The 54453-nt window shown below is 71.7% G+C and carries 45 protein-coding genes, 1 tRNA gene and 1 riboswitch; of the genes, 30 read left to right on the top strand and 16 right to left on the bottom strand.

The features are described 5' to 3' along the window. The 9 genes from IPZ69_RS29435 to IPZ69_RS29395 form a co-directional block, all read left to right on the top strand. The coding region (locus IPZ69_RS29435) for a cytochrome P450 family protein (protein WP_235457639.1) at window positions 1–1194 on the top strand (1194 nt) is incomplete at its 5' end. A gap of 193 nt (window positions 1195–1387) precedes the next feature. After that, the gene (locus IPZ69_RS29430) at window positions 1388–2425 is read left to right on the top strand and encodes a LysM peptidoglycan-binding domain-containing protein (RefSeq protein ID WP_235457638.1); all 1038 of its coding nucleotides are present in this window, start codon (window positions 1388–1390) and stop codon (window positions 2423–2425) included. A gap of 182 nt (window positions 2426–2607) precedes the next feature. Next, a riboswitch (cyclic di-AMP (ydaO/yuaA leader) is annotated at window positions 2608–2777 on the top strand. A gap of 4 nt (window positions 2778–2781) precedes the next feature. Beyond that, window positions 2782–3438 (top strand): LysM peptidoglycan-binding domain-containing protein, encoded by a 657-nt coding sequence (locus tag IPZ69_RS29425; protein WP_235457637.1) that lies wholly within the window; start codon window positions 2782–2784, stop codon window positions 3436–3438. Between the two features lie 318 nt (window positions 3439–3756). Continuing rightward, entirely contained in the window at window positions 3757–5043 is a 1287-nt protein-coding gene (eno, locus tag IPZ69_RS29420; RefSeq protein ID WP_235457636.1) for a phosphopyruvate hydratase, read from the top strand. Between the two features lie 102 nt (window positions 5044–5145). Continuing rightward, window positions 5146–5622 carry an FtsB family cell division protein gene (locus IPZ69_RS29415; RefSeq protein ID WP_235457635.1) on the top strand — a complete coding sequence of 159 codons (477 nt, stop codon included), beginning with the start codon at window positions 5146–5148 and terminating at the stop codon, window positions 5620–5622. 337 nt (window positions 5623–5959) lie between these two features. Further along, the gene (locus IPZ69_RS29410; RefSeq protein ID WP_235457634.1) at window positions 5960–6490 is read left to right on the top strand and encodes a DUF501 domain-containing protein; all 531 of its coding nucleotides are present in this window, start codon (window positions 5960–5962) and stop codon (window positions 6488–6490) included. Continuing rightward, entirely contained in the window at window positions 6487–7428 is a 942-nt protein-coding gene (locus tag IPZ69_RS29405; RefSeq protein ID WP_235457632.1) for a Ppx/GppA phosphatase family protein, read from the top strand. Before IPZ69_RS29410 ends, IPZ69_RS29405 begins: the two co-directional genes overlap by 4 nt. 455 nt (window positions 7429–7883) lie before the next feature. Then, entirely contained in the window at window positions 7884–9266 is a 1383-nt protein-coding gene (locus IPZ69_RS29400) for an NAD(P)/FAD-dependent oxidoreductase (RefSeq protein ID WP_235457630.1), read from the top strand. 713 nt (window positions 9267–9979) lie between these two features. Next, on the top strand, window positions 9980–11269 hold the full coding sequence (locus IPZ69_RS29395; RefSeq protein ID WP_235457629.1) for an SAM-dependent methyltransferase: 1290 nt from the start codon (window positions 9980–9982) through the stop codon (window positions 11267–11269). A gap of 84 nt (window positions 11270–11353) precedes the next feature. Here IPZ69_RS29395 and IPZ69_RS29390 read toward each other — a convergent pair whose 3' ends face one another. Then, on the bottom strand, window positions 11354–13882 hold the full coding sequence (locus IPZ69_RS29390) for an ABC transporter permease (protein WP_235457628.1): 2529 nt from the start codon (window positions 13880–13882) through the stop codon (window positions 11354–11356). Continuing rightward, complete coding sequence (locus IPZ69_RS29385; protein ID WP_235457627.1) at window positions 13882–14652, bottom strand: ABC transporter ATP-binding protein; 771 nt, start codon at window positions 14650–14652, stop codon at window positions 13882–13884. Before IPZ69_RS29385 ends, IPZ69_RS29390 begins: the two co-directional genes overlap by 1 nt. A 416-nt stretch (window positions 14653–15068) precedes the next feature. Here IPZ69_RS29385 and IPZ69_RS29380 point away from each other — a divergent pair. From IPZ69_RS29380 to IPZ69_RS29365, 4 genes are all read left to right on the top strand, one after another. Continuing rightward, a tRNA-Leu gene (locus IPZ69_RS29380) sits at window positions 15069–15151 on the top strand. A gap of 287 nt (window positions 15152–15438) precedes the next feature. Further along, window positions 15439–19275, top strand: coding sequence for a S8 family peptidase (locus IPZ69_RS29375; RefSeq protein WP_235457626.1), 3837 nt, complete (start codon window positions 15439–15441; stop codon window positions 19273–19275). A 247-nt stretch (window positions 19276–19522) separates the two neighbouring features. Further along, window positions 19523–20698 carry a 4-hydroxybenzoate 3-monooxygenase gene (locus IPZ69_RS29370; RefSeq protein ID WP_235457625.1) on the top strand — a complete coding sequence of 392 codons (1176 nt, stop codon included), beginning with the start codon at window positions 19523–19525 and terminating at the stop codon, window positions 20696–20698. A gap of 214 nt (window positions 20699–20912) precedes the next feature. Next, entirely contained in the window at window positions 20913–21797 is an 885-nt protein-coding gene (locus tag IPZ69_RS29365) for a Bax inhibitor-1/YccA family protein (protein ID WP_235457624.1), read from the top strand. A 77-nt stretch (window positions 21798–21874) separates the two neighbouring features. Here IPZ69_RS29365 and IPZ69_RS29360 read toward each other — a convergent pair whose 3' ends face one another. After that, a complete protein-coding gene (locus tag IPZ69_RS29360; RefSeq protein ID WP_235457622.1) occupies window positions 21875–22105 on the bottom strand; it encodes a DUF4287 domain-containing protein in 231 nt (76 codons plus the stop codon). A 98-nt stretch (window positions 22106–22203) separates the two neighbouring features. On the opposite strand from IPZ69_RS29360, the gene IPZ69_RS29355 reads away from it, so the two are divergent. Continuing rightward, complete coding sequence (locus tag IPZ69_RS29355; protein WP_235457621.1) at window positions 22204–22515, top strand: hypothetical protein; 312 nt, start codon at window positions 22204–22206, stop codon at window positions 22513–22515. A 42-nt stretch (window positions 22516–22557) separates the two neighbouring features. Here the strand turns inward: IPZ69_RS29355 and IPZ69_RS29350 are convergent, their stop codons facing one another. The 3 genes from IPZ69_RS29350 to IPZ69_RS29340 all read right to left on the bottom strand — a co-directional run bounded on the left by IPZ69_RS29350 (window position 22558) and on the right by IPZ69_RS29340 (window position 26020). Further along, complete coding sequence (locus IPZ69_RS29350) at window positions 22558–23340, bottom strand: hypothetical protein (RefSeq protein WP_235457642.1); 783 nt, start codon at window positions 23338–23340, stop codon at window positions 22558–22560. 293 nt (window positions 23341–23633) lie between these two features. Further along, a complete protein-coding gene (locus IPZ69_RS29345; protein ID WP_235457619.1) occupies window positions 23634–24854 on the bottom strand; it encodes an acetyl-CoA C-acetyltransferase in 1221 nt (406 codons plus the stop codon). 134 nt (window positions 24855–24988) lie between these two features. Beyond that, a complete protein-coding gene (locus IPZ69_RS29340) occupies window positions 24989–26020 on the bottom strand; it encodes an SGNH/GDSL hydrolase family protein (protein WP_235457618.1) in 1032 nt (343 codons plus the stop codon). Window positions 26021–26180: 160 nt separating this feature from the next. Between IPZ69_RS29340 and IPZ69_RS29335 the strand changes: the two genes are divergently transcribed. After that, complete coding sequence (locus IPZ69_RS29335; protein WP_235457617.1) at window positions 26181–27572, top strand: cystathionine beta-synthase; 1392 nt, start codon at window positions 26181–26183, stop codon at window positions 27570–27572. Window positions 27573–27953: 381 nt separating this feature from the next. On the opposite strand, the gene IPZ69_RS29330 is transcribed toward IPZ69_RS29335, so the two are convergent. Together IPZ69_RS29330 and IPZ69_RS29325 are read right to left on the bottom strand one after the other, a co-directional pair. Continuing rightward, entirely contained in the window at window positions 27954–28388 is a 435-nt protein-coding gene (locus tag IPZ69_RS29330) for a hypothetical protein (RefSeq protein WP_235457616.1), read from the bottom strand. Window positions 28389–28454: 66 nt separating this feature from the next. After that, window positions 28455–29069, bottom strand: a complete 615-nt coding sequence (locus IPZ69_RS29325) for a carbonic anhydrase (RefSeq protein ID WP_235457615.1) — start codon at window positions 29067–29069, stop codon at window positions 28455–28457. Between the two features lie 179 nt (window positions 29070–29248). On the opposite strand from IPZ69_RS29325, the gene IPZ69_RS29320 reads away from it, so the two are divergent. The 3 genes from IPZ69_RS29320 (at window position 29249) to IPZ69_RS29310 (ending at window position 32329) form a co-directional block, all read left to right on the top strand. Beyond that, window positions 29249–30757 (top strand): aromatic amino acid ammonia-lyase, encoded by a 1509-nt coding sequence (locus tag IPZ69_RS29320; protein WP_235457614.1) that lies wholly within the window; start codon window positions 29249–29251, stop codon window positions 30755–30757. Then, on the top strand, window positions 30754–31614 hold the full coding sequence (locus IPZ69_RS29315) for a MurR/RpiR family transcriptional regulator (RefSeq protein ID WP_235457613.1): 861 nt from the start codon (window positions 30754–30756) through the stop codon (window positions 31612–31614). The genes IPZ69_RS29320 and IPZ69_RS29315 overlap by 4 nt, the downstream gene beginning before the upstream one ends. A gap of 160 nt (window positions 31615–31774) precedes the next feature. After that, the gene (locus IPZ69_RS29310) at window positions 31775–32329 is read left to right on the top strand and encodes a hypothetical protein (protein WP_235457641.1); all 555 of its coding nucleotides are present in this window, start codon (window positions 31775–31777) and stop codon (window positions 32327–32329) included. 124 nt (window positions 32330–32453) lie between these two features. Here the strand turns inward: IPZ69_RS29310 and IPZ69_RS29305 are convergent, their stop codons facing one another. The 5 genes from IPZ69_RS29305 to IPZ69_RS29285 all read right to left on the bottom strand — a co-directional run bounded on the left by IPZ69_RS29305 (window position 32454) and on the right by IPZ69_RS29285 (window position 36062). Then, on the bottom strand, window positions 32454–32828 hold the full coding sequence (locus IPZ69_RS29305) for a hypothetical protein (RefSeq protein WP_235457612.1): 375 nt from the start codon (window positions 32826–32828) through the stop codon (window positions 32454–32456). Window positions 32829–32858: 30 nt separating this feature from the next. After that, entirely contained in the window at window positions 32859–33353 is a 495-nt protein-coding gene (locus tag IPZ69_RS29300) for a roadblock/LC7 domain-containing protein (RefSeq protein ID WP_235457611.1), read from the bottom strand. 31 nt (window positions 33354–33384) lie between these two features. Then, a complete protein-coding gene (locus tag IPZ69_RS29295; RefSeq protein ID WP_235457610.1) occupies window positions 33385–34191 on the bottom strand; it encodes a transcriptional regulator in 807 nt (268 codons plus the stop codon). Beyond that, on the bottom strand, window positions 34188–34574 hold the full coding sequence (locus tag IPZ69_RS29290; RefSeq protein WP_235457609.1) for a hypothetical protein: 387 nt from the start codon (window positions 34572–34574) through the stop codon (window positions 34188–34190). The genes IPZ69_RS29295 and IPZ69_RS29290 overlap by 4 nt, the downstream gene beginning before the upstream one ends. 171 nt (window positions 34575–34745) lie before the next feature. Further along, complete coding sequence (locus IPZ69_RS29285; RefSeq protein WP_235457640.1) at window positions 34746–36062, bottom strand: diaminopimelate decarboxylase; 1317 nt, start codon at window positions 36060–36062, stop codon at window positions 34746–34748. A 552-nt stretch (window positions 36063–36614) separates the two neighbouring features. On the opposite strand from IPZ69_RS29285, the gene hutU reads away from it, so the two are divergent. From hutU to hutI, 4 genes are all read left to right on the top strand, one after another. Next, on the top strand, window positions 36615–38279 hold the full coding sequence (gene hutU / locus IPZ69_RS29280) for a urocanate hydratase (protein WP_235457607.1): 1665 nt from the start codon (window positions 36615–36617) through the stop codon (window positions 38277–38279). Beyond that, the gene (locus IPZ69_RS29275; RefSeq protein WP_235457606.1) at window positions 38276–39493 is read left to right on the top strand and encodes an allantoate amidohydrolase; all 1218 of its coding nucleotides are present in this window, start codon (window positions 38276–38278) and stop codon (window positions 39491–39493) included. The genes hutU and IPZ69_RS29275 overlap by 4 nt, the downstream gene beginning before the upstream one ends. After that, window positions 39490–40851 carry a formimidoylglutamate deiminase gene (locus tag IPZ69_RS29270; RefSeq protein WP_235457605.1) on the top strand — a complete coding sequence of 454 codons (1362 nt, stop codon included), beginning with the start codon at window positions 39490–39492 and terminating at the stop codon, window positions 40849–40851. Before IPZ69_RS29275 ends, IPZ69_RS29270 begins: the two co-directional genes overlap by 4 nt. Window positions 40852–40913: 62 nt before the next feature. Next, entirely contained in the window at window positions 40914–42086 is a 1173-nt protein-coding gene (hutI, locus tag IPZ69_RS29265) for an imidazolonepropionase (RefSeq protein ID WP_235457604.1), read from the top strand. Here the strand turns inward: hutI and IPZ69_RS29260 are convergent, their stop codons facing one another. Continuing rightward, window positions 42087–43670: an RICIN domain-containing protein gene (locus IPZ69_RS29260; RefSeq protein ID WP_235457603.1), complete on the bottom strand. Its 1584-nt coding sequence runs from the start codon at window positions 43668–43670 to the stop codon at window positions 42087–42089. It lies immediately after the preceding gene. A 143-nt stretch (window positions 43671–43813) separates the two neighbouring features. Continuing rightward, complete coding sequence (locus tag IPZ69_RS29255; protein ID WP_235457602.1) at window positions 43814–44710, bottom strand: RNA polymerase sigma factor SigF; 897 nt, start codon at window positions 44708–44710, stop codon at window positions 43814–43816. Window positions 44711–44960: 250 nt separating this feature from the next. Between IPZ69_RS29255 and IPZ69_RS29250 the strand changes: the two genes are divergently transcribed. The 6 genes from IPZ69_RS29250 to IPZ69_RS29225 all read left to right on the top strand — a co-directional run bounded on the left by IPZ69_RS29250 (window position 44961) and on the right by IPZ69_RS29225 (window position 50321). Beyond that, window positions 44961–45338, top strand: coding sequence for an STAS domain-containing protein (locus tag IPZ69_RS29250; protein WP_235457601.1), 378 nt, complete (start codon window positions 44961–44963; stop codon window positions 45336–45338). Window positions 45339–45542: 204 nt separating this feature from the next. Beyond that, a complete protein-coding gene (locus IPZ69_RS29245; RefSeq protein ID WP_235457600.1) occupies window positions 45543–46121 on the top strand; it encodes an ATP-binding protein in 579 nt (192 codons plus the stop codon). A 217-nt stretch (window positions 46122–46338) separates the two neighbouring features. Then, a complete protein-coding gene (locus IPZ69_RS29240; protein WP_235457599.1) occupies window positions 46339–47037 on the top strand; it encodes an LPXTG cell wall anchor domain-containing protein in 699 nt (232 codons plus the stop codon). 31 nt (window positions 47038–47068) lie between these two features. Next, window positions 47069–47941, top strand: a complete 873-nt coding sequence (locus IPZ69_RS29235) for a COG1470 family protein (RefSeq protein WP_235457597.1) — start codon at window positions 47069–47071, stop codon at window positions 47939–47941. Further along, window positions 47938–49011 carry a hypothetical protein gene (locus IPZ69_RS29230; RefSeq protein ID WP_235457595.1) on the top strand — a complete coding sequence of 358 codons (1074 nt, stop codon included), beginning with the start codon at window positions 47938–47940 and terminating at the stop codon, window positions 49009–49011. The genes IPZ69_RS29235 and IPZ69_RS29230 overlap by 4 nt, the downstream gene beginning before the upstream one ends. 2 nt (window positions 49012–49013) lie before the next feature. Next, window positions 49014–50321 (top strand): hypothetical protein, encoded by a 1308-nt coding sequence (locus IPZ69_RS29225; protein WP_235457593.1) that lies wholly within the window; start codon window positions 49014–49016, stop codon window positions 50319–50321. 64 nt (window positions 50322–50385) lie between these two features. Here IPZ69_RS29225 and IPZ69_RS29220 read toward each other — a convergent pair whose 3' ends face one another. Then, the gene (locus IPZ69_RS29220) at window positions 50386–51882 is read right to left on the bottom strand and encodes an oligopeptide:H+ symporter (RefSeq protein WP_235457592.1); all 1497 of its coding nucleotides are present in this window, start codon (window positions 51880–51882) and stop codon (window positions 50386–50388) included. 514 nt (window positions 51883–52396) lie between these two features. Here IPZ69_RS29220 and IPZ69_RS29215 point away from each other — a divergent pair. Together IPZ69_RS29215 and IPZ69_RS29210 are read left to right on the top strand one after the other, a co-directional pair. Continuing rightward, entirely contained in the window at window positions 52397–53074 is a 678-nt protein-coding gene (locus IPZ69_RS29215) for a response regulator transcription factor (protein ID WP_235457590.1), read from the top strand. A 107-nt stretch (window positions 53075–53181) separates the two neighbouring features. Continuing rightward, window positions 53182–54453 (top strand): ATP-binding protein, encoded by a 1272-nt coding sequence (locus tag IPZ69_RS29210; protein ID WP_235457588.1) that lies wholly within the window; start codon window positions 53182–53184, stop codon window positions 54451–54453.

Here is a 54453-nt window from a genome sequence, read left to right as displayed (position 1 = left end):
TACGCCTGGCTGCGCGAGCACGCTCCCGTGCACCGGACGAAGCTGCCGAGCGGGGTGGATGCCTGGCTGGTCACGCGGTACGGCGACGCCAAGCAGGCCCTCGCCGACGGCCGCCTGTCCAAGAACCCGGCGCATCACGACGAGCCCGCGCACGCCAAGGGCAAGACCGGTATCCCCGGCGAGCGCAAGGCCGAGCTGATGACCCACCTGCTCAACATCGACCCGCCGGACCACACGCGGCTGCGCCGGCTGGTGAGCAAGGCCTTCACGCCTCGTCGCGTCGCCGAGTTCGCCCCCCGCGTCCAGGAGCTCACCGACCACCTCATCGACCAGTTCGCCGCGCGGGGCTCGGCCGACCTCATCCACGAGTTCGCCTTCCCACTCCCCATCTACGCCATCTGCGACCTGCTCGGCGTCCCGCGCGAGGACCAGGACGACTTCCGGGACTGGGCGGGCATGATGATCCGGCACGGGGGCGGGCCCAGGGGCGGGGTCGCGCGGTCGGTGAAGAAGATGCGGGGCTATCTCGCCGAGCTCATCCACAAGAAGCGCGAGGCCCTGCCCGACGACCCGACCCCCGGCGAGGACCTCATCTCCGCCCTCATCCGGGCCTCCGACCACGGTGAGCACCTCACCGAGAACGAGGCCGCCGCGATGGCCTTCATCCTGCTGTTCGCCGGGTTCGAGACGACCGTGAACCTCATCGGCAACGGCACCTACGCCCTGCTCACCCACCCCGAGCAGCGCCACCGCCTCCAGCGCTCCCTCGACGCCGGCGAACGGGACCTGCTGGAGACCGGGGTCGAGGAACTCCTGCGCTACGACGGCCCCGTGGAGCTCGCCACCTGGCGGTTCGCCACCGAGCCGCTCACCATCGGCGGACAGGACATCGCGCCCGGCGACCCGGTCCTCGTCGTCCTCGCCGCCGCCGACCGGGACCCGGAGCGGTTCGCCGACCCGGACGTCCTCGACCTCGGCCGGCGGGACAACCAGCACCTCGGGTACGGCCACGGCATCCACTACTGTCTGGGCGCCCCGCTCGCCCGCCTGGAGGGCCAGTCCGCGCTGGCCACCCTCCTCACCCGCCTCCCCGACCTCCGGCTCGCCGTGGACCCGGACGAGCTGCGCTGGCGCGGCGGGCTGATCATGCGCGGGCTGCGGACCCTGCCGGTGGAGTTCACACCCGTCCGGTAATGACCGGAACAGGCAGTTCCGTAGATCCGTACCCCGAGCGACACCTGACACTCCATCAGGCCTGTGATCTTCACGTGATCTACGCGGCATTAACTTGTGACAAGTGATCGTCTGCCTATACGTTCACCCCTCGACGCGGTACTCCTGCAACACCTGCCGCGCCGGTCAATGCTGTCGCACGAAAGGTCTCCGCATGCTCTCCGGGAACGGACGCCACCGTCGCCCCCGTCAGGCTCCGGCTCTTCTCGTCGCGGCCGGAGTGACCGGCTCCGCCATCGCCATCCCGCTCCTCGGTGCCACCGCCGCGAACGCGGCCGACGGAAACACCTGGGACAAGGTGGCCGAGTGCGAGAGCGGCGGCTCCTGGAGCGCCGACACGGGCAACGGGTACTACGGCGGCCTGCAGATGTCCCAGGACGACTGGGACAAGTACGGCGGCCTCCACTACGCCGTCAGCCCCGACCAGGCCAGCCGTTCGCAGCAGATAGCCGTCGCCGAGCGGATCCTCGCCGACCAGGGCACGGAGCACTGGGCCACCTGTGCCCTGCTGTCCGGGCTCACCGCGAACTCCGGTTCGGTCGACGTCGACACCGGTGTCGGGGGATCCGGCTCGCAGGGCAACGGCCACGCCTCTTCCGGCGATTCGGATGAGTCGTCCGGTTTGTCCGACTCGTCCAACGGGTCCGACGAGTCCGGCGACCCCGACTCCGACGGCGACGCTCCGTCCCCCGGCTCCTCGCCGTCCGCCTCCCCTTCGTCGAGCGCCGACACTGGCAAGAAGGACGAGGGGAAGAACTCCACTAAGTCGGACAAGTCGACATCGCCCGACTCCAAGGGCTCCGGCGATTCACAGGGAACCCACAGCTCGGTCGCCGAGTCCCCCAAGGTGGACGACTCGGACAACTCGTGGCAGAACGGCAGTTCTTGGAGCCTGGTTGACACCGGGGCGAGCAGCGGCGGCCGCCATCGCGGGATCAGCGCGGACGAGGACGCGGACGAAAGTGCCGTAAGCGGACAGACCGACACAACTTCCGGCCGTCACGCCTCTCGTGGGGACTCCACCTACACCGTGCGCACCGGCGACACTCTCGCCTCCATCGCGGACTCCCTTGACGTGGACGGCGGATGGCGGGCGCTCTACGCCGCCAACAAGAAGTCCATCGGGGCCGACCCGAACGACATCTCCGCCGGTCAGACCCTGGAAGTTGGCGGCGAAACGGGTGCAAAGTAGCGAGAGTTGACATCCCGGTTCGGGCTTAATGTCCGCTTTGGTGAAAGTGTGGGATGAGTCTCAGAAGCCCTGATCGTCTTTGAAATTCCCCGGATCGCGTGTCTACGGTCGAGACCGCTCGTCACCACGAGCCCCGGCTGCCGCAACGCCGAATCCTGCCAGCGGCCGTACGGGAACAGTCGTCGCGTCACGCGCCGTAGGCAGGAGCGGGGGACCCAAGGTAGGTGCCGGGCCCGGCAGTTGATGCCGGATCCGGCTTGGGGTGAAGCCACGCCTTCTCGGAAGGTGTGGCCGGGCAACTCAACCGGCCCGAACCCGACAGCTCACCTCGCAGGCGTCGGTGAGGGGATCGATCCATGCTGTTTTCCGGCAAGGGCAAGCACCGTCGTCCGACCAGGGCCACCCGCGCCATCGCGATCGCCGGTGTCACCGGTGCCGCCATCGCCGCTCCGCTGGTGGCCTCCGGCAGCGCTTCCGCCGCCACCGCCTCCGAGTGGGACAAGGTCGCCCAGTGCGAGGCCGGCGGCAACTGGTCCATCAACACCGGTAACGGCTACTACGGCGGTCTGCAGTTCTCCGCCTCCACCTGGGCCGCCTACGGCGGCACGAAGTACGCCGCCACCGCCGACAAGGCGAGCAAGGCGCAGCAGATCGAGATCGCCGAGAAGGTCCTCGCCGCCCAGGGCAAGGGTGCCTGGCCGGTCTGCGGCACGGGCCTGTCCAGCACCCCGTACGGCGGCTCCGCCGCCGCGCCCACCACCCGCTCGACCGAGCCGCAGGCCGCCACCCGCTCCACCAAGCGTCCGGCCGTGACCAAGACCGTCACCACCCCGACCGGCAAGAAGGTCAAGAAGGGCGACGGCGAGTACAAGGTCGTCAAGGGTGACACCCTCGGTTCGATCGCCGCGAAGCACAAGGTCAAGGGCGGCTGGCAGAAGCTGTTCCAGCTGAACAAGGGCATCGTCCAGGACGCCGACCTCATCTACCCCGGCCAGCAGCTGCACCTGAAGTAATACGTGGCCCGCAGCTGAGCCACGGCGCCCTCACACTCGTGCCCCCACAGTGGAGGGCACTTGAGGTCACCCCCGTCCCCACGGTCTCCCCGCCCCGGCGCGTCTTCCCCCGTACGCGCCGGGGCGGGGTTTTTCGTGTGCCGTTCGCCGGGGCTTCGAGTCGTTTTCCACTCTCCCTTTGTTCCGACAGGAAACAATGGGTACCGTCAGACCCTGTCCACGGGACGGTCGGTCGGTGGCCGACGGCCCCGGGACGGTTAGGCTCTAGTCGCAAGGCACACCAGCCCCGCACTTCCAGCGTCACATCCCAAGAAGGAGATGCTCGTGCCGTCCATCGACGTCGTCGTAGCCCGGGAAATCCTGGACTCCCGAGGCAACCCCACGGTCGAGGTCGAGGTCGGCCTCGACGACGGCAGCACGGGTCGTGCCGCCGTTCCGTCCGGCGCCTCCACCGGCGCCTTCGAGGCCATCGAGCTCCGCGACGGTGACCCCAACCGCTACCTCGGCAAGGGCGTCGAGAAGGCCGTCCTCGCCGTGATCGAGCAGATCGGCCCGGAGCTGGTCGGCTACGACGCCACCGAGCAGCGCCTGATCGACCAGGCGATGTTCGACCTGGACGCCACCGACAACAAGGGCTCGCTCGGCGCCAACGCCATCCTGGGCGTCTCCCTCGCCGTCGCGCACGCCGCCTCCGAGGCCAGCGACCTCCCCCTCTTCCGCTACCTGGGCGGTCCGAACGCGCACCTGCTGCCGGTGCCGATGATGAACATCCTGAACGGCGGCTCGCACGCCGACTCCAACGTGGACATCCAGGAGTTCATGATCGCCCCGATCGGCGCGGAGTCCTTCTCCGAGGCCCTGCGCTGGGGCACCGAGGTCTACCACACCCTCAAGAAGGTGCTGAAGACCAAGGGCCTGTCCACCGGTCTCGGCGACGAGGGCGGCTTCGCACCGAACCTCGGCTCCAACCGCGACGCCCTCGACCTCATCCTCGAGGCCATCAAGCAGGCCGGCTACGTCCCCGGTGAGCAGATCGCGCTCGCGCTCGACGTCGCCGCGTCCGAGTTCTACAAGGACGGCAAGTACGAGTTCGAGGGCAAGTCCCGCTCGGCCGCCGAGATGACCGAGTACTACGAGGAGCTCGTGGCGGCCTACCCGCTCGTCTCCATCGAGGACCCGCTGTTCGAGGACGACTGGGCCGGCTGGAAGGTCATCACCGACAAGCTCGGCGACAAGGTCCAGCTGGTCGGCGACGACCTGTTCGTCACCAACCCGGAGCGCCTGGCCCGCGGCATCGAGGAGGGCACCGCCAACGCCCTGCTGGTGAAGGTGAACCAGATCGGTTCGCTCACCGAGACCCTGGACGCCGTCGAGCTGGCCCAGCGCAACGGCTTCAAGTGCATGATGTCCCACCGCTCCGGCGAGACCGAGGACGTCACCATCGCCGACCTCGCCGTCGCCACCAACTGCGGCCAGATCAAGACTGGTGCCCCGGCCCGCTCCGAGCGCGTCGCCAAGTACAACCAGCTGCTGCGCATCGAGGAGATCCTCGACGACGCCGCGGTGTACGCCGGCCGCAGCGCGTTCCCCCGCTTCAAGGGCTGACGCAACCTGGGGTAAGGCTTAGCCAGTCGTACGTACGTCCCCGTACCCGGTCCCGTACCGTGTGCGGGGACGTACGCGCGTATGAATCGGGAGGCGGGGACCATGGCCGTGAAGGACCGGGACCGGTTCTCCACCGCGACCAGGCTGCGGCTGCTCGGCGAGCAGACGGCGGCCCGCGTCTACCGTTCCCAGACCAAACGGCAGGCCCGTCGCTCCCGGCTCACCGGCCGGGCCGCGCTGCTCGCGCTCGTCCTCTGCACGATGGTGGTGGCCCTGGCCTATCCGATGCGCCAGTACGTCTCCCAGCGCGGTGAGGTCGCCGACCTGCGACGGCAGCGGGAGCAGGCGGCGCAGCGCGTCGAGCAGCTCCGCGATCTCAAGGCCCGGTGGCAGGACGACGCGTACGCCGAGCAGGAGATCCGGCGGCGGCTGCACTACGTGATGCCGGGGGAGACCGGCTACGTCGTGATCGACCCCGGCGCGGCCAAGCAGACCCGCGCCGAGCTGGGGGCGGCCGACCGCCCCTGGTACGCGAACGTCTGGGACGGCGTCGACAAGTCCGACGCCTCCGACCGCTGAGCCACTGACTTCCCGCCGACCGCGCCCGGGAAGCCGGTGGCCGACAGCCGGTAGCCAGCGGCGTCGAGGCGGGCGTGCCCGCGGGTCGGTGGCTTCGAGTTGGTCAGGGCCGGGGAGCGGGTGGCGTCGAGGCGGGCGTGCCCGACGGGTCGGTGGCTTCGAGTCGGCCGCTGCCGAGGAGCGGGTAGCGTCGAGTCAGCCGCGTCCGAGGAGCCGGTAGCGTCGAGTCGGCCGCCGATGTCGAGTCGGCGGCTTCGCGCCGACCCCGGCCGGCGAGCCGGTAGGTTCGAATCAGCCCCGGCCAGTGAACCGACAGAAAGACAGCCTGAAGACAGTCATGGAAACGCCTCCGCCGCCCACTCCGCGCACCGAGCCCACCGACGCGGACGTCGAAGCCTTCAAGCAGCAGTTGGGCCGCCCGCCGCGCGGGCTCCGGGCGATCGCGCACCGTTGCCCCTGCGGGCAGCCGGACGTCGTGGAGACGGCACCCCGCCTGCCCGACGGCACCCCCTTCCCCACGCTGTACTACCTGACGTGCCCCAAGGCGAACTCCGCCATCGGCACCCTGGAGGCCGACGGCGTGATGAAGGAGATGACGGAGCGGCTCGCCACCGACCCGGAGCTGGCCGCCGCCTACCGCGCCGCGCACGAGGACTACATCCGGCGCCGGGACGAGATCGAGGAGCTCACGGGCTTCCCGAGCGCCGGCGGCATGCCGGACCGGGTCAAGTGCCTGCACGTGCTGGTCGCCCACTCGCTGGCCGCCGGGCCGGGCGTGAACCCCCTCGGCGACGAGGCCATCGCGATGCTGCCCGAGTGGTGGCTGAAGGGGGCCTGCGTGACGCTCCCGAAGGAGGACGACCAGTGACCCGAGTCGCCGCCATCGACTGCGGTACGAACTCCATCCGCCTGCTCGTCGCGGACGCGAACCCCGAGACGGGTGAACTCGTCGACCTGGACCGCCGTATGACGATCGTGCGGCTCGGCCAGGGCGTCGACCGCACCGGGCGGCTCGCCCCCGAAGCGCTGGAGCGGACGTTCGCCGCCTGCCGCGAGTACGCGGCGATCATCAAGGAGCACGGGGCCGAGCGGCTCCGCTTCGTGGCCACCTCCGCCTCCCGGGACGCCGAGAACCGCGACGAGTTCGTCCGGGGCGTCCTCGACATCCTCGGGGTCGAGCCCGAGGTCATCTCCGGCGACCAGGAGGCCGAGTTCTCGTTCACGGGTGCGACGAAGGAGCTGACGGGCCGGGACGACCTGGCCAAGCCCTTCCTCGTCGTGGACATCGGCGGCGGCTCCACCGAGTTCGTCGTCGGCGACGCGCACGTGCGCGCCGCGCGCTCCGTGGACGTCGGCTGTGTCCGGATGACCGAGCGGCACCTGGTGCACGAGGGCGTCGTCGCCGACCCGCCGAGCGAGGAGCAGATCGCCGCCGTACGGGCCGACATCGAGGCCGCGCTCGACCTCGCCGAGCGCACGGTCCCGCTGCGCGAGGCGCACACGCTCGTCGGTCTCGCCGGCTCGGTCACCACCGTGTCGGCGATCGCGCAGGAGCTGCCCGAGTACGACTCCGCCCGCATCCACCACTCCCGCATCTCGCACGACCGCGTCCGCGAGATCACCGAGCGGCTGCTGCACTCCACGCACGCCGAGCGGGCGGCGATCCCCTCCATGCATCCCGGCCGGGTCGACGTGATCGGCGCCGGTGCCCTCGTCCTGCTCGCGATCATGGAGCGGATCGGGGCGGACGAGGTGGTCGTGAGCGAGCACGACATCCTCGACGGCATCGCCTGGTCGGTGGCGTAGGCCGCAGCGGCAGGGTGGTCTGGGTCTCCTTTACTACTGAGTAGTAGCACTCCGCTGAGCGTGATGGATAGCGTATGAGCGTGCCCGAGGGGCCCGTCCGGACCCCTCGGTGATGCGCCGTCGGAAAAGTTCGTGAAGTTCTTCACAAGGATTTCGTGCCTGGTGAGGGACGGAAAGAGGCCGACAAGCCCTTTCGGGGGCTCCAGGGCCCCGCGAGCCCGCTCGGGACACTGTGACGAGGGTGCCTCGCGATCGGATCGTGAGTGGCTGGTCCACGGAGCCCGGCGGCCAGGAGTGGCAGCTCAAGCGGCATTGACAACGGGCTCTAGTGAACCGTGGTTCCGCTCGGGACCATGACCTGCGTCACGCGGGCCGCGGAGTGTAGCACGGGCGCTCAAGGAGCTTGTGAAGGGGCGCACGAGCGACCCTCCAGGGGCGGGTGGATACTCGATGCCATGAGCACCACGGAGCGTCCCAGGATCCTCGTAGTAGGCGGTGGGTACGTAGGCCTGTACGCAGCTCGGCGCATCCAGAAGAAGATGCGCTACGGAGAGGCGACCGTCACGGTCGTCGACCCCCGGTCGTACATGACCTACCAGCCCTTCCTCCCCGAAGCCGCCGCCGGCAGCATCTCCCCTCGGCATGTCGTCGTCCCGCTGCGGCGCGTGCTGCCGAAGGCGGAGGTCCTCACCGGCCGGGTCACCACCATCGACCAGGACCGCAAGGTCGCGACGATCGCCCCGCTGGTCGGCGAGGCGTACGAGCTGCCCTTCGACTACCTCGTCGTCGCGCTCGGCGCGGTCTCCCGCACCTTCCCGATCCCCGGCCTCGCCGAGCAGGGCATCGGTATGAAGGGCATCGAGGAGTCCATCGGCCTGCGCAACCACGTCCTTGAGCAGCTCGACAAGGCCGACTCCACGACGGACGAGGAGATCCGCCGCAAGGCGCTCACCTTCGTCTTCATCGGCGGCGGTTTCGCCGGTGCGGAGACCATCGGTGAGGTCGAGGACATGGCCCGCGACGCGGCCAAGTACTACAAGAACGTGTCCCGTGAGGACATGCGCTTCGTCCTCGTCGACGCCGCCGACAAGATCCTTCCCGAGGTCGGGCCCAAGCTCGGCCAGTACGGCAAGGAGCACCTGGAGAGCCGCGGTGTGGAGATCTACCTCTCCACCTCCATGGACTCCTGCGTCGACGGCCACGTGGTGCTGAAGAACGGCCTCGAGGTCGACTCCAACACCATCGTGTGGACCGCGGGCGTCAAGCCGAACCCGGCCCTGGCCCGCTTCGGTCTGCCCCTCGGCCCGCGCGGCCACGTCGACTGCGAGCCCACGCTCCAGGTCGCCGGCACCGACTACATCTGGGCCGCGGGCGACAACGCCCAGGTGCCCGACCTCGTCGGTCGCAAGGCGGGCAACGAGAACGCCTGGTGCCCGCCGAACGCCCAGCACGCGCTGCGCCAGGCCAAGGCGCTCGGCGACAACGTGATCTCCGGTATGCGGGGCTTCCCGCAGAAGGACTACGAGCACGCGAACAAGGGTGCGGTGGCGGGTCTCGGCCTCCACAAGGGCGTGGCGATGATCGTCATGGGCAAGATGAAGATCAAGCTCAAGGGCCGCCTCGCCTGGTACATGCACCGTGGCTACCACGGTCTGGCGATGCCGACCTGGAACCGCAAGATCCGCATCTTCGCCGACTGGACGCTCGGCATGTTCCTCAAGCGCGAGGTCGTGTCCCTGGGCGCGATGGAGAACCCGCGCGAGGAGTTCTACGAGGCGGCCAAGCCGGCGCCGGTGGCTGCCGCCAAGAAGACCGAGGAGAAGGCCAAGGCCTCCTGACCTCCCCGGTCCCCGAACAAACCGAAGGACCTCCCGCCATCCGTGGTGCGGGAGGTCCTTCGGCGTTCCTGGGGGCAGTTCTTCGGCGGTTCTTTGCGGTGCGCGCGGTCGTGTGGTGCGGGGAGTGCGCGGCGTCGCTCGGCGGCGCGTGGGCGCGTGATGAGGGCAGGTTCTTTGGTGGTTCTCCGCGGTGCGTGTGGACGCGTGGTGCGGGGAGTGCGCGGCGTCGCTCGGCGGCGCGTGGGCGCGTGATGCGGGCAGGTTCTTTGGTGGTTCTCCGCGGTGCGCGTGGTCGCGTGGTGCGGGGAGTGCGCGGCGTCGCTCGGCGGTGCGTGGGCGCGTGGTGCGGGCAGGTTCTTCGGTGGCCCTCCGCGGCGCGCGCGGTCGTCTGGCCAGGGGAGTTCCTCGGTGTTCTGCCGCGACGTGTGGAGGCTCCCCACACCACACGGCCGCGCCCACCGCGGCGCAACGCCGAGAAACCTCCCGCGCCAAGGTTCTTGGTGTCCCCGGCGGCGTGCGGACGCGTGATGTCGCAGGTTTCTCGGCGTTCCTTCGTGGTGTGTGGGGGCGTCGTGCGGTAGGTCTCGTGGGGTTCGGACCGGGCGTGTGGGTGAGGTTCGCGCGGCTGTAACTCCTTCGCGGGACTGCGCCGGGCGCTCGCCGGTGTTTACGTGGTATCCGGACACCGGGATCCTTCGTCACGGAGGTGCGCCATGGCCGACGCCGCGTCGCGGCTGACGAGTCTCGCCGAACGGCTGCTGGGAGAACCGCTGCCGCTGGGCGTCCGAGCCTGGGACGGCTCACGCTCCGGTCCGCCGGACGCGCCGACCCTGGTCGTACGCAACCGACGCGCCCTGCGCCGCATGCTGTTCAAGCCGGGCGAGCTGGGCATGGCCCGGGCCTGGGTCGCCGGCGACCTGGACATCGAGGGCGACCTGTACGGCGTCCTGGAGGTCATGGCCGGACTCGTCTGGGAGCGCGAGAAGGGCAGCCGCGGCCTCCTGCGGACGCTGCGCGACCCCGACGCCCGCTCCGCCGCCGGCGAGCTGCTGAGGCTCGCCGGACCGCCGATCCCGCCGGCCCCGCCGGGCGAGGAGGTCCGCAGACGACGTCACCTGCACACCCGGCACAGCGACAGACGCGCCATCAGCCACCACTACGACGTCGGCAACGACTTCTACGGGATCGTCCTCGGCCCGTCCATGGTGTACTCCTGCGCCTACTGGGAGGACGGCGGGACACTGGAGGACGCCCAGCGCGACAAGCTCGAACTGATCTGCCGCAAGCTCGGCCTGACCCCCGGTCAGCGCCTGCTGGACGTCGGCTGCGGCTGGGGCGCCATGGCCGTCCACGCGGCCCGCGAGCACGGTGTGGGCGTCGTCGGCGTCACCCTGTCCCAGGAGCAGGCCGCCTACGCCCGCAAGCGCGTCGCCGACGAGGGACTCGCCGACCGGGTCGAGATCCGCGTACAGGACTACCGCGACGTCCGCGACGGGCCCTACGACGCGGTCTCCTCCATCGGCATGGCCGAACACGTCGGCGCCGAGCGGTACCTGGAGTACGCGACCGATCTGTACGGCCTGCTGAAACCGGGCGGCCGGCTCCTCAACCACCAGATCGCGCGCCGCCCGCAGTCGGACGAGACGACGTACCAGGTGGACGATTTCATCGACGCCTACGTCTTCCCCGACGGCGAACTGGCCCCCCTCGGCACCACCGTCACCCAGCTGGAGCGGGCCGGCTTCGAGGTCCGGGACGTGGAGTCGATCCGCGAGCACTACGCCCTCACCCTGCGCCGCTGGGTCACCCGCCTGGAGGACGACTGGCCGCGCGCGATCCGCCTCACCTCGCCCGGCAGGGCCCGCGTCTGGCGTCTGTACATGGCCGCCTGCGCCCTCGCCTTCGAGCGCAACCGGATCGGCGTCAACCAGGTGCTGGCGGTGCGCACCCCCGCGCCGGGCGCGTCAGGACTGCCGCTGCGCACCCGAACGTGGGGCGCCTGAGGCCCGTACGCACGAGGGGGCCCCCTCCGTCGCCGGAGAGGGCCCCTCGGCCGTCCCTACCGCCGCCTTGCGGCTACTGCCTCGCTACTCCGACTTGATCGCCGTCAGCATGTTCAGGCGGGCCGCGCGCCGGGCCGGCCACAGGGCGGCCAGCACGCCGACCGTCGCCGCCAGCAGGAGGAACAGACCCAGCCGGGCCCACGGCAGCACCAGCTCGTACGTCGCCATCTTCGCGCCGAGCAGCTCACCGGCCGCCCAGCCGAAGAAGATGCCGAGGCCGATGCCCAGCACCCCGCCGAAGAGCGAGATGACCAGGGACTCCAGCCGGACCATCCGCTTGACGGCCTTGCGGTCCAGGCCGATCGCGCGGAGCATGCCGATCTCCTGGGAGCGCTCGAAGACCGACATCGCCAGGGTGTTGATGACACCGAGGACCGCGACGATCACCGCCATGGCCAGCAGGCCGTAGACCATGTTCAGGATCAGCGTGAACGACTGCGCGACGGAGTTGGACAGGTCCTGCTTGTCCTGGACCTTGATCGCCGGGTTGGTGCCGAGCGCCTTCTCCAGCTTGTCCTTCGTCGCGTCGGACGCGCCGCCCGCCGTCTTCACCATGATCTGCATGTCGGAGGGGTCGCTCTGGTGCGGGGCCAGGGCCGTGTTGTCGAGCATGATCCCCCGGATCATCTCGTTGCCCTCGTAGACCCCGGCGACCGTCAGCTTCTGCGCCTTGCCGTCCTCGTAGTGGGCGGTGAAGCTCGAACCGGCCCTCCAGCCGTAGGACTTGGCGAGGTCGGCGTCGACGACGACCCGCGAGCCGGCCACCTCGAAGGTGCCGTTGTCGACCTTCAGGTCGGTCAGCTTTCCGATCGCGGAGCCGTCGACGCCGGTCAGGAACTCGGTCTGGCCGTTGATGCGCGCGGGCGCGTTGCGCATCGGGCTGCTGGCGGTCACGCCGTCGGTGGACTTGATCGTCGTGTAGACGTGCGGGGAGAGCTCGTTGCCGTTGGCCATCGACACCACGTAGTCCGCGCGGATGGCGGAGCTGGCCATCTTGTCGATGCCCTGCTGCAGGCTGCCCGCCATCACGGTCATGCCGGTGATCAGGGTGAGGCCGATCATCAGCGCGGAGGCCGTGGCGGCCGTACGGCGCGGGTTGCGCACCGAGTTCTGGCGGGCCAGGTTGCCGGAGACGCCGAACACGCGCAGCACCGGGGCGGCGGCCGCGATCAGCGGGCGCGACAGCAGCGGGGTCAGGACGAACACGCCGATGATCAGGAGGACCGCGCCCAGACCCATCGGGGCCTGGCCCGACGAGCCGTCCATGGAGGTGGCCACCAGGACCACGGCGACACCGGCCGCCGAGAACAGCGCGCCGAGCGTGTTGCGCAGCACCAGCGACTTGGTGGTCGCCTTGGCGTGCACGCTGCTCATCGCGGCCACCGGCGGGATCTTCGCGGCCCGGCGGCCGGGCAGCCAGGCGGCCAGCATGGTGATGACGATGCCGACGGCCAGCGCACTGGCCACCGTGCCCGGGGAGACGACCAGCGGCCCGTCCGGGACGGTCGCGCCGAGGGTGCTCATCAGGGAGCGCAGGCCGGCGCCGATGCCGATGCCCGCGACCAGACCGGACACGCCGGCCACCGTGCCGACCACGAACGCCTCGATCAGCACCGACCGGGTGACCTGGCGGCGGGAGGCGCCCACCGCGCGCAGCAGCGCCAGTTCCTTGGTGCGCTGGGCGACCAGCATGGTGAAGGTGTTGGCGATGATGAACGTGCCGACGAAGAGCGCGATGCCCGCGAACACCAGCAGGCCCTGCTTGAGCCCGCTCATCGACGCGGAGATCACCCTGGCCTGGTCGTCGGCGAGTTGCCGGCCGGTGGTGGTCTCGACGAGCTTCTTCGGCAGGGCGGAGTCCAGCGCGCTCTTCAGCGCGGCCTGGCTGGTGCCCGCCTTCGCCCGCACGTCGATCTCGTCGTACGCGCCCGGCTTGGCGAACAGCTTCTGCGCGGTCGCCGTGTCGAAGAGGGCGAGGCTGCCGCCGGCCGCGACGTTGCCGTCGTCGGTGGTGAAGATGCCGGTGATCTTCGGGCTGAGGACCGGGCCGTCGACGGATATCCGGACGGTGTCGCCGACCTTGTAGCCGGCCCGCCGCGCGGTCTCCGCGTCGATGGCGACCTCGTTGCGGCCGTGCGGTGCCGAACCGGACTTGAGCGGGTAGCGCGGGTCCTTGTCGCCCCAGTAGTTCCCGCCCTCGGAGCGGAAGCCCCCGCCGATCAGCTTGCCGTCCTTGTCGGCGATGGCGGTGAAGCCGTTGACGACGCCGAGGGCGGACGCGGCGCCGGGAACCTTCGCGCTCTTGTCGAGCACGGACTGGGTCAGGTCGGGCGTCTTGCCGAGCTTGTCGCCCTCGGAGTCCTGGTACTTGGCCCGGACGGCGACGTCGACCTGGTCGAAGCCCTTGGCCGAGCTCTTCTGGTAGGCGTCCGCGATGGTGTTGGTGAAGACCAGCGTCCCGGACACGAACGCCACGCCGAGCATGACGGCGAGCACGGTCATCAGGAGCCGGGCCTTGTGCGCGAGTACGTTGCGCAGAGCGGTGCGGAACATCAGCTCGTCCGGCCCTTCGCGTCGAACTGCTTCATGAGGTCGAGCACGGAGTCGGCCGTCGGGCGCAGGACCTCGTCCACGATGCGGCCGTCGGCCAGGAAGATCACGCGGTCCGCGTAGGCGGCGGCCACCGGGTCGTGCGTCACCATGACCACCGTCTGGCCCAGCTCCCGCACGGAGTTGCGCAGGAAGCCCAGCACCTCGGCGCCGGAGCGCGAGTCGAGGTTTCCGGTCGGCTCGTCGCCGAAGATGATGTCGGGCCGGGAGGCGAGGGCACGGGCGACGGCGACGCGCTGCTGCTGGCCGCCGGAGAGCTGGGAGGGGCGGTGGCTGAGCCGGTCCGACAGGCCGACCATCCGGATCACCTGGTCCAGCCAGGCCTTGTCGGGCTTACGGCCCGCGATGTCCATCGGCAGGGTGATGTTCTCCAGCGCCGTCAGCGTCGGCAGCAGGTTGAACGCCTGGAAGATGAACCCGATCTTGTCCCGGCGCAGCTTGGTCAGCTGCTTGTCCTTCAGGGAGCCCAGCTCGGTCTCGCCGATCCGCACGGACCCGGAGGAGAACGTGTCCAGGCCGGCCACGCAGTGCATCAGCGTGGACTTGCCGGACCCGGAGGGGCCCATGATCGCGGTGAACTCGGCCTGCCGGAAGTCGACCGAGACCCGGTCGAGGGCGACCACCTGGGTCTCGCCCTGTCCGTAGATCTTCGACAGATCCGTGGCCCGCGCGGCCACGGCGGTGGTCCGGGGGGCGATGGGTGTGGTGGTCACGGGTGGGCGCTCCTGTCGGGACGTGGTTCGAGGGACCGATCCATCGTCTCCGCCGCCCACCGCCGTGTAGTCAGCCGCTGTTCCGGTTCCGAGGGGCGACTGAGGACGGACGGGAGGGCAGCGCGTCATACCGACGGGAGGGCCTCGCGTCATACCTGGGGATGACGGCCGAGTCGGAGAAAGGGTGACGACCCGTCGAGAACAGGTGGAGCCCCCTCGTTCGGACGGTGAAATTCCGTCATTCCGCGTACGCGCGCACCCACCACGCGTAACGCTATTGGCAAGTGCGGATGGCGCTTGCGGCGGGCTGATGCTCCCTCAGACGTCAATAAAATAAGACAACATCGGTCCGCCCGTCCGCTGTTCGGGGGATGTATCCCGATAGGCTCGGGACCTCGAAGCGGAGCCCATGGCCTGCCCGGATGGTGGAATGCAGACACGGCGAGCTTAAACCTCGCTGCCCCTCGCGGGCGTACCGGTTCAAGTCCGGTTCCGGGCACTTGCCGCGCCTGCGGCGCAACGAGCGGGCCACCTTCGGGAGTGATCCGACAGTGGCCCGCTGGTTGCTGTCGGCTTCCCCATCGCCAAGGCCGGTGTGCGGCACGCGGATGCCTTCGACGAACAGGCGTGCGCGGCTCCTGTCATGCCGCTGACCCGCGCAGGCGACGCCTGTCGCGTTTGGGCCACGTCGCACATGCGACACCTGTGGCCAGTGACAGGCCCGGTCGTACCGACGAATGCTTTCGGCCAGTTGTGGCGTGCAGCTGTACGAAAGGTGTTCCCCTGATGGCAAGAATCCGCCGCTTGGCGGCGATATCGACCGGATTGCTGGTGGTGGCCGGCGTGACGCCGGCCGTCGCCGCAGGACGTGCGCCGGCCACCGGCCTCGTCACTCGCCCCGCCGCCGTACCGGGGGCCCACTCCGCGACCGTTCGGCTGGTGACGGGCGACCGGGTGACCGTGACGTCGCTGCCCGGCGGACGGCGAACCGCATCGGTGCGGCCCGGCCCCGGGCGCGAGCACGTGCCCTTCGAGACGTTCGAGGGCGACGACAAGTCGCTGACCGTGATGCCGTTCGACGCCCAGGGGCTGGTGTCCGCCGGGACGCTGGACCGTCGGCTCTTCAACGTGACCGCCCTGATCTCCCAGGGCTACGACGAGGCCCACACGTCCGCGCTTCCGCTGATCGTCTCCTCCGCGCCGTCCCGGCAGGGAGCCAGGGCCGGCGCACGGGCCTCGAAGGCCGCCGCGGACCTCGCCGACCGGCTGGTGGCGCTCAAGTCGACGCGCTCCCGCACCCTGGCGAGCATCGACGCGCGGTCCGTGCGGGTCTCCGGCAAGGACCTGGGGACGTTCTGGAAGACGCTGAACCCCGGTGAGAAGTCGGACGCCGCCCGGGCCGCGGTCACCCCGCGGGTCTCGCTGGACGGCAAGGTCAAGGCCATGCTGGACCGCAGCACGGCGCAGATCAACGCCCCCACCGCCTGGAAGGCCGGCTACGAGGGCCAGGGCGTCAAGGTGGCCGTGCTCGACACCGGCATCGACGCCGACCACCCCGACCTGGCCGGCCGCGTCGCGGAGGCCGAGGACTTCTCCGGCAGCGGGAACACCGGTGACCACTTCGGCCACGGCACCCACGTCGCCTCCATCGTCGGCGGCACCGGCGCCGCCTCGGACGGCACCCGGCGCGGTGTCGCGCCCAAGGCCGACCTGCTGATCGGCAAGGTCCTGGACGACGACGGCTACGGCACCGAGTCGGGCATCATCGCCGGCATGGAGTGGGCGACCGCCGAGCACGCCAAGGTCGTCAACATGAGCCTCGGGGCGCCCGAGCTGACCGACGGCACCGACCCGCTCAGCCAGGCCGTCGACAACCTGACCGCCTCCACCGGCACGCTCTTCGTCGTCGCGGCCGGCAACTCGGGTCCGGATCCGTATTCCGTCGGCACGCCGGGCGCGGCCGACTCCGCGCTGACCGTGGGTGCCGTCGACCGCGACGACTCCCTGGCCCCCTTCTCCAGCCGCGGCCCGCGCTTCGGCGACGAAGCGGTCAAGCCCGACGTGACCGCCCCCGGCGTGGGCATCGTCGCCGCCCGCGCGGCCGGCACCACCCTGGGCGACCCGATCGACGCCAACTACGTGGCGCTGTCCGGGACCTCCATGGCCACCCCGCACGTCGCCGGCGCCGCCGCGCTGCTGGCCCAGCAGCACCCGGACTGGAGCGCCCAGCAGCTCAAGGACGCCCTGATCAGCACCGCGCACACGGTGCCCGGCACCAAGGTGACCGAGCAGGGCGGCGGCCGCATCGACCTCGCCGCGGCCACGGGCCCGATCACGGCCACCGGCTCTGTCACCCTCGCCCCCCTGACGACCGGCGGCACGCAGGGTCAACAAGAGGCGGCCACCCTCCACTACACCAACACCGGCGATCACCCGCTCACCCTCTCCCTGGCCGTGAACCTGGCCACCGAGAACGGGCGGGTCATGCCCGACGGAGTGGTCAGCCTCGACGCCGGCACCGTGCAAGTGGCCCCCGGTGCCACCGCCGACGTGCCGCTGCGCACCGACGCGACGCACGCGGTCCGCGGCAAGTTCTACGGATACGTCACGGCCAAGTCCGCCGACGGCACCGTGCTCGTCCACACCACCGTCTCCCTCGTGGTGCACGCCCCCCAGCACCGGCTGACCGTGGTCTACCGCGACCGCAACGGCCAGGTCGTGCCCGGCTGGCTGCCGAACATCTGGGGCCCCGACGGGTTCGTGGGCTACACGGACCGCGACGCGGGAGTCGCCGTCGTGGAAGAGGGCACGTACTACCTCAGCGCCGGCTTCTACGACCGGACCGATGACGGTGAAGAGGCCGGCCAGATCGTCGACCCCGAGGTGAAGGTCACCCAGGACATGACGGTGACCCTGGACGCCTCGAAGGTCACCGAGGTGAAGATCCGCACGCCTCGCCCCGCCGAGCAGCACGGCGTCCTCAGCACCACGTTCTACCGCGAGATCGACGGTCAGGGCCTGATGCAGGGCGCCCTGTTCTTCGACACCGTCAAGCGGCTCTACGTCAGCCCCACCGCCCAGGTCACCGACGGTGTCTTCGAGTACTCCTCGCGCTGGCAGATGACGGCCCCGCAACTGCGGGCCAAGGTCTCGGGCAGCTCGCAGCAGTTCGCGCCGTACTACCAGGTGACCTCCCCGGTCTTCGGGGACCGGGGCGCGCAGCTGACCGCCGTGGCCGCCGGCCTGGCGGCGGCGCCCGACTTCCGCGGGGCGCGCGGCAAGCTGGCCGTCGTACGGGACGACAACTCCGCGTGGTACGACCGACGGGATCTCGCGCAGGCCGCCGCGGACGCCGGGGCCAAGGCGCTGCTGGTGGTGCAGCCCGAGGGTTTCTCCGACTGGACCCGGTGGCAGCCGGACGGTGACCGGATGGCCCTGCCCACCATGCAGACCTCCTGGAAGAACGGGTCGGCTCTGCTGGAGCGCATCGAGAAGGGCACCACGACGGTGGAGTTCTCCGGTACGGTGCGCAGCCCGTATCTGTACGACGTGATGCAGGTCTCGAAGGGCTCCATCCCCAAGCAGGTGGTCTACACCGTCTCGGATCGCAACACCGCGGAGGTCCGCAGCACGTACACCCGCACCGGTGCCTCGTCCTGGGCGAGCGAACAGCGTTTCGCGTGGCGGCCGTTCCAGGACACCGCGTGGAACCAGTACAGCCGCTACGTTCCGCTGGGGCAGGAACGCGTCGAGTACGTGAGCGCCGGAGACACGCTGTGGCAGCACGTCGTGCACCACAACATCGTCACCAATGTCGACTTCCCGCTGTCGGCCGGCATGCACGACTTCACGCACACCTACCAGGCAGGCCGGCGAGCCACGGAGCGGTGGTTCGGAGCGGTGGTCCGCCCGTCGATCCCGCGCGGCAAGGGCCTGTCGTCGGTGCGCAACGGCGACACCCTGTCGGTGTACGTCCCGGAGTTCAACGACTCCGGCGCCGGTCACTGGTCGTTCGCGGAGGCCGACCCCTTCGGCGGAATCGGCGGCGGCCCGGGCGTGGCTTTCGTGAACGACACGTCCAAGGCGGTGCTGTACCGCAACGGTGAGCAGATCGCCACGTCCGACAACGGCGCGTGGGGCAACTTCGAGGTGCCCGCGGGCAGCGCCGACTACCGGCTCGACCTGACCACCGCCCGCACCTCGGACGACTGGCGCTACGCCACCGACACCCACACGTCCTGGACGTTCCGCTCGGGCACCGCGGCCGAGGCGACCCTGCTGCCGCTGCTCCAGCTCGACTACGACGTACCGGTCGACGCACAGAACGCGGTGGGACGGGCGCGGGAGCACACCCTCGGCCTGACCGTCCGCATGCAGGAGGGCATGGCCGCCCCGCGCGGCGTGAAGCTGAAGGTCGAGGCGTCCTACGACGACGGGAGGACCTGGACCACGACACGCACCGAACAGCAGGTCGGCGACGGACCGTTCACCGCCACCGTGGAGCGGCCGTCGAACGTGCACGGCGACGCGTACGTGACGCTGCGGGTGACCGCGACGGACTCCGCCGGCAACAGCGTCCGGCAGACCGTGAAGCGCGCGTACCTGCACCGCGGCACCGAGTGAGCCGTCGGCGACGCTGACGCGGACCATCCCGACCGAACCGCGGCGGGTGCCAGGGCCATACGGTCTCCGGCACCCGCCGCGGTGTGCGTTCCGGGCGCTTCCCGCACCTGTCTCGCCCCAGGGGAAGACGCCCCAGGAGCGTTGACAGCGGACGCTTGTGGCCGGAGACTCCCGTTGGAAGTGGGTGAAGAAAACTTCACTATACGAACGAACAGCGAGCGACAGTCACTCCGGGAGGACACGACCGATGCGTACCACCGTCGGCATCATCGGGGCCGGCCCCGCCGGGCTCCTTCTCGCGCGGCTGCTGCGCGGCGCGGGTATCGACTCGGTCGTCCTGGAGAGCCGCGACCGCGCCCATGTCGAGCACCGGCAGCGGGCCGGGATCCTGGAGCAGGGCACGGTGGACGTGCTGCGTGCCGCCGGGGCGGGGGAGCGGATGGACCGGGAGGGACTGCGGCACGACGGGATCGAGCTGCGGTTCGCCCGGCGACGGCACCGCGTCGACTTCCCGGGTCTCACCGGCGGGCGGTCGGTGATGGTCTACGCCCAGACCGAGGTGTGCCGGGACCTCATCGCCCTGCGGACGAAGGAGGGCGGCCCGCTGCTGTTCGAGGCGGAGGCGCTGGCCGTCGAGGGCGCCGACACGGACGCCCCGCGCGTCCGCTTCCGGCACGCGGGGCGCGAGGACGTGCTGGAGTGCTCCTACGTCGCCGGGTGCGACGGGTTCTGGGGGGTGGCCCGGAAGGCCGTACCCGCTTCCCTCTCCCGGGTGTTCGAGCGGACGTACCCCTACGCCTGGCTCGGCATCCTCGCCGACGTCGCCCCCTCGCACGACGAGCTCGTCTACGCCCGCCACGACCGCGGCTTCGCCCTCCTGTCGATGCGGTCCCCGTCCGTCTCCCGCCTCTACCTCCAGGTGCCCGCCGGCACGGAGGCTGGGGAGTGGAGCGACGAGGACGTCTGGGGCGAGCTGGAGCGGCGCTTCGAGACCACCGACGGGTGGCGGCTGGAGCGTGGGCCGATCACCCAGAAGTCGGTCACGCCGATGCGCTCGTACGTCCACGAGCCCATGCGGTACGGCCGCCTCTTCCTCGCCGGGGACGCCGCCCACATCGTGCCGCCGACCGGCGCCAAGGGACTCAACCTGGCCGTCGGTGACGTCGTCACCCTCGCCCGGGCGCTGGCCCACGAGAAGGAGACCGGCTCGCCGGAGCTCCTGGACGCGTACTCCGAGACCTGTCTGCGCCGCGTCTGGCAGGCCGAGCGGTTCTCCTACGACATGACGACCCTCCTGCACCGCGCTCCGGACGCCACCGCCTTCGACGACCGGCTCCAGCTGGCCCGGCTGGAAAGGATCGCCTCCTCGCGCGCGGCCGGGACCGACCTGGCCGAGGCCTACACCGGCTTCCCGGTCGGCTGACCGGCGGTCCGTGCGGCCGGCCGGTATCCGGCCGGTTCCGGGCAGGTAGCGGGTTGGTCATGGAGTGGTGCCCTCCATGGCCGGGAATCACGCGTCCGCGTAGCGTGTTGGCCAGCACGTCATGGGAAAGATCCTCCCCAGGTATTAGGGTCGATCCTTTGCCAACCTATTACTCTTGAGCCAAGGCCACTAAGGGTGGCCATGGAGGAGTGCAATGAGGAGCAGCAACCCGGTCTTCTCGCGACGGGGGTTCAGCCGCGACAACGGCTACGCGGGCTTCAACGCCGCGCCGCAGGCCGGGTACGCACAGGGCAACCCCTACGCCCAGGGCAACCCGCACGCCCAGGGCGGCAACCCCTACGCGAGCAACCCGTACGCACAGCAGGACCAGCAGTACGGCGCCCCGCCGCAGGCCCCGGTCACCACCGGCCGGATGACGATGGACGACGTCGTCATGCGCTCGGCCATGACGCTCGGTACGGTCGCCGTCGGCGCCGCACTCGCCTGGGCGCTGCTGCCGGTGTCGACCACCAGCTACGGCCTGGCGTTCGTCTCGGCCATCATCGCGATGGTCCTGGCGCTCGTGCAGAGCTTCAAGCGCACGGCGTCGCCCGCGCTGATCCTGGGATACGCCGCCTTCGAGGGCGTCTTCCTCGGCGTGATCAGCGAGATGTACAACAGCCAGTGGAGCGGCGCCCCGTTCCAGGCGGTGCTCGGCACCATGGCGGTCTCGGCCGCGACCCTGCTGGTCTACAAGGCCGGCTGGATCCGCGTCACCGCTCGCTACGCCCGCATCGGTATGGCCATCGCGATCGCGTTCGTGCTGGTCACGGCGGTCAACCTGCTGCTGGTCGCGTTCGGCGTGGCCAGTGACGGCGGTCTGCGCAGCTTCGGTCCGCTCGGCGCGATCGTCGGCATCATCGCGATCCTGATCGGCGCGTTCTTCCTGACCCTCGACTTCAAGCAGATCGAGGACGGCATCGCCTACGGCGCCCCGCGCGAGGAGGCCTGGCTGGCCGCGTTCGGCCTCACCCTGACCCTCGTGTGGATCTACGTGGAGATGCTGCGGCTGGTGGCGATCTTCAGCAACAACGACTAGCACGACGCCGCGGCCGACGCCGCGCGAAAGGGCCCCGGGATCCTCCCGGGGCCCTTCGTCGTTCCGGTGGTGCGCGCCTAGAGCAGCTTGCGCGCGGCCCTCCTCAGGTCGAATTCGTGAACGATTGCCTTGGCGTGGCCGTACGCGAGGTTGTGCTCGTGGCGAAGCCAGCTGACCTTCTCCTCGAAGCGGAAGAGAGCGGGTCCATCTTCCATGGTGCGAAGCCAGTCGGAGACTTCACGACCGGTGCAGTGGGGGATGCGGGCGAGCATATTGCGATGGGTCTCTTCGGAGAAGACTTGGGACATCGGCGCCTCCGGACGCATTCGAAGCCGGTCCTTCACGTCACCGTGCCTGAGCGTTGGCGTATTGGCAACAGTCCCGCCGCGACGCGTAGTCTCGCGACGTGGTTGACACGACACCTCTGACCCGAGCTGTGGAGCACTTCGCGGACCGTCTGCGAGCCGCACCGCAGAGCCGGCTGCAGCGCAGCGCGGCCGCCGAAGCGCTGGACCTGGCCAGGGAGTTGGCACGCCGTGCCCAACGGATCGAGGACCCCTCGGGGGAGCCTCATGAGATGCCCGACGCCGGGATGTTCGCGGTGGCCGACCAGATCACCGTCGCCGGACACGACTTGGCACTCGTGCTGAAAACCGACGCCGAGGTCGAGGAGGCGGTGGTACTGGTCGAGGAGGCACAGAAACGCGCCGGGGTCTGAGACCTCCGGCGCGCGTGTGCGGTGCCTGGGTACGACCCGCGTCTACAGGGACGCGATGACCCGGTCCGCCAGGATGTACACGTTCTCCTCGCCGCACGCGAACGTCAGCGTGTACGCCCCCGAGATGCCCGAACCACCGAGCAGATACGGGGTCTGGCCCGCGCGCAGGGCCGCCGCCAGCCGCTCCGCGGTCTCGCGGTGGCCCGGCGTCATGCACAGGGTCGTGCCGTCGGCGAAGACGTAGACGTCGAGGGTGCCCAGCGGGCCGGGGCGGACGTCGGTCAGTTCGACGCCGGCGTCGGCCAGCTGCTCCAGCGTGCTGACCGTGCGCTCGTGGTCGTTCCCGGCCGGCGACTGCACCGGTACGAAGTCGGGGTGCGAGGGGTGACGGCGGCGGGCCGCGGCCAGCTCCGGGGAGTCCCCGGGGAACTCGTCGGCCTCCGCGCTCGACTCGGTCACCGGCTCCAGCGGCTCCAGGCCGACGAAGTCGGACTGGCGGGGCAGGAACGGTTCGCTGTCCGGCAGGCCGAGCAGCGAGGGCGCGTCGGAGGTGTCACGCGCCTCCTGGGCCGCCCAGAACGCGCGGGCCTCGGCCAGCTCCCGCTCCCGCTCCTCGGCGAGCGCCTCGGCCACCGCGGCCCGTATCTCCTCGGTGTCCGCCGTGGTGCGCGCGGCGGGCAGCAGGGCACGCGTCGCGGCCGCCTGGCTCTCGGCGAGCTGGGTGTGCAGCTCAGCGACCTGGCGCCGCAGCAGCAGGACGGTGCGCAGGACGGCGACGCCCACGGCGCCCGTGGCGACCGTGGTGAGCAGCAGGGCGATCGGCATGGCGCTCACTGACGTTCTCCCGGTTCAAAGTCGACCCCCGACTTCCTACATCAGCTTGAAGGGCGGACTAACCAGCTGTCAGTGCGTAACGTCACGAACCGGGCAGGACTTTGGGCCTGGTATTTAGCCGCGAAACCGCTCTGACCTGCATGTATCCCTTCGGGAAGGGAGATAGGTCACATCCTGGGGGAGATTGGATCACAAATCGGCCCGGAGTTCGGATGTTCCCCGAACTCCGGGCCAGAGGGTCACGGTGGGTCCCTCGGTGGTTGCTTACGGGTAATGCGTGGGGGTCAGCTGAGGCGCTCGATGACCATCGCCATGCCCTGGCCGCCGCCGACGCACATCGTCTCCAGGCCGAACTGCTTGTCGTGCCACTGGAGGGAGTTGATGAGCGTGCCGGTGATCCGGGCGCCGGTCATGCCGAAGGGGTGGCCGACCGCGATGGCACCGCCGTTGACGTTCAGCTTGTCGATGTCGATGCCGAGGTCGCGGTAGGAGGGGATCACCTGGGCGGCGAAGGCCTCGTTGATCTCGACCAGGTCGATGTCGTCGATGGTCAGGCCGGCGCGGCGCAGGGCCTGCTGAGAGGCCTCGACCGGGCCGAGGCCCATGATCTCGGGGGACAGGCCGGAGACGCCGGTGGACACGATGCGGGCGAGCGGGGTCAGGCCGAGCTCGCGGGCCTTGGTGTCGCTCATGATGACGACCGCGGCGGCGCCGTCGTTCAGCGGGCAGCAGTTGGCGGCGGTGACCAGGCCGTCGGGGCGGAAGACCGGCTTGAGGCCGGCGACGCCCTCCAGGGTGACGCCCGCGCGCGGGCCGTCGTCCTTGGAGACGACGGTGCCGTCCGGGAGGGTCACCGGGGTGATCTCGCGCTCCCAGAAGCCGTTCTTGATGGCTTCCTCGGCGAGGTTCTGCGAGCGGACGCCGAACTCGTCCATGTCCTGGCGGGTGACGCCCTTCCAGCGGGCGAGGTTCTCGGCGGTCTGCCCCATCGCTATGTAGGCGTCCGGGACGAGCCCGTCCTCGCGCGGGTCGTGCCAGGTGGTGCCCTCCTGCTGCGCCACGGCGGCGGTGCGGGCCTCGGCCTCGGCGAAGAGGGGGTTGTGCGTGTCCGGCAGGCCGTCGGAGCTGCCCTTGACGAACCGGGAGACCGTCTCGACACCGGCCGAGATGAAGACGTCGCCCTCGCCGGCCTTGATGGCGTGCAGCGCCATGCGGCTGGTCTGCAGGGACGAGGAGCAGTACCGGGTGATCGTGCAGCCGGGGAGGTGGTCCATGCCCATCTGCACGGCGACGATCCGGCCGAGGTTGTGGCCCTGCTCGCCGCCGGGCAGGCCGCAGCCGAGCATCAGGTCGTCGATGTCCCGCGGGTCCAGCTCGGGGACCTTGGCGAGGGCCGCCTGGATGATCGTGGCGGTGAGGTCGTCGGGGCGCAGGTCCTTGAGGGAGCCCTTGCCGGCGCGGCCGATGGGGGAGCGGGCGGTCGAGACGATGACGGCTTCGGGCATCACGGCTCCATGGGCGTACGTACTCAACGGTACGGGGATGGGCAGGGCTGCTTGGGAAGTTACCCGTACGTACCTTGTCGGTCACCGGTGTCGCGATGTGACACTGGCCGCAATTTTCTAAGCGCTTGCTTTTCTCACGAGGGCTGCGTCGACGGCTCGGTCGTCGGCTCCGGCTCGGTCACCCGCCGCCTGCGCCGCCGCTTCAGCAGCGCCCAGGGCCCGCGCGGACCCGTGGGCATGGCCGCCGTGACCTCCGTACCGGCCTCCGCCGCGGCCTCGGCGGCGGCACGCGCGACCGGCAGGAAGCCCTCGCGCCGCGAGACGTCCGGCCGCTCCTCGTCCGCGGGCCACAGCCCCAGCGCCGCGCACACCGTCGGCAGCAGCGCCATCGAGGCCGTCGCGTACCCCTCGGCGGAGGGGTGGTAGTTGTCGGGGCCGAACAGCTCCCGCGGGTTCGCCGCGAACTCGGGGCCCAGCAGGTCGCCGAGCGACACCGTGCGGCCCCCCTGCTCGATCACCCCGATCGTCTGGGCCGCCGCCAGCTGCCGCGAGGCCCTGCGGGCCAGCCAGCGCAGCGGCTGCTGCACCAGCTCGATGGTGCCCAGGTCGGGGCAGGTGCCCACCACCACCTCCGCGCCGGCGGTGCGCAGCCGTCGTACCGCGGCCGACAGATGGCGCACCGAGCGCGTCGGGGGCATCCGGTGGGTGACGTCATTGGCGCCGACCATGATCACGCAGACGTCCGGGGCGGGGAACGGACTGGCCAGGACCAGGGCGACCTGGCGGTCCAGTTCGTCGGACTGCGCCCCGGGAAGCGCCACGTTGCGCAGGTCCACCGGGCGCTCGGCCACCGCCGACAGGCCCGACGCCAGCAGCGCGCCCGGCGTCTGGCCCGCCCGGTGCACGCCCTGCCCCGCCGCCGTGGAGTCACCCAGCAGAGTCATGCGCAGGGGCGGTTCGCCCGGGACGGAGTAGGAGAGGCCGTACAGGCCTTCCGCCGTGGGGACGTGGTTGTCCGTGCCGTTGCCCACATGGCGCTTGGCCATCTGGACCTCGGCCAGCACCAGCCCCACGGCGGCCGCACCGACCAGCCCGACCCCGCCGCCGCCGTACGCCGCACCGGCCGCGATACGCCGGGCCACCCTCGCCCTGGACATGTTCGTCATGCGTCGCCGCCACCTCCTCGTTGCCGTACAACCACTCCTTGCCCCGTACAGCCCGTCGGCCAATCTCAACGGGGAGTGAACGCCCGCCGCGCGACACCCGAGGGCCGTAGGCTGGCGGAACCACTGAGACCACATTTTTTGCAAGCAACCGGAGACAACGGTGCGATTCCACGACTCGATGATCAGCCTCGTCGGCAACACCCCGCTGCTGAGGCTCAACAGCGTGACCAAGGGCATCCAGGCCACCGTCCTGGCCAAGGTGGAGTACTTCAACCCGGGCGGCTCCGTGAAGGACCGCATCGCCCTGCGCATGATCGAGGCCGCCGAGGAGAGCGGGGAGCTGAAGCCGGGCGGCACGATCGTCGAGCCGACCAGCGGCAACACGGGCGTCGGGCTCGCCATCGTGGCCCAGCAGAAGGGCTACAAGTGCATCTTCGTGTGCCCGGACAAGGTGAGCACGGACAAGATCAACGTGCTGCGGGCCTACGGCGCCGAGGTCGTCGTGTGCCCCACCGCCGTGGCCCCCGAGCACCCGGACTCGTACTACAACGTGTCGGACCGGCTGGTGCGTGAGACGCCCGGCGCCTGGAAGCCCGACCAGTACTCCAACCCCAACAACCCTCTTTCGCACTATCACTCGACCGGCCCCGAGCTGTGGGAGCAGACGGAGGGGAAGATCACCCACTTCGTGGCGGGCGTCGGCACCGGCGGCACCATCTCCGGCACCGGCCGCTACCTGAAGGAGGCCAGCGACGGCAAGGTCCAGGTCGTCGGCGCGGACCCGGAGGGCTCCGTGTACTCCGGCGGCTCCGGTCGGCCGTACCTGGTCGAGGGCGTCGGTGAGGACTTCTGGCCGACCGCCTACGACCGCACCGTCGCCGACGAGATCGTCGCCGTGTCCGACAAGGACTCCTTCCAGATGACCCGCCGCCTGGCCAAGGAGGAGGGGCTCCTGGTGGGCGGCTCCTGCGGCATGGCCGTGGTCGCGGCGCTGCGGGTCGCCGAGCGGCTCGGTCCCGACGACGTCGTGGTCGTCCTGCTCCCCGACAGCGGGCGCGGTTACCTCAGCAAGATCTTCAACGACGAGTGGATGGCCGACTACGGCTTCCTGGAGGACGAGGGCTCCAGCGCCCGCGTCGCCGACGTCCTCAACCACAAGGAGGGCGGCCACATCCCCTCCCTCGTGCACATGCACCCCGAGGAGACCGTCGGCCAGGCGATCGAGGTGCTGCGCGAGTACGGCGTCTCGCAGATGCCGGTCGTGAAGCCGGGCGCCGGTCACCCGGACGTGATGGCCGCCGAGGTCGTCGGCTCGGTCGTGGAGCGGGAGCTGCTCGACGCCCTGTTCAACAAGCGGGCCTCGCTGGAGGACCCGCTGGAGAAGCACATGTGCGCCCCGCTGCCCCAGGTCGGCTCCGGCGAGCCGGTCGGCGACCTGATGAACGTGCTCGGCACGGCGGACGCGGCGATCGTCCTCGTCGAGGGCAAGCCGACCGGTGTGGTCAGCCGGCAGGACCTGCTGGCCTTCCTGGCCAAGGGTGGAAAGGCGTAGCGAACCTGCGGTGAACGGCCCGTGGCGGAGGGAAACTTGCGGTTTCCTGTCCAGGTGGTGGACTTCGCGGAAGTGGTACGAGCGTGTCACGTGCGCGCAGCACACGCTTAACACGGGTCCGGCACATTAGGGGGTGTCGGCAGGGCGGGAGCGGCTCCCCGCCCCGGCCGGCGCCGAACGGCGCCTAGGACCTCCGGAGCGGCTCCCGGACCTCCATGGACGCCACGGACGCGCAGCCCGGCCCTGACCCGGCCCGCGTCCCTCGCGGGGACCGCCGTCGTCCCGCCCCCCGGCAACGGGGGTGCGGCGGTCCCCGCGCACATCTCTTTCAACGCACGGGGTTCGACGACCCGTCGGCCGGTCGGCACCCGTGACGGACCGTCACTCCTCCCAGTCACTGTCCTGGGAGGACCCGCGGCGGCGGCGGAAGAGGCCGGGAGTGGTGCGCGCGGCCTGGACCGCGTTGACGCCGACGATGCCGCCCCAGGCGACGAGCAGTCCGGGCAGATGGCCGATGCCGCCGCCGATCGCGGACAGCGGGATCGCCAGCACCAGCGAGATGATGCCGAAGCCGAACCGCTCGCCCCAGGTGTCGGTGGCCTTCGGGGACCGGGCGCCACGGGCGACCTGCATCTGCTGCTCGGCGAGTTGCCTGCGCAGCCGGCGCTCGACCGCGCCGTCGATGCGCTGGTCGACCTTCTCCAGGAACGAGTCGACCAGGGCGGACTCGTACTCCTCGCCCAGTTCCCGGCGCGCCTGCAGCGTGGCGTCGAGTTCCTTCTTCAGGTCGGCGTCCCGCGCTTCGATTCCCGTCATACGGGCCAGGTTAGGCAGCCGGGCCGCCCGTCGCACTGGGGCTAACCCCCCTGTCCGCGCGGAGGTTCAGGGCAGCAGGGAGACGAGTCCGGTGTCGAGGTCGAAGCGGGCGGCGGCGATGTGCGCCGGCGCGAACGCCGGGTCCGCGCGGATGGCGTCGCGGACCCAGGCCGTGTGCGCCCGCATCGCGTGCTCGGCCCAGTCGCCGGGGGCCGCGCGGGTCCGGCGGGCGGCGGGTGCGATCTCGGCGACCAGCAGTTCGAGGTGGCCCGGCACGCGCGCCCCGGTGCGCAGGTGGTCCAGGGTCGCGGCGACCGCCCCGCACCGCTCGTGCCCGAGCACCAGCACCAGTGGGATGCCCAGCTCCTGGACGCCGTACTGGACGGAGCCGAGCACCGCCTCGTCGAGGACCTCGCCGGCCGTCCGGATGCACAGCAGGTCCCCGAGCCCCTGGTCGAAGACCAGCTCCGGCGGCACGCGCGAGTCGACGCAGCCGACGATCACCGCGAACGGATCCTGCCCGGGGGCCAGCGTGCGGCGTCGCCCGCCGTCCTGGTGAGGGTGCCGGGGGCGGGGCACGTCGGGTGGGAGCGGACGGGGCGCGTCGGCCGCCGCCGAGGGGGCGGCGGCCAGCGCGCCGACGGCGGTGGCCGTCAGAAAGGCCCTGCGGTTCCAGGCCATGCGGCTTCCTAGGGTGTCGTGCTGGGTGCGCTACTTCACCGTAAGCATCCGAACGGTCACCCTGTGTGTCCCTCTAATAACGCTTGGCTCTTGCCCGGCTGTATATCGTCATGCAGAGTTCTTGGTGAGTGAATAGCTCGTCAAAGGGCGAGGTCTGGATCGAGGGGAGCTGGGGTGTGATGGCGTCGCGCACGATGGACGCACCCGGATCCGTGCGGTCCGGACCCGTGGTCCTCGACGGGAGGGGCCTCGGCGTCGAGGACGTCGTACGCCTCGCCGACGCGACCGCCCGCCCGGTTCCGGCGGGCGACGCACTGCGCCGGGTGGAGGAGTCCTGGACCGCCGCCCTGCGGATAGCGGCCGGCGGACGGGTGTACGGCCGCTCCACCGGCGTGGGTGCCAACCGCACCGAGGACGTGCCCACCGAGGCCGCCGCCGGACACGGTCTGCGCCTGCTGCGCAGCCACGCCGGCGCCATCGGCGAGGCGCTCCCGGCCCGCCAGGTGCGGGCGATGCTCGCCGTGCGCGCCAACCAACTGCTCGCCGGCGGCGCCGGACTGCGGCCCGGCGTGGTCACGGCCCTGTGCGAGGCGCTGGAGTCGGGCGCGTACCCGGTGGTCAACGAGTTCGGCTCGGTCGGCACCGGCGACATCGCGGCCCTGGCGCAGCTGGGACTCGCGCTGGCGGGGGAGCACCCGTGGTGCGGGCCGGGCGCCCCCGCCGCCCAGTTGCTGGACAACAACGACGCCCTCGCCCTCATCAGCAGCAACGCGCTCACCCTCGGCCAGTCCGCGCTCGCCCTGCACGAGCTGCGCGGGCTCATCGGAGCCACGCAGGTCGTGGCGGCGCTGTCCCTGCTGGCCGTCGACGGCTCGCACGAGGCGTACGCCGCCCCCGTGCACGCCGCCCGCCCGCACCGGGGCAGCGTCGACGTGGCCCGCCGGATGCGGGAGCTGATCGGCGCGGCGGACCGGCCGGCGCCGCCGCTCGGCCGCATCCAGGACCCGTACGGCTTCCGCTGCCTGCCGCAGATCCACGGCCCCGCCCAGGACGCGGCGGACGCCCTGGAGCAGGTGCTCACGGTCGAGATCAACGCGGCCTCGGAGAACCCGCTCATCTCCCCCGAGGATCTGGCCGCCTACCACCACGGCGGCTTCTACCAGGCCCAACTCGCCCTCGCCCTGGACCACTTCAGGCTGGCCGTGACCCAGGTGGCCCGCCTGTCCACGTCCCGCCTGTCCACCCTCAACGAGCCCGCCTACACCCGCCTGCGCCCCTTCCTCGCCGACCAGGAGCCCGCCTCCTCCGGCGTGATGATCCTGGAGTACGCCGCCGGAGCCGCCCTCGGCGATCTGCGCGCCTTCTCCGCGCCCGCCTCCCTCGGGCACGCTGTACTCTCCCGGGGCGTCGAGGAACAGGCCAGCTTCGCCTCGCTCGCCGCCCGGCAGACGCTGCGTGCCTGCGGTGCGTACCGTCTGGTGGTCGGCTGCGAACTCGTCGCCGCCGTACGGGCGCTGCGCCAGCGCGACCTGAAGCCCGACCCGGAGCTTCCGGTGGGGCGTGCGCTGGCCCTCGCCGAGTCGGTGCTCGACGAGGACCCGGCCGACCGGCCGCTCACGGACGACGTGACGGCGGCGGCCCGACTGCTGGACCGGTTCACGGTCATCTGGAGGGGGAGCACGTCATGAGTGTGGACAGGAGCACGGGTGTGGCGGACAGTCCGGCCACCCGGCTGCAGACGCTCTTCGAGGGGCACCGGCTCACGCCGACCCAGCGGCGCATCGCGCACAGCATGGTGCGGCGCGCCGCCGACGTGCCGTTCCTGTCCAGCGTGGAGCTGGCCGAACTGGCCGGGGTCAGCCAGCCGTCCGTGACCCGCTTCGCCGTCGCCCTCGGCTTCGACGGCTACCCGGCCCTGCGCCGGCACCTGCGCGAGGTCGTGCCCGCCGAACCGGCGCCGGGCTCGGGGTCGTACAACGAGTACCAGCAGGCCGTCGAGGCCGAGATCGAGAACCTGCGGCATCTGGCCCAGATGCTGGCCGATCCGCGCCCCGTGCAGGAGGCCGGCCGGCTGCTCGCCGCCTCCCGCCCGCTGCCCGTGCTCGGGCTGCGCGCCGCGGCCTCCCAGGCGTACGGCTTCGCGTACTTCGCCGGCAAGGTCCACCCGGACGTCCGGCTGCTGGACGAGGGCGGCACGATGATCCACGACCGCATCGACGGCGCCGTCCGCGCGGGCGCCTCCGCGCTGCTGTGCTTCGCGCTGCCGCGGCATCCGCGCGAGGTCGTCGACACCCTCTCCTACGCCAAGGAGGCGGGGCTGGCCGTGGTCACGGTCGCCGACTCGGCGTTCGCACCGGTCGCCAAGCACTCCGACCTGCTGCTGCCCGCCGCCGTCGGCACCGGACTCGCCTTCGACACGGCGTGCGCGCCGATGCTGCTGGGGCGGGTGCTGCTGGAGGCCATGTGCGACGACCTGCCCGAGGCGCAGGTACGGCTGGAGGAGTTCGACGCGCGGGCGGCGGCCCGGGGGCTGTTCGTGGAGTGACGCGCGTCTCTCAGAGTCGTCTCACCTTGGCTCGTTAGCCTGCCCGCCCGACGGGAACTGTGCCGCGAGGACGAGGAGGCGGAACGTGGCGCGCGGAGTACGTGAAGAGCGCCGGGAGCGCGGAGGACGCGGCGTACGCGGAGGACAGGCCCTGGCCCGGGTGGCCGTCGTCGTACGGGCCGGGGCGGCGCCCTTGTGGTGGTGCGGGGTGTTCGCGGCGGGCATCGGCGCGGCGGGGCCGGGGGTGACCGGGCGCCGGATCGGCATGTTGGCCGGGGCCGCCCTGTTCCTCGTCGGCGCCGCGGTCGTGGCGCTCACACGCCGACGGCGCTACACCGCCCTCGCCGAGGGCGCGTCCCGCGCGGGCAAGCACGACCTGCTCCAGGACCGCGCGGTGACCGTGCGCAACTGGCGCCGGGGCCACCGGTGGTGGCTGCTGTTCGCCTTCGCCGTCGCGCTGGGCAGCTCCTTCGTGGTGCCCGCGGCCGGCGGCATGCTGCTCGCCGGGACGGGCACCGGGCTGTGGCTGAAGGCGGCCTGGCTCGGCCGACGCGAACGGGCCGGGGAGCAGTTGCTGCGGCTGCGCGTCGACTGGCTCGACCGGCGTGGCGGGAGCCCGGCCGGCAAGGCCGCCAAGGGCTACCGCGGCACGGGCATCGCCGCGGGCGACGCGGCCCCGGGCGGGACCCGCCGCCGCACCGCCGCACTCGTCTGACCGCGGTCCCGGCCCGCGAGCGGCCTCGGACGTGGAGGGGCCTCGGACGTGGAGGGGCCTCGGACGTCGGGGACTCGGACGTCGGGGACTCGGACGCCCGAGGGAACTCGGCCTTCGAGCGGCCTCAGACCTCGAGTACCTCCTCGATCCTCTTCAGCTGGTGGCGGGCCATCGCCAGGTTGGCGCGGGCCTGGTCGAGGACCAGGTAGAGGAACAGCCCGTTGCCGCCACGGCCCTTGAGCAGCCGGATCAGGTGGTACTGGTTGGACAGGGTGATCAGGATGTCCTCGATCTCGCCCTTCAGGCCGAGGTGCTCCATGGTGCGCATCTTGGCCCGGATCACGTCGGTGTTTCCGGCGGCGGCCACGTTCAGGTCGAAGCTCTTGCCGCCGCCCATCGTGCCCAGCGCCATGCCGCTGGTGTAGTCGACGAGCGCGACGCCCGTGGCTCCCTCGATGGAGGTGAGGGCCTCTTTCAGCGCGGTTTCGGTGTTGGCCATGACGGTGCTCCCTCGTTCTGTGTGATTCGACTAGTCGGTAGTGGTTCGCGGTTCGGTGACCGCGCTGGTGCGTGGTGTGCGGGTGGTTCTGGTGCGGGCGGTGGACCGGGCCTCCGTCCGGGCGGACCGCTTGGCCGCCGCGGCCTCGGCGGCGTCGACCAGCTGCCCGATCCGGGCGCCCGCCCGGCGGCCCTCCAGGTGCAGCCGGCCGACGTTGACCCGGTCCTCGGCGAGCAGGGTCAGTACGGCGGTCTCGCCGGCCGCGTAGGTGGCGACGTAGCCGTCCGCGCCCCGGACCAGCAGCTCCCGGAAGCCGCCCTGGTCGGTGGCGTCCGACATCCGGCGGGCGACCCCGAGCGCGGCCGCAGTGAGCGCCGAGAGCCCCTCCGGGTCGACACCGGGCGTGTCGTGGGCGATGACGAGACCGTCGACGCCGGCCGCCAGGGTGCCGGTGAGCTGGGGGACGCGGCTGCGCAGCCGGCGCAGTTCGTCCAGGACGGCGTCGATCTCGGGCTCGGCCGCCATCAGGTGTCTCCTCTCGGCGGGTCGTTGGCGTTCAAAGGGCCTCCAGCGCATCTCTGAGCCTCTTCAGCAGCGCGATGTCGGGGTCGGTGACCTGGGGCAGGGGTGGGGGTGACGGTCCGGGCGCCGTGCCCGGTGCGACGAGTCCGGCCGCCGCCAGCCGCCGCACGTCCACCAGCGTCTGGAACGTCCGTCTGCCCAGCTCCCGTGCGATGTCCGGTGCCGCCCGCACGCCGTCCACCAGCTCCAGGACCGCGCGCTGGCGGGACGTGACCGGCGGGGCGGCGACGGGGTCGGCCCGGATCAGCGGCGCGCTGTCGGTGGCCGGGTCCGGCCAGATGCGGTGCAGCAGCTCGCGGCGGCGCACGGTCTCCCGCTCCAGGGCGGTGACCGGGACCGGACGCAGGGGCGCCGGGCCGGGTGCGATGCCGTAGCGGAAGCGGCCCGGGGTGCTGCTCGGGGCCAGCGCGAAGTACCCCGCGTCGAACAGCGCGCCCAGGTGGCACAGCTCCAGCACGCCCGTGGTCAGCCGGCCGGCGTCCAGCAGCAGCCGGGCGGCGCCGGGCAGGCTGTCGGTCCGGCGCCCCGCCTGCTGCCAGTCCGCCGTGCCGAGCGGGCCGTGGGCCGTCAGGAGCAGGTCGAGACCGGGGGCGAGACGGCTCTCGGCGTGCACCACGTGACCGTCGGACAGGTGCAGCGTGCCGTGCTCGCGGATGAGGACACCGGTGGCGCGCTCGTCGGCGAGCCGGCTCAGCATCGGCGACAGGGCCCCTTGGGTCCGCCCCTGCCCGCCCTCCTTGCCCCGCACCGGCAGCGGTGGTGGGGTGCCGACCATGGTCATGCCAGCACCAGCCGATCCGCCATCTCCCCGAGCCGGATCCGGGCGAGGGCGAGGTTGCCCTCGTCGCGGGCCAGCCACAGATGCAGGAACACGGTGCTGTCGAAGGACGTGACCACGAACCGCAGCAGGTGGTAGCTGTCCCGGTTGCTGACGATCAGGTCCTCGACCGGGGGCCGTTCGCCGTCCGGCTCGGCCGCGAACGCCCCGTGCTCGGCGGCCAGCCGGGCCAGCTCGGCGGCCTCGGCCGCGGTCGTCTCGTGGTCGCCGCCGGGGGCTTCCCCGACGGTGCCCAGCGCCAGCCCGCTCGTCCAGTCCACCAGTGCGGCGCCCCTGGCGCCGGGCACGCGCATGGCTTCGAGCAGACACTCGTCGATTCCGGGCACCGCGGTTCCCCTCCCACCTGGGACTCCGGCTGAGTGACTGTGAGGCTACGCACCGTGTGCGGGGGGAGTGAGCCTTCCAGCATTTCCCGGTGGAACTTGCCGTCGGCGTACTAAGGTGGGTCAACTTGCCTTGATTTCAGGCACGTTCATCGCGGGCGCGACGGGAGTGCGTCAGCGGTTTTCTGGTGTGCTCAGGGTGGTGAGGGCCGATGCGTGCGCCCCTCCGGCCTCGGCCACGATCTCGTCCAGGGTCTGCGGTTCGCGCACCGTCGCGAAGGCCGTGCCCCCGGCACCGTCCGGCGCGAAGCCGTAGATCCCGGGCCGGGCGAGGGAGTTGTAGGCGTAGTGGTGGGCGAAGTAGTACGCGCCCGTGTCCAGCGCCGCCGCGTAGTCGCCCTGGTCCAGACGCGGCAGCGCCCGCGCCTCGGCCAGCAGGTCGCCCGCGAAGCAGGCCGGGCCCGCGACGTCCTGGACCACCTCGGTCCCGGACTTGGGCCGCCCCTTCGCGTCGTACGCCACGATCCTGAGCGGCCAGGCGGCGGGCACGTACACCGTCCGCGTCGCCACCTGCACGCCCGCGTGGGTCACCGCGACCCGCCGCCCGCCGGCGCTCTTGGCGTACTCCACCCGTGCCACCACGGTCCCGTGCTTGGCCAACAGGGACCGCCCGAACTCGGTCACCAGCCCGTACCGCCCGTCGAACAGCCCCGGCACGGCCTCCCGCAACAGCCGCGCGTAGCGCGCGTACGTCGGCGTCGTCGCGTCCGAGGCGAAGTTCACCGGCAGCCCGCCGCCGATGTCCAGGGTGTCGATCTGCCGCCGTCCGGCCCGCGCGTTGATCTCCTCGGCGAGCGCGTACGTCTCCGCCGCCCCGCGCGCCATCAGCGGCAGCGGGATGCCCTGCGAGCCGGTGTGCGCGTGCAGCCGGGTCAGCCACGGCCGGTCCAGATACGCCCGTACGACCCACTCGCGGGCCCCCTCGTCGCGCAGCGCCACCCCGAACTTCGAGGTCGCCGTCGCCGTCGAGGTCGATTCGATGGAACCGCCGCCGAGCTGCGGATTGACCCGGATCCCGAGCGGGGAGCGGCTGGGCGCCGACCGCATCAGGGCGTCGATGCGCTCCAGCTCCTGCGGGTTGTCCGCGTTGACGGCGATCCCCAGCACCAGCGCCTCGCGCAGTTCGGCCGGGGTCTTGGCGGGCGAGTCCAGGACGGTGCGGGCCGGCGGCACCCCGGCCGCCCGGGCCAGCGCCAGCTCGCCGGGGCTGGCCACCTCCGCGCCGATGCCCTCCGCGTCGAGCAGCCGCAGCACCGGCACCAGCGGGGTCGCCTTCACCGCGAAGGCGTGCAGCACCGGCGTCCCCGGCGCCAGCACCGCGTCGAAGGCCGCCCGCAGCGACGCCGCCGACTCCCGGATACCGGCCACGTCCAGCAGCCCGACCACGGGCGCCGCGGGCCCGAGCAGCCCCCGCTCCACCGCGGCCCGCACGGCCGCGTCGCGCCGCGCGACCCGCTCCCCGTCGCCCCCGTACTCGCCCGCACCGCCGCCCGCGCCGCGCCCGCCGGCGCCGTCGCTCCCGCGCCTGCCCGTGCCGCCGTCGCCCCCGTGCCTGCCCGCGCCGTCGCTTCCACGCCTGCCCGCACCGCCGTCGCCAGCCGCGTAGCCGCCCGCGCCGCGCCCGCCCGTGCCGCCGTGCCCGCCCGCACCGCCGCCCGCACCGTGCTCGCTCGCGCCGTCGCCGCCGTGCCCGCCCATGCCGCCGTCACCCCCATGGCCGGCCGCGCCGCCTCCGTGCCCGCCCGTGCCGTCGCCGCCGCCGTGGCCCCCGTACCCGGCCGCGCCGCCCGCGTCCCCGTACCTGCCCGTGCCGCCGTCCACAGCGCCCCCCGTGCTGTCGTCTGCCGTGCCCATGCATCCAGCCAAACACTCGCGACGCGCCCACGCTGGCGCGCCGATGTATTGACTAGTTCTATTCAGAGCGCGAGGATGTGAATAGCCGCAGTAAAAATCCACTGGGAGCAATCCGCTAGGAGGCAGACCATGTCAGGACCCCGCCCCGTACGAGCGCCGCGCGGTACGGAACTGAGCGCCCTGGGATGGCAGCAGGAGGCCGCCCTTCGGATGCTCCAGAACAACCTGGACCCCGAGGTCGCCGAGCACCCCGACAAGCTCGTCGTCTACGGCGGTACCGGCAAGGCCGCCCGTGACTGGCGCTCCTTCGACGCCATGGTCCGCACGCTGCGCACCCTCAAGCAGGACGAGACCATGCTGGTCCAGTCCGGCCGCCCGGTCGGCGTCATGCAGACCCACGAGTGGGCCCCGCGTGTCCTGATCGCCAACTCCAACCTGGTCGGCGACTGGGCCAACTGGGAGGAGTTCCGCCGTCTGGAGGCCCTCGGCCTGACCATGTACGGCCAGATGACCGCCGGGTCCTGGATCTACATCGGCACCCAGGGCATCCTCCAGGGCACCTACGAGACCTTCTCCGCCGTCGCCGCGAAGAAGTTCAACGGCACCCTGGCCGGCACCATCACCCTGACCGCCGGCCTCGGCGGCATGGGCGGTGCCCAGCCGCTCGCCGTCACCATGAACGACGGCGTCGCGATCTGCATCGACTGCGACCCGCGGGCCATCGAGCGCCGCATCGAGCACCGCTACCTGGACGTGAAGGCCGACTCCCTGGAGCACGCCCTCCAGCTCGCCGTCGAGGCCCGCGACGCCCGCCGTCCGCTCTCCATCGGACTGCTCGGCAACGCCGCCGAACTGCTGCCGCGCATGCTCGCCGAGGGCGCCCCGATCGACATCGTCACCGACCAGACCTCGGCCCACGACCCGCTGTCGTACCTGCCGCTGGGTGTGGAGTTCGAGGACATGGCCGCCGCCGCGGCCAAGGACCCGGCCGGCTTCACCACCCGCGCCCGTGAGTCGATGGCCAAGCACGTCGAGGCGATGGTCGGCTTCATGGACGCCGGCGCCGAGGTCTTCGACTACGGCAACTCCATCCGCGGCGAGGCCCAGCTGGCCGGCTACGACCGCGCGTTCGCCTTCCCCGGCTTCGTCCCCGCCTACATCCGCCCGCTGTTCTGCGAGGGCAAGGGCCCCTTCCGCTGGGCCGCCCTGTCCGGCGAGGCCTCGGACATCGCCAAGACCGACAAGGCGATCCTGGAGCTCTTCCCGGAGAACGAGTCCCTGCACCGCTGGATCAAGATGGCCGGCGAGCGCGTCCACTTCCAGGGCCTGCCCGCCCGTATCTGCTGGCTCGGCTACGGCGAGCGCGACAAGGCCGGCGAGCGCTTCAACGACATGGTGGCCTCCGGCGAGCTGGCGGCCCCGCTGGCGATCGGCCGCGACCACCTCGACTGCGGCTCCGTCGCCTCCCCGTACCGCGAGACCGAGGCCATGCTCGACGGCTCCGACGCCATCGCCGACTGGCCGCTGCTCAACGCCATGGTCAACGTGGCCTCCGGCGCCTCCTGGGTTTCCATCCATCACGGCGGCGGCGTCGGCATGGGCCGTTCCATCCACGCCGGCCAGGTCTCGGTGGCCGACGGCACGAAGCTGGCCGGCGAGAAGATCCGCCGTGTCCTCACCAACGACCCGGGCATGGGCGTCATCCGGCACGTGGACGCCGGGTACGACATCGCGGAGTCGGTCGCGCAGGAGCGGGGCGTGCGCGTGCCGATGCGTGAAGGTGACGACGCGTGACCTTCCACAGCATGTGGGCGGAGCTGCTGCCGGTCGGCCGCAGCTCCGCCTCCGGCGGCTACCGGCGCTACGCCTGGACCGGTGCCGACGCCGACTGCCGTGCCTGGTTCAAGGAGCAGGCCGAGGCGCGCGGGCTGACCTACGAGGTCGACCGGAACGGCAACCAGTGGGCCTGGCTCGGTGACCCCGCCGCGGGGGACGCCGTCGTCACCGGGTCGCACCTCGACTCCGTACCGGACGGTGGAGCCTTCGACGGGCCCCTCGGGGTCGTGTCCTCCTTCGCCGCCCTCGACGAACTGCGCGACAGGGGAGCGCGGTTCGCCAAGCCCCTCGCCATCACCAACTTCGGCGACGAGGAGGGCGCCCGGTTCGGGCTCGCCTGCGTCGGCTCACGGCTGACCGCCGGGCAGCTCACCGTCGAGCAGGCGCACCGCCTGACCGACGGCGAGGGCGTCACCCTGCCCAGGGCGATGGAGGCCGCCGGGTACGACCCCGAGGCCATCGGACCGGACCCCGAGCGGCTCGCCCGCATCGGCGCCTTCGTCGAACTGCACGTCGAGCAGGGCCGGGCCCTGGACCTGTCCGGCGACCGGGTCGGCATCGCCAGCGCCATCTGGCCGCACGGCCGCTGGCGGTTCGACTTCCGGGGCGAGGCCAACCACGCCGGCACGACCCGGCTGGTGGACCGGCGCGACCCGATGCTGTCGTACGCCGAGACCGTGCTCGCCGCCCGCCGCGAGGCCGAACTCGCCGGCGCCGTCGCCACCTTCGGCAAGATCTCCGTCGAGCCGAACGGCGTCAACGCGATCCCCTCGCTGGTGCGCGGCTGGCTCGACTCCCGCGCCGCCGACCAGGAGACCCTGGACACCGTGGTCACGGGGGTGGAGAAGGCCGCGCGGGAGTACGCCGCCGCGCACGGCGTCGACCTCGACGTCGCCCGTGAGTCCTTCACGCCCGTCGTCGAGTTCGACCACGCCCTGCGCGACGAACTGGCCCGCATCCTCGGCCAGGACACGGAGCTGACGGTGCCCGTCCTGGGTACCGGCGCCGGACACGACGCCGGAATCCTCTCCGGCAGCATTCCGACCGCCATGCTGTTCGTGCGCAACCCCACCGGCGTCTCGCACTCCCCGGCCGAGTTCGCCGCCGAGGACGACTGCCTGGCCGGGGTGACCGCGCTCGCCGACGTACTGGAAGGGCTGGCCTGCAGGTGACCACACGGACCTATTGGCTGGAGCATGCCTGGCTCGACACCCACGTCGAGCCGGGCGTGGCCCTCACTGTGTCGATCAGCGGCTCCGCCGCGGGCACGGACGGCCGGATCACCGCCGTCCGCACCGACGTGCCCACCCCGCCCCCGGGCGCCGAGATCCTGCGCGGACTGACCCTGCCCGGGCTCGCCAACGCCCACAGCCACGCCTTCCACCGGGCGCTGCGCGGCACCGTCCAGGTCGGCTCCGGGACCTTCTGGACCTGGCGCGAGGTGATGTACTCCTTCGCCGACCAGCTGACCCCGGAGACCTACCACGCCCTCGCGCGCGCCGTGTACGCCGAGATGGCGCTGGCGGGCGTCACCTCGGTCGGCGAGTTCCACTACGTGCACCACGCGCCCGGCGGCACCCCGTACAACGACCCGAACGCCATGGGCGAGGCGCTCGTCGCGGCGGCCGCCGAGGCCGGCATCCGCATCACCCTCCTCGACACCGCCTACCTCTCCTCCGGCTTCGGGCAGCCGCCCAACGCCCACCAGCTCCGTTTCTCCGACGGCAGCGCGGAGGCCTGGGCCGAACGCTGTTCAGTTCTCAAGGAACGCGATCACGCACGGATCGGGGCGGCGATCCACTCCGTACGGGCCGTGCCCGCGGACCAGTTGGCGACGGTGGCCCGGTGGGCCGAGGAGCGGCGGGCCCCGCTCCATGTGCACCTGTCCGAGCAGACCGCCGAGAACGACGCCTGCCTCCGGGCGCACGGCCGCACGCCCACCCGGCTGCTCGCCGACCACGGCGTCCTCGGGCCGCGCACCACCGGCGTGCACAACACCCATCTCACCGACGAGGACATCGCCCTCATCGGCGGCTCGGGCACCGGCACCTGTATGTGCCCGACGACGGAACGCGACCTGGCGGACGGCATCGGCCCCGCCGTCGCCCTGCAGCGGGCCGGTTCGCCCCTCTCCCTCGGCTCCGACAGCCACGCCGTCATCGACCTGCTCGAAGAGGCCCGCGCGATGGAGCTGAACGAGCGGCTGCGCACCCGCACCCGGGGCCACTGGACCGCCGCGGCACTGCTGCGCGCGGCCTCGGCCGACGGTCACGCGGCCCTGGGCTGGGACGAGGCCGGCACCATCGAGCCCGGCGCGCTCGCCGACCTGACGACGATCGCGCTCGACTCGGTCAGGACCGCCGGGCCACTGCCCAGGCTCGGCGCCGAGACCGCCGTATTCGCCGGGACGGCAGCGGACGTACGGCACACGATCGTGGGAGGGCGGCACGTCGTGCGCGACGGCGCGCACACGCTCGTCCCCGACGTCCCGCAGGCACTGGCGGCAGCGGTCGACGCGCTGCGCGGCTGACCCCGAACCCCCCACCCACACCGGCCACCGACAAGGACGCCAAGGACCCCAAGGACGATGCCATGAGCAGCACCGCCATCACCAACATCGCCACGCTGGTCACCAACGACCCCTCCCTCGGTGACGGAACTCCCCTCGGTCTGATCCAGGACGCGGCCGTCGTCATCGACGGCGACCGCGTCGTGTGGACCGGTGAATCCAGCAAAACACCCGCCACTGACAATCACGTCGACGCCGGCGGCCGGGCGGTGCTGCCGGGCTTCGTCGACTCCCACTCCCACCTGGTCTTCGCGGGCGACCGCACGCAGGAGTTCAACGCCCGCATGTCGGGCCGCTCCTACACCGCGGGCGGCATCCGCACCACGGTCGCCGCCACCCGCGCCGCCACCGACGAGGAGCTGGAGGCCAACCTCACCCGCTACCTGGCCGAGGCCCTCCGCCAGGGCACGACGACATTCGAGACGAAGTCCGGGTACGGCCTGACGGTCGCCGACGAGTCCCGCGCCCTGCGCATCGCCGCCCGGCACACGGACGAGGTCACCTACCTGGGCGCCCACATCGTCTCGCCGGACTACGCCGACGACCCCGCCGCCTATGTCGCCCTGGTCACCGGCGAGATGCTCGACGCCTGCGCCCCGCACGCCCGCTGGGTCGACGTCTTCTGCGAGAAGGGCGCCTTCGACGGCGACCAGGCCCGCGCGATCCTCACGGCGGGCAAGGCCAAGGGCCTGCACCCCCGCGTCCACGCCAACCAGCTCTCCTACGGCCCCGGCGTCCAGCTGGCCGTCGAGCTCGACGCGGCCAGCGCCGACCACTGCACCCACCTGACCGACGCCGACGTCGACGCCCTCGCGAGCGGCCGCACGGTCGCCACCCTGCTGCCCGGCGCCGAGTTCTCCACCCGCGCCGAGTGGCCGAACGCCCGCCGTCTGCTGGACGCGGGCGTCACGGTCGCCCTGTCCACGGACTGCAACCCGGGCTCCTCGTTCACCTCGTCGGTCCCGTTCTGCGTCGCCCTCGCCGTACGGGACATGGGCATGACCCCGGACGAGGCGGTCTGGTCGGCCACGGCGGGCGGTGCGGCGGCGCTGCGCCGGGACGACATCGGCCGCCTCGCCCCCGGGGCGCGCGCCGACCTGATCCTGCTCGACGCGCCGAGCCATGTGCACCTGGCCTACCGGCCGGGAGTTCCCCTGGTCGGCGGAGTGTGGCGGGCGGGCGTGCGCGAGGTCTGATCAGGCGGCCCCCGCGTGCCAGCGCTGCGCCGACCCCCCGTTCAACGGGTCCAGGGACGGCCAGTCGTCGCCGTGCGCGGTCAGGCCTGTCTCGATGGCGATCTCCGGGCGGATCACTCCGTCGGAGTCCACGTCGAACCGGAGGTTCTGGCCGTTGCGGCCGTACACCGAGTCGCACGTCCAGATGCCGACGCCCCGATCGACGGAGCCGCGGCTGTCCAGGCAGTAGTCGGGATCCGCGGCCGACTGCAGGACGCCGCGGTCGGAGTCGACGCGCCAGCGCTGGGTGGGTGAGCCGTTGCAGGTGGCGGTGACGACGTCCGTGCCGTTGTCGAACCAGCCGTCGTCGACGTCCAGGCAGCGGCCCGTGGCGGCGTTCACCACCTGGGCGTAGGCGCTGCCCGGTGGCGCGAACGTCGGGGTCGGGGTCGGGCTGGGTTTCGGCTTCGGCTTGCGCTTCGGCGTGGGGGACGGGGTGACCGGCGGGTGTGAAGTCCTCGTCGGAGACGGGGACTCGGAGGTGGGGGACGGGGGCGGCGCGGAGACCGTGGCCGTCGCCGTCACGGTCACCGGCGGGCTGGTGGGTGTCACCGTCGCCGCCTCGTTCTGGTGCCGCGAACCCGTCGGCGACAGCAGCAGGACCAGCAGCGGCGCCAGGGCCACGCCGAGGGCCGCCGAGGTCAGCAGCACGCGCCGCCCGGGCGGCCGGCTCCCGTGCCCCAGCGGCTCGCTCGCGACCGGCGGGTCGCCGTCCGGCGCGGCGCCCCGGATGTACGCCGCCCCGCCCCACGGCAGCAGCCCCTCCGCCAGTGCCGCCCGCGGCGCGTCCCGCAGGGCGGTGAGGTCCTCGTAGGCGGCCGTGCAGTGCGGGCAGTGCGCCATGTGGGCGTGCAGGTCGGCGCTGTAGCGGGCGTTCTCCGGACGGGCCGACTCCTCGATGAGCCGGCGGAAGTCGCCGCAGCGCGGGTCGTCGGAGGCGGCCAGCCGGGACTTCAGACAGGCCTGGGCGAGGGTCTGGAGCGCCTGCGGCGTGCCGTACCGGACGTCCTCGCGGCTCGCGCCGAGGTAGGTGGCCGTCGTGTCATCGGGTTCGCCGTCCAGGATCCCGTACCAGATCAGGCCCTGGGCACGGGAGGGAAGCGAACGGAACGCCTCCAGCATCGGCGGGACCGGGCCCCCGGGGAGCCGGGACGTGTTGAGGATCAGCAGGAGGGCCGGGTCCAGGCCCGCCGACCGCTGGTCCTGCGCCCAGGAAGCGGCCAGCCGGGCGGTCAGCAGCAGGAGTTGGTGCCGCAGGGGTACCTGCGGCTCCACTCCGCGTGCCGTCTCCCGGGCCGCCGTGGTGAAGACCTGCATCGCCAGCTGCCGTGCCGACGACTCGCTCGCCGTGCACAGGCCGGCATAGGCATGGACGGCGGCGCCGTGCCGCCGGCGCAGCTCGCGCAGTGCCGGGTATGCGGTCGCCGTGCGGGCCCGCAGCAGCCCCGTCAGCCGCGCGTCCGGAGCGTCCGCGTGCGTCTCGTCCGTACCCGCGTGTGTGTCGTCGACGTCACCGTCGTCGGCCGGGTCGACGCCCTGGCCCATGTCCGCGCCTCCTTGCACCCCGTGCGGCCGGCGCGTCCTCGTTGACGTACCGGCCGGTTTGGCGTGCCCATAGTGGTGGAGGGGGGCCTTTGGGGGAAGGTGTTTCTATGGGTAACCCGAGTGGCCCGTGTGCGGTGGGAGGCTCATTCCTCCAAGGTCAGTCCCCGGCGGAGTCGTACCAACGTCCGTGACAGGAGCCGCGACACGTGCATCTGCGAGATGCCGAGCTCGTCGCCGATCTCCGACTGGGTCATGCCCGCGACGAAGCGCAGGGACAGGATCTTCCGGTCCCGGTGCGGGAGTTCGGCGATCAGCGGCTTCAAGGACTCGACGTACTCGATGCCTTCGATCCCGTGGTCCTCGTAGCCGATGCGGTCCGCGAGCGCGCCCTCGGAGTCGTCCTCGTCGGGCTGGGCGTCCAGCGAGGAGGCCGTGTACGCGTTGGACGCGGCCATGCCCTCGACGACCTCGTCCCCGGACAGGCCCAGGTGCTCCGCGAGCTCCGCCACCGTGGGGGCGCGGTCCAGCCGCTGGGCGAGCTCGTCCCCGGCCTTGGCGAGATCGAGCCGCAGCTCCTGGAGTCGGCGCGGGACGCGTACCGACCACGAGGTGTCGCGGAAGAAGCGCTTGATCTCACCGATGATGGTCGGCATCGCGAAGGTGGGGAACTCGACACCGCGGGAGAGCTCGAAGCGGTCGATCGCCTTGATCAGGCCGATCGTGCCGACCTGGATGATGTCCTCCATCGGCTCGCTGCGGGAGCGGAACCGGGAGGCGGCGAACTTGACCAGCGCGAGGTTGAGTTCGACCAGCGTGTTGCGGACGTACGCGTATTCGTGGGTGCCCTCTTCGAGGGACTCCAGCCGCTCGAACAGTGTCTTGGAGAGGGCCCGCGCGTCCACCGGACCGACCTCGTCGTACGGCGGGATCTCGGGGAGCCCGTCGAGGGGATCCGCGTGGTCCGTGAAGGGATCCAGTTGTTCCGGTGGGGGTGTCGACGTCGCCGTCCGGGTATGCGATGCGTCGAGCCGGGCTGACATGGTGCCTCCATCGTTCTCGGCATAAGGCTGCCGAAGCCGTTCACGTGCACTGCGGTGTGCGGCGCCTCCAAAGCCGGCCGTGTCGGTTACGTGTCCCTACTAGCCCTACCCGCTTTCCGGACCCCATCGCAAGTGCATTCTGTGGCTATATGTCCGATTGTGGGCGGTTGTTCGGGTGTCGGACGGCGCAGGGAAGGCGTAGTGTTCGAGAACGTTGAGCAGGGCAGGCACGACCTCGGGAGAGAGACGCATGGACCACGGGACGGTCGGCAGCGCACAGTCGGGCCGGCTTCTGGTGGAGGTGCGAGAAGAGGGCTCCAGCGCGGTGGTGACGCCGGCGGGTGAGCTCGATCACCACACCGCCGATCTGTTGCGTGAGCCACTCGACGACCTGCTGGCGAAGGGTTTCTCACGGCTCGTCGTGGACTGCTCGCGGCTGGAGTTCTGTGACTCCACCGGTCTGAACGTGCTGCTCGGTGCCCGCCTGAAGGCGGAGGCCGCCGGGGGCGGGGTACACCTGGCGGGGATGCTCCCGGTGGTGGCCCGGGTGTTCGAGATCACAGGGGCGGAGGCGGTCTTCACCGTCCACGACTCCGTCGAGGCGGCCCTGGCCGAAGAAAGCGGCTGACCCGAAGCCGTGTCGCGGCCGCGCCGGACAGGGGGGTGTTTCGCCGGATCTGCCGGGCAGGAGACATCCTGGACCTGTTGGGCCACGGGGGTCGTGGAACCGGCGAACGCCCTGCGTACGACGTACGTAGTGACAGGTATCGAGCGATACAGACCTCTGCATCGTGTGAATCGTGAACTGGTGAATCGGTGAGGTGAAGCGCTGATGAGCACCACCCGGCCCTGCTCGCCGGGCGACCGCGGCCCGGAGCCCAGCGGTGCTTCCGGGGCGTCCGAGGGGGAAGCGCCGCGGACCGGCGGGTCCGTGGGGGCGGCCGTGTCGAACGTGTCGGCCACGTCGACCGTGTCGCCGGAAGGCTCCGAGCGCCGTCAGGGCCATCAGGTCCGCAGGCTGCGCCTGGTCGGCGAGAGCGGGGTCGTCCCGCTCGCGCGCGACTTCACGCGCCAGGCGCTGTACGCGTGGGGCTGGCTGCCCGCCGCGACGGCCGACCGGCGGGCCGCCGCCGAGGACGTCCTCCTCGTCGTCTCCGAGCTGGTCACCAACGCGTGCCTGCACGCCGAGGGCCCCGAGGAACTGTTCCTCGCCTGCGACGACAAGGTGATCCGCCTGGAGGTCACCGACCGCGGCACCGGCCAGCCGGCCCCCCGCACCCCGCACCGGGCCGGGCGCCCCGGCGGGCACGGCATGTTCATCGTGCAGCGGCTGTGCCTGGACTGGGGGGTCGTCCGCACCCCGGGCGTGGCGGGCAAGACGGTGTGGGCGGAGCTGGGCGCACCCGCGTAGGAGGTGACGGGCGGCCTTCGCCGCCCGCCCGGCGCCCGCCCTGCCTCGGCCCCGTGCCCCGGGCCGTCGTCACCGGCGACCCCTCTCTCCACTCGAACCCCCTTTCGCGCACGCCGGATCGTCACAACTCCGGGGTGCGCCGTGTCTTCCTTCCTCACGACCCCGGGCGTACCTTGACGGCCGATCTGATGTGCCGTCAGGAACGAGGTGGACCGCCGTGTCGTACCCCAAACGAGCCGCCGCGCTCGCCTCCGCCGCGGCCCTGGCCGGCTCGGTGGTGCTGCTGGCCGCCCCGGCGGCCAGGGCCGACGTCGTCGACGTCAACTACCAGTGCAAGACACCCATCGGCGACAAGAGCGCCGTCTCGCCGATCGACATCAAGGGCGTCAAGAGCGGCAGCGGATACAAGATCACCATGTCCTGGCAGAAGGGCGTCTCCTCCAGCCCGGTCGAGCTGGGCAAGGGCGCGATGAGCCCGAGCGCCACCATCAAACTGGGCGGCGCCGACAGCGGCACGCTCGCGGTGTCCGGACCGGCCAACCAGGCCGCGATCCCCGCCAACACGCCCATCAAGATCAACGACTTGAGCGGCACCTACACGCCGAAGAAGACCGGCAAGGTCACCTTCACGCCGGACGTGCTCACCATCAAGGCGCTCGGCACCACGACGACCTGCACGCCGGCCAACAACCCCAAGCCGTCCCTGAGCCTGGACGTGACGGCGGCCGGTGGTGGCGGATCCACGGGGACGTCCCAGGGCGGCTCGCAGAGCGGCACCGACTCCGGCGGCCAACTGCCGCAGACCGGCCCCGAGGACTCGGCGATCGCGCTCGGCACGCTCGGCGGCACCGTCCTGCTCGCGGGCGCGGCGGGCGCCCTGTGGCTGACGCGGCGGAACCAGACCGTACGCCGCTGAACACCCGGGTCCTCGACCGCTGGAGCCGCCGATGCCGTCCGCCGCCCGTGCCCTGTGCCTGTCCCTGCTGACCCTGCTCGCCACCGCGCCGCAGGCCGCGGCCGCCTGGGGATCCCCCCTGCTCGAAGGGCACGGGGGCTGGTCCCTCGCGCCCGCCGGCGGCGGACGCCCGTCCTTCTACGCGGAGGGCACGCCCGGGACGGTCCTGCGGGACACGGTGTCCGTGACCAACCCGGGCGGAAAGCCGGTCACGGTACGGCTGCGCGGCACCGGCGTGCGCGTCACCTTCGCCGGCGCCGGCCTCCGCGTGCCCGCCCGCACCCGGGCCGACGTCCCCTTCACCCTGGCCGTCCCGGCGCAGGCGGCCCCCGGCGACCGCCCCGCGGCGATCACCGCACGGTCCGACGACGGCCGGACCGTCACCGTCCCCGTCCGCCTGCGCGTGACCGGCCCCGCGCTGTCCGCGCTGACCGTCGAGCATGTCGCCGTACACGCCGACCGCATCACCTACGACCTGGTCAATAGGGGTACGACCGTCCTCGTACCGACCCTCGCGGTGCGCGCCGACGGCGTCTTCGGGCGGGTCCTGGACCGCGCACCGCGCACCCTGCCCGTCCGGCTGGCGCCGGGCCGCCGCCTGACCCTCGACGAACCGTGGCACGGGCGGCCCGCCCTGGACGCCGTCGACGTACGGCTGACGGTGACGGCCGAGGGCGGCGCGCGCGACTCGGCCGAGGTGTCCGCGCGGTTCGTGCCGTGGGGCGCGGTGGCCTTGGGCGCGGGGCTGGTCTCCATGGCCGGGGCCGGCCTGGTCGTACGACAGCGCGGGCGCCGAGGGCCCGAGTCCGGGCCGACGACCGCGTCCGAGGGCGCGCGGGCCGAGTTGACGGGAGCGGTGCGGTGAGCGGCAGACTGCGGATCCCCGCGCTGGCGGCGCTGCTCGCGCTGCTCCTGCTGCCGTTCGCGGCGCCGGCGGCGTCGGCGGACGGCCCGACGGTGCGGCTGTCCGCCTCCCAGGCCGGGACCGGAGGTTCGGTCACCGTCAGCGGCAGCGGCTGGCGCCCGCACACCCTGCTGATGGTGCTGATCTGCGGGCAGGCCACCCCGTCCCGGGGCGTGATCGGCGGCACCAACTCCTGCGCCAACGGCGACGGCAGGGCCGCCACCACCGACGCCGAGGGGGCCTTCGGCAAGAAACTGCCGGTCACCGAGCCGCCGGTGCCGTGCCCCTGCGTGGTGCACGTGGCCACCGCGACCGGGGCGAAGGCCGAGGCGGACGCCGTCCTCCAGGTCGCCGGGCACGCGGTGGAACCGCTGCCCGCCGAACCGTCCGGCGGCCGGCTCTCGATCCTCACCGACACCCGGCTCAGCGGCTCCGGCGGGCTGTTGACCTGGTTCGGCGCCCCGCCCTCCCGCACGCTCGTCCTCACCGTCGGCAACGTCGGCTCGTCCGCCGTGAAGAACCCCGTCTTCCAGGTCGGCACCTCGCACGGCGTGTTCGCCCCGCAGTGGGACGACCAGCAGTGGCGCGGCACCCTCGCACCCGGCGGGAAGGCGCGGATCAGCCTGCCCGTCGAGCTCTCGGCCGGGGCGCACGGCGACTACACCGTCTCCCTCAAGTACGGCGGCAGGGTCCTCGCCGAACAGCCCTGGGGCGTCGGCCGCCCCTGGGGCGTGACGCTGTTCTGGATCCTGGTCTGCCTGGTCGTACCGGCCGCCGTGTTCCGCGCCGGCATGGCGGTGGTGGACCGGGTACGGCCGCGCGCGGCGGGCGGCGTCCGGCACCGGGGACGCCCTCGGCTCGCCCTGCGGATGCCGGCCCTCCGCGCGCCGGACACCTCCGCCACCTCGACTTCGACCCTGCCGTGGTTCACCCCGGACTCCGATCCGGGCACGGCGGCCGGTCGGCTCTCCGCACCGCACGACGACAGCCCGACGAGTCCTACGACTCCCACCACGAAGGGACCCACGTGAGTATGCGAAGGAGAGTCACACTGGCCGGCGGACGGCGGGCGGGCGCGCTGGCGGCGGCGCTGGTACTGGGCTCGGCGGGTGTCGTGCTGAGCCTGGCCGCCGGGCCCGCCCAAGCCGCCGAGGTGTCGTTCGCGACGCACTGCGTACCGCCCGCGGGCATCGACCCCGTCGACGGCACCACCAAGGTCGAGATCACCGCGCCGGCCACCGCGAAGGTGGGCGACACCGTCGACGTCGTGTGGAAGTTCACGCAGGCCGCGTCGAAGAACCCGAACATCATCGACCTGCCCGCCAACTCGGTGCAGCCGTCCGGCACGCTCAAGGCGGCCGGCGCGCAGACGTCCGACATCGCGATGCAGGGGCCGCGGCAGAACCCCCCGATCCCCAAGGGCGCTGCCATGGTGCTGTCCGACATGAAGGGCACCCTGAAGCTGACGGCGCCCGGCGAGGTGACGCTGACGCCGGACGCGTACACCGTCAACGCCATGTCGACGGACACCAAGTGCACGCCCAAGGAGACCGTGCAGAAGGCGGCGACCATCCAGGTGACGGTGGGCGGCGGGAGTTCGTCGAGTACGACGCCGACGCCGTCGGGCTCGGCCACGCAGTCGGCGACGCCCACGCCGACGAACTCCTCCAGCGCCTCCGCCTCCGCCTCGGCGAGCCCGAGCGACGGCACCGGCCAGACCGACTTCACCGGCAAGGAGGTCCAGGTCCCCTACGCCTGCAAGACGCCCATCGGCGACAAGAACGCGACCTCGCCCGTGCAAATCAACGCCAAGAAGAACGGCGGGAGTTTCGACCTCACGGTGCAGTTCAAGAAGTCGGTGATGGACAGCCCCGCCGACATCCCGGCCGACTCCGTGAAGCCGTCGATGGAGGTGGCCCTGGGCGGCGCCGACAAGGGCACCGTGCATGTGGAGGGTCCGACCAACTCCGCTCCCATCAAGTCCGGCGAGCCGATCGAGATCCCGGACCTGACGGGCACCTACAAGCCGGGCGCGAGCGGTGAGTCGACGCTGTCCCCGGGCGTCCTGACCATCAAGGCCCTCGGGACGACGACGACCTGCACGCCGACCAAGTCCGAGGTGTCCCTCACCCTCGACACCACGCAGCAGGCGAACGGCGCCTCGGGCGGCTCGTCGACCTCCGGCGGCTCCTCCTCCGGCGGCAGCAGCGGCAGCGGCGGCCTGGCCGAGACCGGCGCGAGCGACCACGGCGCCCTCAAGGCCCTCGGCCTGGTGGCGGGCACCGCGATCCTGCTGGGCGCGGCGGTGTTCACGTTCATGCCGGGACGGCGGACCCGCTGACATGCGCGGAGGGCCGCCGCACCCCCAGGGGTGCGACGGCCCTCCGACCGGCTCGGGACGTACGTCAGTGCACGTCGCCCATGAGCTCCTTGACCCGCTTGCGGTACATCCACACCGCCAGACCGGCGACCACGGCGAGGACGGCCTGCAGGGCCACGATGCCCGTCTTGTTCAGGTCGACACCGGCGATGGAGAGCAGACCGGTCGTGGCGTCACCGGCGGTGACGGCCAGGAACCAGACACCCATCATCTGGGAGGCGTACTTCGCGGGCGCCATCTTCGTGGTGACGGAGAGGCCGACCGGGGAGACCATCAGCTCACCGACGGTCTGCACGAAGTAGATGGCCACCAGCCACATCGCGGCCGCCTTGTGACCGCCCTCGGCGATCGACAGCGGAGCGAGGAAGAGGAAGAAGGACGCGCCGATCAGGACCAGGCCCATCGCGAACTTCACCGCGGTGCTCGGCTCCTTGCCGCGCCGCGCCAGGGCCAGCCACGCCCAGGCGAAGACCGGGGCCAGCGCCATGATCATGACCGGGTTGACCGACTGGTACCAGGAGACCGGGAACTCCCAGCCGAAGACGGTGTTCTTGGCCGAGGACTCGGCGAACAGGGAGACCGTGGAGCCACCCTGGTCATAGATCATCCAGAACACGGCCGCGGCGACGAAGAACCAGATGTAGGCGCTCATCTTGGACCGCTCGGCGTGGTTCAGGTCCTTGTCGCGCTTGATGCGGGCGATGACCACGACCGGGATGATCAGACCCGCGATGGTGATCGGAACCAGCAGCCAGTTCAGCGTGTAGACGCCGGAGACACCGACGACCAGGTAGAAGACGGCCGCGACGCCCGCCCACAGGGCGGCCTTGGTCAGCGTGGCCTTCTTCTCGGCGTCCGACAGCGGCGTGGGGACGATGTCGGAACGCGAGCTCAGGTGGCGGGTGCCGAGCAGGAACTGGGCCAGACCCAGCGCCATGCCGAGCGCGGCGAGCGCGAAGCCCAGGTGCCAGTTGTAGTTCTCACCGACGGTACCGATGACCAGCGGAGCGGCGAACGCACCCAGGTTGATGCCGATGTAGAAGAGGGTGAAGCCACCGTCGCGGCGCGGGTCATCCGGGCCGTCGTAGAGGTGACCGACCATCGTGGAGATGTTGGCCTTCAGCAGACCGGAGCCGATCGCGACCAGACCCAGACCGGCGAAGAAGGTGCCGGAGCTGGGCAGCGCCAGCGTGAGGTGGCCGGCCATGATGATCGTGCCCGCGACCGCCACCGTCTTGCGGGGGCCGAGGAGGCGGTCCGCGAACCAGCCGCCGGGCAGGGCGAGCAGGTACACGAGCGACAGGTACACCGAGTAGATCGCAGTCGCCGTGGCCGCGCTCATGTGCAGCCCGCCCGGGGCCACCAGGTACAGCGGGAGCAGGGCCTTCATGCCGTAGTAGGAGAAACGCTCCCACATCTCGGTCATGAAGAGAGTGGCCAGTCCGCGGGGGTGGCCGAAGAAGGTCTTCTCGGAACCGGGGGTGCCCGGGTCGACCGAGTCCTTCGTCAGGCTGGACGCCATGGTCGTTCCTTGCTGGTCGGGACGCGCGTTGGAGCGTTGCGCGCCCGGTGGGGGATTCGGCCGGCACCGGCGGGTCGGTCCGTCCACCCCACGCCCAGGGGGAGTCCGCCCCGGATCGCGGAGCGGTGGACGGCGACCACCGGGATCCACGCGCCGTGACGCGTCGTGCGTCCGGAGCCCGGCCAGAGGTCATTCCTTTCAAGGCCGGAGGAGGTCCGGCCCGCACACAAAAGAGACCTTCAGCGTCAAATGCCCGCCAAAGGTCCCCGGTGTACTACAGGCGTTCACCGTCACTTTACGTCAGGACACTGCCGGATATGGAAGGACTTGAGACAGGGATCACAGGTGTCCACGGAACCTTGGGAGCTGATTCGAAGGCCCTTCCTACGATCGCACCTGTTGGCCATAGGTTCATACCAAGGTGACACAAGGTTCGTACCAGTGCGCCCCAAGGTAAGAATCCCGGGTTCCGATCACACCCCAGCACGACGCGCGGGCGGACTACCATCACCTCATGACCCGTGTACTGCTCGCCGAGGACGACGCGTCCATCTCGGAGCCGCTGGCCCGTGCCCTGCGCCGGGAAGGTTACGAGGTGGAGGTGCGCGAGGACGGACCCACCGCGCTCGACGCCGGAATGCAGGGCGGCGTCGACCTGGTCGTGCTGGACCTGGGCCTGCCCGGCATGGACGGCCTGGAGGTCGCCCGCCGGCTGCGCGCCGAGGGCCACACGGTGCCCATCCTCATCCTGACCGCGCGCGCCGACGAAGTGGACACCGTCGTCGGCCTCGACGCGGGCGCCGACGACTACGTCACCAAGCCCTTCCGGCTCGCCGAACTGCTCGCCCGGGTACGGGCCCTGCTCCGGCGCGGTGCCGCCGAGCCGCAGCAGCCGCCGGCCACGCACGGGGTGCGCATCGACGTCGAGTCGCACCGCGCGTGGATGGGCGAAGAGGAACTCCAGCTCACGGCCAAGGAGTTCGACCTGCTGCGGGTGCTCGTGCGCGACGCCGGACGGGTCGTGACGCGCGACCAGCTGATGCGCGAGGTGTGGGACACCACGTGGTGGTCGTCCACCAAGACCCTCGACATGCACATCTCCTGGCTGCGCAAGAAGCTCGGCGACGACGCGGCGAACCCCCGGTACATCGCCACGGTGCGTGGGGTCGGCTTCCGCTTCGAGAAGAGCTAGCCGCTGCCGCCGGGCCTGGCCGACTACGCGCGTCACGCCGTTGAGGACCGGTGTGTCCGGATCCCGGGGCACACTGGTCGTCGTCAAGCCATCGCCCGGAGGGCCTCGTGCGTCGTCGTCTCATCCAGTCCACCCTTGCCGTCGTCCTGGTGGTGATCGCGGTCTTCGGCGTGTCCCTGGTGATCGTCGAGACCCGCACCATCAGCAACAGCGCCCAGGAAAGAGTGGATTCCGAGGCGGTGCGGCTGGCCAGCATCGTGGACAGCCGGATCCTCGGCGCGGAGGACGTGACCGCCGAGATACTGCGCAACCAGGTCACCAAGGACCAGCACGCCCAGATCCGCATCCCCGGCCAGCCGCCCATCGAGATCGGCACCAGGCCGGAGGGCGACGTCATCCGCGCCACGCAGCAGGGCGAGGAGGGCGAGTCGGTCACCGTGGAGGAGCCGCGCTCGTCCGTCACCCGGGAGGTCGGCCGTACGCTGCTGATCATCGGGGCGGTGGCGCTGCTGGCGGTGGTGGCCGCGGTCCTCCTGGCGGTACGCCAGGCCAACCGCCTGGCCTCCCCCCTGACCGATCTCGCGGAGACCGCCGAGCGCCTCGGCTCCGGCGACCCGCGGCCCCGGCACAAGCGGTACGGCGTCCCCGAGCTGGACCGGGTCGCCGATGTGCTGGACTCCTCGGCCGAGCGCATCGGCCGCATGCTGACGGCGGAGCGCCGGCTGGCCGCCGACGCCTCCCACCAGCTGCGTACGCCGCTCACGGCGCTCTCGATGCGGCTGGAGGAGATCACCCTCACCGATGACCCGGACACGGTGAAGGAGGAGGCGAACGTCGCGCTGACGCAGGTGGAGCGGCTGACGGACGTGGTGGAGCGGCTGCTCACGAACGCCCGCGACCCGCGCACCGGCTCCGCGGTCTCCTTCGACCTGGACGAGGTCATCCAGCAGCAGCTCGCCGAGTGGCGGCCCGCCTATCGCAACGTGGGCCGGGCGATCGTCAGCTCGGGCAAGCGGCATCTGCGGGCGGTGGGTACGCCGGGCGCGGTGGCCCAGGTCCTGGCCGCGCTGATCGAGAACTCGCTCATGCACGGCGGCGGCACGGTGGCGCTGCGCACCCGGGTCACCGGCAACCAGGCGGTCGTCGAGGTCACCGACGAGGGCCCCGGCGTCCCGGCCGACCTGGGCGCCCGCATCTTCGAGCGGACGATCAGCGGCCGGAACTCCACGGGTATCGGCCTGGCCGTAGCCCGCGACCTGGCGGAAGCCGACGGCGGCCGCCTGGAACTCCTCCAGTCCCAGCCCCCGGTCTTCGGCCTGTTCCTCTCCCGCACCCCACCTTCCCGAAAGCCGGACGGGGACTCCCCGACGGTCCGCTGA

Source organism: Streptomyces olivochromogenes (assembly GCF_021538895.1).
GTDB classification, from domain to species: Bacteria; Actinomycetota; Actinomycetes; order Streptomycetales; family Streptomycetaceae; genus Streptomyces; species Streptomyces olivochromogenes_A.
Note: the sequence above shows the minus strand (reverse complement) of the source record. Positions and strands in the feature narration are given on the sequence as shown.

Excerpts from the sequence above, each read along its gene's own strand:
- IPZ69_RS29295 (WP_235457610.1), bottom strand. The coding sequence starts at position 34,191 with ATGACCATGGTCGGCACCCCACCACCGCTGCCGGTGCGGGGCAAGGAG.
- IPZ69_RS29325 (WP_235457615.1), bottom strand. The coding sequence starts at position 29,069 with ATGGCCTGGAACCGCAGGGCCTTTCTGACGGCCACCGCCGTCGGCGCG.
- IPZ69_RS29250 (WP_235457601.1), top strand. The coding sequence starts at position 44,961 with ATGGACCACGGGACGGTCGGCAGCGCACAGTCGGGCCGGCTTCTGGTG.
- hutU (WP_235457607.1), top strand. The coding sequence starts at position 36,615 with ATGTCAGGACCCCGCCCCGTACGAGCGCCGCGCGGTACGGAACTGAGC.
- IPZ69_RS29320 (WP_235457614.1), top strand. The coding sequence starts at position 29,249 with ATGGCGTCGCGCACGATGGACGCACCCGGATCCGTGCGGTCCGGACCC.
- IPZ69_RS29255 (WP_235457602.1), bottom strand. The coding sequence starts at position 44,710 with ATGTCAGCCCGGCTCGACGCATCGCATACCCGGACGGCGACGTCGACA.
- IPZ69_RS29365 (WP_235457624.1), top strand. The coding sequence starts at position 20,913 with ATGAGGAGCAGCAACCCGGTCTTCTCGCGACGGGGGTTCAGCCGCGAC.
- IPZ69_RS29215 (WP_235457590.1), top strand. The coding sequence starts at position 52,397 with ATGACCCGTGTACTGCTCGCCGAGGACGACGCGTCCATCTCGGAGCCG.
- IPZ69_RS29390 (WP_235457628.1), bottom strand. The coding sequence starts at position 13,882 with ATGTTCCGCACCGCTCTGCGCAACGTACTCGCGCACAAGGCCCGGCTC.
- hutI (WP_235457604.1), top strand. The coding sequence starts at position 40,914 with ATGAGCAGCACCGCCATCACCAACATCGCCACGCTGGTCACCAACGAC.
- IPZ69_RS29260 (WP_235457603.1), bottom strand. The coding sequence starts at position 43,670 with ATGGGCCAGGGCGTCGACCCGGCCGACGACGGTGACGTCGACGACACA.
- IPZ69_RS29345 (WP_235457619.1), bottom strand. The coding sequence starts at position 24,854 with ATGCCCGAAGCCGTCATCGTCTCGACCGCCCGCTCCCCCATCGGCCGC.
- IPZ69_RS29360 (WP_235457622.1), bottom strand. The coding sequence starts at position 22,105 with ATGTCCCAAGTCTTCTCCGAAGAGACCCATCGCAATATGCTCGCCCGC.
- IPZ69_RS29225 (WP_235457593.1), top strand. The coding sequence starts at position 49,014 with ATGCGAAGGAGAGTCACACTGGCCGGCGGACGGCGGGCGGGCGCGCTG.
- IPZ69_RS29245 (WP_235457600.1), top strand. The coding sequence starts at position 45,543 with ATGAGCACCACCCGGCCCTGCTCGCCGGGCGACCGCGGCCCGGAGCCC.
- IPZ69_RS29315 (WP_235457613.1), top strand. The coding sequence starts at position 30,754 with ATGAGTGTGGACAGGAGCACGGGTGTGGCGGACAGTCCGGCCACCCGG.
- IPZ69_RS29370 (WP_235457625.1), top strand. The coding sequence starts at position 19,523 with ATGCGTACCACCGTCGGCATCATCGGGGCCGGCCCCGCCGGGCTCCTT.
- IPZ69_RS29235 (WP_235457597.1), top strand. The coding sequence starts at position 47,069 with ATGCCGTCCGCCGCCCGTGCCCTGTGCCTGTCCCTGCTGACCCTGCTC.
- eno (WP_235457636.1), top strand. The coding sequence starts at position 3,757 with ATGCTCGTGCCGTCCATCGACGTCGTCGTAGCCCGGGAAATCCTGGAC.
- IPZ69_RS29395 (WP_235457629.1), top strand. The coding sequence starts at position 9,980 with ATGGCCGACGCCGCGTCGCGGCTGACGAGTCTCGCCGAACGGCTGCTG.
- IPZ69_RS29375 (WP_235457626.1), top strand. The coding sequence starts at position 15,439 with ATGGCAAGAATCCGCCGCTTGGCGGCGATATCGACCGGATTGCTGGTG.
- IPZ69_RS29305 (WP_235457612.1), bottom strand. The coding sequence starts at position 32,828 with ATGGCCAACACCGAAACCGCGCTGAAAGAGGCCCTCACCTCCATCGAG.
- IPZ69_RS29400 (WP_235457630.1), top strand. The coding sequence starts at position 7,884 with ATGAGCACCACGGAGCGTCCCAGGATCCTCGTAGTAGGCGGTGGGTAC.
- IPZ69_RS29220 (WP_235457592.1), bottom strand. The coding sequence starts at position 51,882 with ATGGCGTCCAGCCTGACGAAGGACTCGGTCGACCCGGGCACCCCCGGT.
- IPZ69_RS29350 (WP_235457642.1), bottom strand. The coding sequence starts at position 23,340 with ATGCCGATCGCCCTGCTGCTCACCACGGTCGCCACGGGCGCCGTGGGC.
- IPZ69_RS29330 (WP_235457616.1), bottom strand. The coding sequence starts at position 28,388 with ATGACGGGAATCGAAGCGCGGGACGCCGACCTGAAGAAGGAACTCGAC.
- IPZ69_RS29430 (WP_235457638.1), top strand. The coding sequence starts at position 1,388 with ATGCTCTCCGGGAACGGACGCCACCGTCGCCCCCGTCAGGCTCCGGCT.
- IPZ69_RS29340 (WP_235457618.1), bottom strand. The coding sequence starts at position 26,020 with ATGACGAACATGTCCAGGGCGAGGGTGGCCCGGCGTATCGCGGCCGGT.
- IPZ69_RS29300 (WP_235457611.1), bottom strand. The coding sequence starts at position 33,353 with ATGGCGGCCGAGCCCGAGATCGACGCCGTCCTGGACGAACTGCGCCGG.
- IPZ69_RS29410 (WP_235457634.1), top strand. The coding sequence starts at position 5,960 with ATGGAAACGCCTCCGCCGCCCACTCCGCGCACCGAGCCCACCGACGCG.
- IPZ69_RS29425 (WP_235457637.1), top strand. The coding sequence starts at position 2,782 with ATGCTGTTTTCCGGCAAGGGCAAGCACCGTCGTCCGACCAGGGCCACC.
- IPZ69_RS29415 (WP_235457635.1), top strand. The coding sequence starts at position 5,146 with ATGGCCGTGAAGGACCGGGACCGGTTCTCCACCGCGACCAGGCTGCGG.